Here is a 43,311-nt window from a genome sequence, read left to right on the forward strand (position 1 = left end):
GCGGCGACGCCAGGTGTACATGGGCCCGGGGCCGTTCGAGCTGTAGATGTCGAGCTGTCCCACCACCTCGTCAAAGGTGGCGATCCATCGGGTTGGGGTGGTCACTTGCTGTTGCCTTCCTTGATCTGTCGCACGCGGTGGGTGTGGTGCGAATCCTTGAACTCGTCGTCGCCGTGGCTGCCGCAGTACGCCGTACTCAGCCAGCGGCGGATGCCATACCGCTCCATGTCGATCCACCGCGTTGCGGGTTGGCCGCATCCGGAGATCCAGCACCCAGTGCGCCCGTCATCGAGCTGCTGGAAGTGCCGTACCTCGCTTTTGGTCGAGCCCTTCCCCATCAGCCCGCCCCTCCGCCCGCATCCTCACGGGCGACTTCCAGGGCGGTTCGGTACAGCCGCTTGTCCGGCTCCCGGTTCTGCTGCACGTGCAGCCGCCGGAACAAGGCTCGGCAGTCGTCACACATGAACTCCTTGCCGAACGGCGTGCGGGTCAGCGGGCCGCGACGCTTCTGGACGTCAGCACACGGCTGGCACTGGCCGCAAGGTTCCGAAGCTGCGTGCTGGGCCTGCGTGTTGAGGTACTTCTGCCAGCAGCCCTTGCACTGCCCTCCTCCTCGGACGTGCTCGAAGGTGACGTGGGGCTTCCACCCGGGGTCGAGCCCAACCGGAATCGCTTCCACGAGCGCGTGGTCGTGGAGCGTGGCCTTCTCGAATGCTTCGAACCAGTCGTAGTTCCAGTGCATCGATTTGCGCGTCCAGGGTCCGCATTCACCGTCGTGGTCAGTCGGGTCTCCCCCACCCCTCTCACAGACTTGGACTTCGTACCTCCAGCCCTTCACTTCTCGCCCTCCCCAACCAGGTCGTAGAGAAACGGGTTGTACTCGTTGTGGTAGTCCTTGCGATAGATCTTCGGGGGTTTGGTCACGCCGTACTCTTCAGCGAGGAACGAGAGCGTCAGAGCGGGCATCTCTCTGTAGAGGCGGTGACGCCACTCGCCCATAACGAGATCCACGAAGGGCTGTTCCTCGTTTTCGTGCCAGATACGGACGCGGACTCGGCTCCGGTCCTCTTCCCACTGTCCGGCCCGAATGATGATCTTTGACATAGCGGGGTTACTCCTGCTCTCTGTCGGTCTTGGGGTCTTCGATCAGGTACGGGCGGGCAGCGCCGTGCGCCTCACAGAACTCCGCGAAGTCCTGCTGTGTCCTGAACTGGAAGACCGGTCCGTGTCCATGCTCAGTCGCGTAAGTGGCACTAAAAAGAGGGCGGACGGGGTTGCCGTACTTGGGTTGCCATGGGTACCAAATGGCCACCTGTGCGCCGCCGTCCCACGTGAACACTGTGCGACCTATGACGTGCCGCATCTTCTCTGTCATCTGTTGATCTCCGTTCCGCACTATCGGCAGAGCTTGCAGTAGTCCATGTGACTGTTGAGGGCACGCGCAACGCGATACTTGGCGCCACGCGACATGGTGTAACTCGCCTTTGCAACGATGTCGTTCGGGTGATGCAGCATTCGCGAGTTCGCACCCTCAATGTCCCGGGCGAAGGACTTTTCAATGGACTTGTAGCGGTCACAGCGGTAACGCGTGAGCACGGTCTTACCCTCCTCGTGATAGTCGGCTGTCAGATCTGACAGGCCATGCAAAGGGCCGCCTACGAATGTCAGGCGGCCCAAGGCAAAGCGCGTCAGCGCGGGGTCTTTATCAGTCGCCGAAGCGTGTCGATCATCTTTCGGGCGTCGTCCGGCGTGATCTCTAGGGATGCTCGGGACTCGATGTGTGCGCCGCCCCCCTGGGAGTCGGTGACCCATACGAGTTCGAGGCCATCGCGGTCACCCTGGATTTCGAGGGTGTGCCGTATGTAACCCCCGGCACGCACCCAGAATTCGCGCACGGTGCCGTCCGGCTGCTCCTCCGGGAAGTAGGTGTCCACCGCCTTCACGCGGACACCCCCTCAAACTCCTTCAGGAGTTCACGCAGCAGGAGTTGAGCGTCGTGCGCCTGCTCGTTCTGGATGTAGTCCATGCTGTCGGTGTCCTCGCCGTCGTCGGCCAGGTTCTCTTCCGGGTCGTACGAGGGGACCTCTGCACGAAGCAGGCGGAGCCAATCGTTCTCATGCTTGCGTATGCGCCTAATAGCCACGCCAACAAGTTCCTCGAAGCGGTCTTCAGAGCACACGTGCTCATTCGTCATTACTTGGCCTGCACCTTCAGGAAGTCCTCAAGCTGGCTGATTCCGTCGGCGACTTCAATCCCGGTGGCTGCCTCTGTGATGACTTCTTCCACCGCTTCCTCGATAGCCTCCTCGGCCTCCTCGCGCATTTCTTCCTCAAAGTGCAGTTCAGCCGCAGCAATGATCGATTGGGGGTCTAGGTCATTCATGCGCGCCAGGTGGAAAATGTTTGCGACCAGGTCACCAGCTACTTCATGGATAATTTCCGGGGCCACGGCCAATGTGCCGGTGAAGTATTCGCGCTGTCCGGTATGGTCGCCAAAGGCTTCGAGGGCAGCCAGCGCCCAGGAAGCGCGGGTCATGTTCATCGCGGCTGCGCCGTCGTCATAAAAGCTCACGGTGATGTCCTCCAAATGTGCTGTGGGTGTATCGGCTGCCATGCCTGACAGGCCATGACCGGGCCCCGGCGGGCGGGGTCCGACCAAAGCGTGTCAAACGTTCCAATGCCACCAGGTGCGCATTTCATCGAGCGAGGTTCCCTGGCTTTTTGCCACGTCGTCCATCGTGGATTCGGGGTCTTCCAGTCGCTTACGCAGCGCGGCTATGACCAGGTCTATAGCGTCCGATTCAGGGCCATCCCCATAAAATCGGAGTTCCCACTTGACCATCGTCGCGGCTTCTTTAGCATGCTCGATCAGTTCTTCGCTGGTCACTTTTTCCCCTTTAGATATTCCTCAGCGTGTTCATCTCGCGTCACAGAGAAATCACTTCTGCGTTCGCCACGTCATAGATGGCGAGCTGAGATTCGAGGCGTCCCATCGCTTCCGCCTCAGCCCGGTCCTTGATGTTCATGGAAAGGTCTAGATAGACCAGGCCGCCATCGACCCAAGCGCCGTAGAAAAGCCTCTGACTGGCCACACGGGGCGCATAGTCGGCCACGTACTGAGAAAGCGTCTCAGGATTGAATGATCCGACCGGTATGGTGCGCTCGCTTCCCGCGATGCTGACCATGAAACCGCCGACAGGAGCGGGAAGAATTGGAGAAAAGGTCAGGCCGCCGTCATTCACGATCGCGCGGTACTGCTCAATCAGGGTCATGGTGTCCATGGACACACCTCCATTACATCGCACATCAACTTTTTGGGTATGGGTCGGCACTCTTTGCGTGCCGTCGTGTCCTAGGTCAGGCTCGAACTGACAGCCCACCCATAGAGGGGCTAGGACGCCGGACTCAGGCACTTAGGGCAACCCCGCGCATCGTCGCTCTAGGCTTTGACGCTGGGCACCGGACGCGCCATGTCGTCCTGTACTGCATGACCTATCCATGGCGGGCCGGTCATTTCCCGCACTCGGTTCTCTCTCCACTCCCGGTACTCCGTCTAGCGCCTGACACCGTTAGGTGTGGGTATTGCTTCGGGCCTTCATGGGTGCATCCCTCCCTGGTTTGGGAGGGCGAGACTTATGGTCTGTTCCTAGCTGGTCTGCCTATCGCCCTGAGACGGACTCACATAGACACTCATCACTAGTGCATGTCGGTTTGGGTTCAGCCCTTTGGGGCTGTTCCTGTCGCGGCTCCTGATCCCCTCTGCCTGATCTCCCCCTTCCACATCCCCGCTCAGCGGGTGGTACTGGGGTCGGCCCTTTGGGGCGGCGCCTTTCGACATGGAAGACATTACGCGACTTCGCCTCGCACATCAACTTTTGGATTCCACTAGTCGTAAGGAGAGGCGGCCTAAGGTTTCATAGGAAGACGCGCGTTGCATGGCGTCAATGAATAAGTCAATAGGCGAATGAGTGATTACCGTCACGCGGGTCTACATAAAGATCTACTGCGCGTGATCATGGGAGGGTAATTATTCACTCATTGCAACCGAGGAAGGTTCGGCATTCATGGCGCGGGAGATCTCCCGGGCGTCTCTCGTGAATGAATCAATCGCGTGATCTATCCCACACATGACGGGGGTAATGCCTTCATTCATTCAAAGAGGACCCACCGGGGGTGCCTTCCTTAAATCATGTACGGGTATGAAACATCCCAGGGGGGCGCCTGCCGGCCTTGGAGCCTGACCTACTCCGCGCGGACCTGGGGCCACTTTTGGGGCCGGCCACGGGGCGTACGGGCGTTTCGCGGGTGTTGGGCTGCTGTGAGCTGCCGATTAATGAATGAATTAGGTGAGGTGGGCCACTCTTCGCTGTGCAGCCATGACACATCCTGGTGAATCACGACTACATTAATTGTGCGGGGGTTCTCTGTACCTCGCCAACCAGCCCTCATGGCATCGGCCCCGCCTCCAGAAGGAGCGGGGCCGATGAGCTGTGTCCGACTATGGGCTACCTGTGACTTAGGCCAGAGGCTGCGAGCCGCTTTACCATGATCGTGAATACGGGCGAATCCTCAAAGGGCTTCTGTTCGCCTACCTTTTCGTATTTCCAGGACTCGTAGAGGGCCTGCACCTTCGGATGCGTCGTGTCGACCAGGAGCGTCGCGAAGTCATCGCCGCGGCTGTCCACCAGCGCCTCATGGAGCTTCGTGGAGACACCGGTCTTGCGCCACTTCTCCATCACCATCAACTCCGACAGAGCGAAGACCGTCGCCTCGGACGGGACGGACTCGGGGCGTTCCGATCCCTTCCACCACCCGCCGGGTTCGAACGCCGCGCCATAGGCGAAGCCTGTAGGTGCCCCCTTGTCGAACCCCACGACGCATGACCAGCTCTCCTTACTGCTCCAGTGGTCCACAAACCAGGCGAAGCGTTCCCTCTCGTGAAAGCGGTCCTCGCCGCCGTCGTAGACAGCGTCGTGCATGTCGAGGAGCATCTCCCGGATATCGGCAGCGTCCTTGTGCGCGTAGGTCTTCAGATCCATGTCTGTGCCCTCTCTGCCCAGTCCAGAACACTGGGCTCCCTTGTCCCCGACGACACCACGAGCTTTCGCACGTCCGCCAGGGTGTCGGTCGTGCGCTTCGATCCGCGAACCTTGGTCAGGAGGCCAGCAGCTCGGTTTGCCGTGCTGCAAGCCTGCTCCAGGTCACCTTGCTTGGCCTGCGCCAGGGACAAGTGCGCGGTGTAATAGGTCCGGTTCCGGAGGAGATCCGGACGGATGGCGCCCAGAGCACGGTGCAAGTGGTACTCCGCACGCTCGGGTTCACCAAGGCGGAGCCACACGATCGACGTGAGGCCGTCGAGTTCGGCCTCGTCGTAGAACGTGATCCAGGGAGGTCGCTCCACGTCCATGTGGCGGCCGAACGAGCGTTCAGCGGCTGCGAGGGCCCTGAGGGCGGTGCTGCGCTCGCGGCTTCCTGCGTAGGCGTGGGCATTGCGCATGTGTGCCAGTGAGGCGTACAGCGGGTCCTTCTTCGCGATGGCCAAGCTCTTTGCCGCGTCTGCTGCCGCCGAGACTTCGGCGTAGTCCTTACGCTGTCCGGCCACCATCGCAAGGTGATTCCACACGTGGTACTGCGTCTCGCTGTCGCCCGACAGGCCGGCGAACGTGACGGCGGTGTCCAGGTGGTTGCGGGCACGGGTGCGGGCTTGAGCGTCGATGGCGGCGAAGGCCGCCGAGCATGTGACGTCCGAGGCCAGGCAGTAGAGCTTCGTCCGCACCCAGGCGGAGGCGCCTCCCGCGGCCAGTGACGACTTGATTCGCATGGCCAGTTCTACGGCGTGGTTCTCAACTTGCTGAGCGCCGCCGAGCGCTTGGTCATCCGCAACGATCTCGGCGTACTCGGCATGGAAGCGGTTCACGTCGCTCTGGCCGAGGCGGGGGCGCGCGGCGCCCGTTGTGAGTGCGACAGCGGTTCCGGTGGCGGCGGCGAAGAGAGTACGGCGGTACATCGGGTCCTCCGGTGGTGCTTGTGCTGCCTTCTTGGACCGGGGGACGAAGCCCAGGTCGATGGCTGAACGACCGAGTACCTTCTCGACACACAACCGCTGCTTGGCCTGCGGCCATTGGGTCTTGCCGTCCAACCACCTTCGGATGTCTCGGTCAGTGACGTGGCCTTCTTGCCCCGTCAGGGCCCCGATCTCCGTGTTGATGCGTCGGGCTAACTCCGCCTGCCCTATCCGGCAGTCGTCCATAGCCGCAGCGAGCTTGCGGTTCTCTCCCACAACCGCAAGGTAGCGGCGAGGCCGCCACGGGCGACACCCCGAAGGTAAAAATCACCGGGGTCACCCCTTCGGCATCTGGAGAAATCACCTGTCGAAGACAAAGCCTCGGCGGTGCACTGGTCTCTCGCCACCACCGCCGCAGCGAAGAGGCGCCACCCATGGTGCTCGCTGCATGGAGGAGAGCGGCCGGCCTCCCCCCTTCAAGGCCGGCCGCTCCACCCCGGAGGGAAGCCCCGTGACCATGACAGCCGCCCGACCGACTGGGACAGGTGCCCCCGGTTACACCGAGACCTGGCCGTGCGAGCCGGAGTCCGCCCGCCGTGCCCGCATGCTCGTTTCTTCCGCCCTCAATGCCTGGGGCGCGGACGAGTTGGTCGACGTTGGGACGTACATCGTCTCCGAACTCGTCGCCAACGCTGTTAAGCACACCTCATGCCGATTGGTTCGCGTCGGCATTCATCAGGTGAGCCGCGGCGTGGTCCGGATCGGCGTCAGCGACAAGTCCCGTCTCACGCCCGAGCTGAAGTACCCCGGCGATGGCCAGGAGGGCGGCCGCGGCCTGCTTCTGGTGGATGCGATGAGCTGGCGTTGGGGCTACGACCGAAAGCCGTGGGGAAAGGTCGTATGGGCGGAGCTTCGCGAAGGTAGGCCCGCCTGATGGCCAAACATGCCAAGCGACGTACAGCGTTCTGCGTCGTACCTCGCGCCCTCGGGCTGCCCGGCCAGGTCGAGAGCCGCGAGCGGGGCTCATCCTGGACACACCGCCTTCCTGAACGGGGATTCGCCGCATCCGAGGGCGTCGGGCCGGAGACGGACCTTCTCGGGCGGTTCCTCAATGCCATGCGAAGGCAGCAAGTCGAGGAGTCCGGGGACGGGCCTGTCCGCATCACTGTCGAGGCCATCCAGCAGACCGCGGACTACGTGCTCAGCACCTACCTGGACCAGGCCGAGGATGGCGAACTCGACGCCACCATCCTCACGCTTCAGGGGTACCTCTCGGCCCTCGCCCAGGAGGCCGAAGAGCGGTTGGACATGGGGCGAATCGTGGTTCGCGAGATGGTCAGCCGCGCGCGAGCCGTGGCCAGCGAGGAGTGCCGGCCGTCCCGGAAGAGCGCCAGGAGCGCCGCCCAGACGACCCGCGATCTCTTGGCCCTATTGACCCGTGAGGGCTGGGGCACCTCCACGGCAGAGACGAGGGAACCGGCCCATTCCTAAGAGGCGGTCATCGGCCTGTCCTGGGCCCTCCGCGCAAGATCCCCGCACCCCACGGAAAGGAAGAGTTAGTTATGCCGGATTTCTGGAGCCTGCGCCGCATCCGCACCTATCTGGCCACGCAGAGGCGCTTCGAGCCCTACAGCGCCGTTGACGCCATGGTCGAGGAGGTGGGCGGCGCGGACATGCCTCCCGAGGGCACGTACCTGACGATCTCCGCCTTCGGGTTCCGGGCGTCGGCGGGCGGCAAGACGGGGCTCGCCGCTCTGAAGGTGATCCACCAGAAACACCCGGTCGCGATCCACGCTCTGTATACGTACCTGGCCGCGATGGGTGTGCTCGTTGCCCTGGCCCTCGCCTCGTGCCCCCCGAGGTAACGGGCCGATGAGGAGCCCATTCCACAACAGGCCGGTGCTCTCAAACTACGAGCGCAACATGCAGCGGATTATGCACCCTCCCAAGCCGACTCTCCGCGATCAGTTCTGGAGTGCCTGCTGGTGGCTTCAAAGGCAGTGGTGTCGGCACGTGACGCAGCGTGAATTGCATCGGCGGCTGGACGGAGCACGCCTAATGGTTGGGGCGGCACGCCCGCCGGAGTGGGACGCGCCGGAGTACGCCAAGCGCTCGCTCCAGCGTCTCGCGGTGGATTTCAACAGGTGGCAGCAGAGCGAAGCGACCTCTACGCACGGGCCCATTCCGGGGCCCGGCGAGCGGGGTGGCTCTTAACGGACTTCCGCCATCGGCGGGGACCACCCGGGGCGCCGGTACTCCATCACGGCCGGCTGTTCAACCGATGGCGGAGCCCAGTCCGTGGCGACGGACGGGCACCCCCCGCGCCCAGCAGGGTCCGGGGTCGACGACAGGAAGGAGGTCGCGATGCCCGCGATCACCGAGATGAATGAGACAGACGAGCCGGAGGCCATCGAGAGCGACACCGAGAGCGCCGAGCAGCCGGGCGAGACCCCGGCCGGGGGTGGGGGCGACCAGGGCGACTCGGACGCCGCTGAACCACTCGACGCATCCGCCTAGCTGCTCAGGTAGAGCGGTATCCCCAGATCGTCCGCCCCGGCCGTGGCGTGCACTCGCTTCGACACTCCCCCGAAGCGAGTGATCCGGCCGGGGCGGACCCCAGGCCCCCCACGCAGTCATCCAACTTGGCCTTGCAGGAGGAGCACGTGCCCACCCACCGCTTAGCCGTACGGAACTTCCTCGGCGGCCCCGGACTCGCCCCGGACGACCTGACCATGGTCTTCCTCATGCGCGAGGACGACGACGACGCGCCCCGCCCTATGCCGACCCTCACCGTGCGGGAGGTTCCGGGCACTATCAGGACCCTGGAGTCCTTCGGCGTGAAGTCGGTGAAGATCTTCGCTGGGTCTCGCGTCAGGGACGCTCGCGCCTCCCAGGGCGCGGCCCCCACGGGACTGATGGCCCGTTCGATTCGGGCGGCGAAGAAGGCCGCACCCAGCGTTGCTGTGATGACGGAGACTTGCGTGTGCTCGCACAGCGACTCTGGCGAGTGCTGGCTCGCAGACGGACGTGGCGCCATGGACCTGGAGGAGACGACCGAAGTCATGGCCGCCCAAGCAGTGATGCAGGCCGATGCCGGCGCGGACATCGTCGGCCCGGCCGCGATGATCCCCGGCTCCGTGCGCGCGGTTCGCGAGGCTCTTGACGCCGCCGGGCACAAGGACGTGGCGATCATGCCGCATCTGATCTTCGAGTCCTCGCTCTACGAGGGGTACCGGGCCACCATGGAGGCCGTCCCCCGCTCGGGAGCGCGGGCCTTCCAGATCAGCCCCCGCCAGCCCGAGCAGGCTGTCCACCTCGCGCGGCAGATGGTCGAGGAGGGCGCGGACATGATCCTCACCGAGCCCGCGCTCCACACCGTGGACACCGTCGTGCACCTCAAGAACAAGCTGCCCGTTCCCGTCATGCCGTTCTCCGTCAGCGGCGAGTACCTGCGCCTGACCGATCGCCGACCGGACGGCGAGCGCGACATGAGGGGGCTGATCGAGGCATACACCGTCCTCAAGCGGGCGGGAGCCGATCGGATCATCACTTACGGGGCTCTGGAGATCGCCCGGGAGCTTAGGGCCTCCTGATCGCGGCCAGGATGTCGGCCGCTCCCTGGGCCAGCAGGTCGGCGGCGACACAGGCGCCAACCTTCTCCGGGTCGTCCACCGGCCCGGACCCTGCCCCGGCCACCTGCGTCGCCCCGTCCAGGGAGGTGACGGCGGCAGATAGGTGCAGCAACCCGTCCGACTCCACCCGCCCCCACGCCCCGACCGGAACCGAGCACCCGCCATGAAGTTCTGCCAGCAAGGCGCGCTCAGCACGCACGCACGCGTCGACCTGTGGATCTCCAGTCCCCGCCAGGAGTCGAGCGGCAAGGGACCCGGCCCGGACCTGGATGCCGAGTGCGCCTTGCCCTGGAGATGGTGGAAAAACGAGCGGGTCGAGTACTTGGTGCACCTCGGGCATCAGGTCCAGCCGGTTCAGACCAGCCGCCGCGAGCACAACCGCGTCGAAGCTGCCCTTGGTGGCCCGCGCCAGCCTTCCCGGCACATTGCCGCGGATTGGCACGACGTGCAGGTCTGGCCGGAGCGCAAGGAGCTGGGCCACGCGACGGGGGGCCCCGGTCCCTACGCGAGCCCCCTGCGGCAGGCCGTCGAGCGTGGCACCACACAGCACGTCCCGTACGTCCTCACGCGGTCCGGGCGTGGTGAGCAGCACCGTTCCCTCGGTGACGGTGGTGGGGAGGTCCTTCAAGGAGTGCACGATCACGTCGACTCGGCCCGTGACCAGCGCCTCTTCTTGATTCGTGGAGAAGGCACTCCCGCCGGCCGTCTTTGCCACCTCGGCCAGAGTGGGCGTGACGCGGTCCTGGTCACCGCCTTCGAGGATGATCTCGCGCTTGAACTGGACGCCCGGGACCTGTTCCGCGAGGGGTGCGAGCCACTCCGTGACCTGGGTCCTCGCCAGCTTGCTCGCCCTGGAGCCGATGCGCAGCACGTCGCTCATTCGGGTCAACTCCTCGCCATATACGGCATGTTGACGCCCCATCGTACTTGCACCAGAACCATGCAGTTTCCGACAGATTGTCACCAAAGGAGAGAAGCCCTTGATCGCCCCTTTGCGCATCGGCGCCCGCGCCTCGCTGATGTCCCTGGCCCAGTCCGCGCCGATCCTCGCAGCACTCGCGCCGACCCCTATGCTTTTGCGCCCCTTCCCTAACGAAGGAGGTGACCGCGAGGAGAACCGCGCCCCCTTAGAGGAGGAAGGCGTGTTCTCGCAGGGGATCGAGGCCGCGCTCCTGGCCGGGGAGATCGACGTCGCAGTCCACTGCCTCAAGGACGCACCGTCACACGACACTCCGGGCCTGACGATGGCCGCCTACATCGACCGCGACGACATCCGTGACTGCCTCGTCACCCGCGACCCCGAACTCCGCCTCGACACACTGCCCCTCGGCACCACCGTGGGCACGGCCTCCGTACGCCGCACCGCCGCACTGCGGGCCTACCGCCCAGACCTGAAGATCACCCCCCTCCGAGGCCCCGTCAGCGAGCGCCTGCGGGCACTGTTCCAGCACGACGTGGATGCCCTGATCGTCGCCTCGTGCTCCATGGAACGTCTCGGCCTTCGCCACCGGATCGGCGAGCGAATCAGTCCCGAAATCCTCTGCCCCCCGCTCGGCGCCGCGATCATCGCCCTCCAGACCCGCGAGGACGACATGGAGACCCGCAAGCGAATCTCGAAGCTCCATGACGCGGAGACCGAGGTCGAAGCCGAGACCGAGCGCCTGGTCCTGCGGCAGATGGGCGGGTTCTGCAACGCCCCGCTCGCCGGGTACTGCACCACGAATGACGACGGCAACACCGTCACCTACACCGTGCGGGCCCGAGCCTTCTCTGCTGCCGGAGACACGGCCATCGACATCCGTGCCACAGGAGAGGACGCCACAGCAACAGCCATGGAGGTTTGCCGGAAACTCAAGACCCACAGCGGCCTGGAGATCGGCAAGGCGGCATGAGGAGGGTTTGTGTCTCGCCCTAGCAACTACCACAACGACCGACTGCGTCCCATCGAAACCAGTGTGCCGACGGCTCGTAGCGCAACCGATGAGGAGCAGGACCGAGCGGCTATGCGGGCCGCGGGCTACGCCCGGTCATGGGCCGATTGTCTCGTCCTCCTTGACGCTCTCGGCCTCGACCCCGAACGGCTCCTCAACATCGCTCGCCAGCGTCGCTGACGACATGGTCGGCGGGGGCGCGGCGGCCACCGCGCGCCGAGTGAATGAATCGATCGGCGACCGCCACATACGACAGCGCCCCCGGCCGATGGCCGGGGGCGATCTGTGGGTCTCGTCAGGCGGCTTCGCTGAGCTGCGCTTCAGAGTCCTCAAGGTAGGACCGGACCCGTGCGTAGCGCTCCGCGCTCCAGTCGGGCGAGGTGGCGAGCTGGTCTGCAACCCAAGCGGCGATTGCGGCCTCGATCTGCTCCTGCTGCGTGCTCACGTGGTTACTCCTTGTGAAAAGCCCAGGTAGGGACTACCGGGTTGTCTTCATCTACTGGCACCAGTGGCAGCTGCTGTACCCGACGCTGAGCAGCACCGGCACCCCGCGCTCGCGCGCCTCGGCGAACGCCTCGGGCGACCAGGGCCACCAGTCGACGGGGTTGTCGGCGTGCTGGAGCAGATACGGGGACGTCTCATGGACCAGGCGGTTCGACATGCGCCCATCCTCCCCCACCGGCGCCTTGATCCGTCGGCTCCCTCGCGCCGACGCGCGGCAGGCGGAACACTTGACACCACCGGCACACTCGACCAGGACTCATGTCGCACCGGACGCTCTCGGAGGGGGACCACATGCGGGACGGCCATCGGGCGGAGGCCGAACGGCTGTTGGCACGCGCGGTCGAGGAGGAGGTGCGCCGCTCCGGCGGCCGGGCCGACGCCGACGCGCTGCTGACCCGCGGCCGGGCGGCGCTGGACGCGCTGGCCGCGAGCGCGCGGGAGGAGTACGCGGCGTACACCCGGGCGCTGGACGAGGCGCGGGCCGGGCAGCCGACGCTCGGCGCGCTCTTCGCGCGCGAGAAGGCGGGCACGGCCTTCCTGGTCACCGCCGTCGCGGCGGTCACCGCCACCGTCGCCGACGCGGCGCTGGGGACCGGCGCGGGGCCCGCGGTGGGCGCCGGGGCGGCCGTGGCCGTCGCCGGGGCCGCGGCCACCGTCGTCCGCGTCACCGCCGCGCACTGGCCGGCCGCCCACCGGCGCGCGGGCGAACTCGGCCGCCCCGGCGGCGCCGAGCAGCTGCGGCTCCAGTGGCTGACCGCCCTGGACGTGCGGGGCATCCGCCCGTTCCTGGACCAGCAGCGCATGACGGCCCCGCCGGTGCGTACCGGCAAGAAGACGAGCACCTCCGTCCCCACCCAGCTGCGCGGTACGGACAAGAGCGCGGCGGCCCGGCGGCGTTCGGTCCTCGAGCAGTCCTTCGCCCATCTGCCCGAGCCACGGGAGCCGTTCGCGGGTCGGCGCGCGGAGATCGCCCGCATCGCCCAGTGGGTGCACTCGGCGCGCGCGGCGACCGAGACCCGCCCCACGGTGGTGGTGCTGCACGGCCCGGCGGGCGTGGGCCGCACCACGCTGGCGGTCCGGGCCGCCCATCAGCTGCGGGACCAGTTCCGGGGCGCCTGCCTGGTGGACCTGCGCGGCGGCGGCCCGGGCACCCAGGCCCCCCTTTCGACCCGCGAGGCGCTGCTGCATCTGCTCAACCGGCTCGGCGCGCCCCGGGAGCAACTGCTGTTCCGAGATGGGGTCTCCTCTGCTCAAGCGGAGTCGAGAGCTCGGGGAAGGTCGTCCGCCGACCAGCAGGTGCGCCGCCTCGCCGACCTCTACCACCAGCATCTGACCGGCCTCGCCGTCACGGTGGTCCTGGACGACGCCGTCGACGCCGAGCAGGTGCGCACCCTGGTGCCCGAACGGTCCGACAGCCTGGTCCTGGTGACGGCCGCGCGGCCGCTGGAGCTGCCCGAGGACTTCCCCGCCTGGGTGCACCACCTGGCGGTCGAGCCGCTGGACGAGGCGGGCGCGGAGGAGCTGCTGCGCGCGTCGGCCCAGGAGGACGCCAAGGAGCCGTACGACGGCCAGGCGGCCGTTGCCGTACGGGAGTTGTGCGGCGGGCTGCCGCTCGCGCTGCGCGTCGCGGGCTCCTCGCTGGGCCCGCGCGACGCCCGGACGCTGGCGGCGGACCTCGGGGCGTACGGCCCGGTGGCACCCGTGGAGCGGGCCCTGTGGCTGCGCTACACCGACCAGGGCGAGCCCGCGCGCCGGCTGCTGCGGCGCCTCGCGCTCGCCGGGCGGGCCTCGCTGGGCGCGGCGGCCGCGGCGGCGCTGCTCGCCACCGGGGAGGCGGAGGCGGCCCGGCTGCTGGCCGACCTGGCGCGGGCGGGCCTGATCGACCGGGTCCGCGCCGACCGCTACCGGCTGCACGACACCGTACGGGCGTTCGCGCGGGAGCGGCTGCTCGACGAGGAGGAGGCCGCGGAGCGCACGGCCGCGCAGGAGCGGCTGATCCAGAACTACGCGGACCTCGCCGACGCGGTGATCCGGATGGTCGACGGCAAACTCTCCACCCGGGCCGGGCAGTTCGGCGGCCACGGCTTCACCTCGCTGGACGCGGCCCTGCGCTGGCTGGACGACGAGTCGAGCTTCATCACGGCCGCGCTGCGCGACGCGGAGGACGTGAACCAGCAGGCCGTGCTCAACCTGCTGGGCGCGCTCTGCGACTACTGCCTGCTGCGCGGCGACCTCTACCGCCTCGGCGAGATCAGCGAGCTCTCCCAGGCCGTCGACCAGGGTCTGCTGGAGCGCTCGGTGCGCTGGCGCACCGGCATCGCGGCCCGTCAGCTCGGCGAACTCGACACCGCCCGCACCACCCTGACTTCGGTGGTCGGCCTCTACCGGGAGGCGCAGAACGACGCGGGCGCCGCCCTCGCGCTCGCCTCGCTCGGCATCACCCTGCACCACCAGGGCAACCTCACCGAGGCGGCGGCGAAGCTGCGCGAGGCCATCGACCTCCAGGCCGCGCCCGAGCAGGACGAGGACCGGGCCTGGTCGCTGCACGCGCTGGCGGCCGTCGAACGCGATCGCGCGAACCTGGCGGACGCCCTGACCCTGCTGGACACGGCCCTCGCCCTGCACCGCGAGGGCGAGTCGCTGCACGGCGAGGCGTGGACCCACTTCCAGCTGGGCCAGGTGTTTCTGCGGATGGGCGAGGTGGCGCGCGCGGAGGAGGCCCTGCGCACCGCGCTCGACCTGTACGGCCGCACCCGGGACGGCCGCGGAGAGGCCTGGGCGCTGACCCAGCTGGCCCGTGCCCGTCTGGTGGACGGCGATCCGTCCCCGGCCGTCGACGGACTGCGCCAGGCCCTCTCGCGCCACCGGGAGCAGGAGGACGCGCGGGGCGAGGCGTGGACGCTGTACTACCTGGGGCAGGCCCTGGAGGAGGGCGGCGACCGCGACCAGGCGGTCCGCGAGCTGGAGCGGGCCCGGACGATGTTCTCGCGCATGCGGGACGTGTACGGCCTGGCCTGCGCCCGCCACCACTCGGGCCGGGTCACCCGCGACCAGCGCGCCGCACAGACCGGCAACCTGCGCAACTCCGGCTTCGCCCGCCAGCTCCTGGTCGACGCCCGCGCCGACTTCCACCGGATCGGGGTGGCCCACGGCGAGGCCTGGACCTGTCTGGAGCTGGCCCTGATCGACGCGGGCAACAACCGCGCGCCCCAGGCGCTGCGGCTGTGCGACGAGGCGGTCGAGCTGTTCGACTCCTACGGGGACCGCCGGGGCGGCGACTGGGCGCGCTTCCTGCGCTGCACTTTGCTGCCGTACGCCTCGGCGGGCGGCTCGGAGATCGGAGTCGCGGTGGCCCAGGAGGAGCTGTCCCAGCTGATCCGCGCCCCCCACCCGACCCGCGACAGCAAACTGGAGGACTGCGCGGAGGCGTACGCGCTGATGCTGGAGCGGGGCGTGGAACTGGAGGCCAACTGGCAGGCCTGGCACCTGGGCCTGGTCCCGACCCGCCACTCCCGGGAGGTGATGGGGGTACCGGTAGGGGCGGAGCGCTAGACCCCGCGACCACGCGTGGGGGGGGCGGGCCCCAGTCCCCCAGGGGGGCACGAGGGCAGCCCCGAACCTGCCATCGGGGCCGCCCCGCCCCCCTGGGGGCGCGGGGAACTGCGCGACCGGCACGGGCCGGGCCCGAACCTGCCGCCAGGGCCGCCCCCAACCCCCTAGGGGCGCGGGGAACTGCGCGACCGGCCACCCACAACCCGCGGCCGACCCCACACCCCAGCCTCCCTCAGACCTTCTTCGCCCCACCCTCGCCGGAGGCGGAAACAGAGGCGGGGGCAGAGGCGGGGGCAGACGCAGACGCGCCCGGGTCGGGCGCCTCCTCGAAGTCCACCTTCCCCATGTGCCGGTTCATCGACTTCATCAGCAACCACACCCCCACGGCCAGCGCCGCGAAGACGACGAACCCGAGAACCCCGGGCGTCACCTTGTCGTTGTCGATCTCCTTGGCCAGCGGGACCAGGTGCGTCAGTGCCAGGCTTGCGCTCATATCAGGCATTCTCGCGCACACCCGCGAAGAGGTCGTCCTCGGGGAGGGAAGTGTCCACGAGCGACTTCGCCAGCTCGTACTCCTCCGTGGGCCAGACCTCCCGCTGGATCTCCATCGGAACCCGGAACCAGCCGCCGTCGGGGTCGATCTGCGTGGCGTGCGCGATCAGCGCCTTGTCGCGGATCTCGAAGAAGTCGTCGCACGGAACGTGCGTGGTCAGCGTGCGCTCGACCCGCTCGAACTCCTTCCAGCGCTCCAGCCACTCCGCGTACGGGGACTCCATCCCGCGCTCCAGCAGCGCGTGGTGCAGCGCCAGCGTGCGCGGCTTGTTGAAGCCCTGGTTGTAGTACAGCTTCTGCGGCTGGTAGGCCGGGCCGTACTCCTCCTCCGGGAACTTCTCCGTGTCGCCCGCCCCGTCGAACGCCACCATGGAGATCTTGTGGGTCATGATGTGGTCGGGGTGCGGATAACCACCGTTCTCGTCGTACGTGGTGATCACCTGCGGACGGAAGGCGCGGATCTTGCGGACCAGCTCCCCCGCCGCCCGGTCCACGTCCTCCAGGGCGAAGCAGCCCTCCGGCAGCGGCGGCAGCGGGTCGCCCTCCGGCAGCCCCGAGTCGACGAACCCCAGCCACTCCTGCTTGACCCCGAGGATCTCGCGGGCCTCGTCCATCTCCTTCTTGCGCACCTCGTGGATGTGCTCCTCGATGTACTTGTCGCCCTGGAGCTTCGGGTTGAGGATGGAGCCGCGCTCGCCTCCCGTGCAGGTCACCACCAGCACGTCCACCCCCTCGGACACGTACTTCGCCATGGTGGCCGCGCCCTTGCTCGACTCGTCGTCGGGGTGGGCGTGCACGGCCATCAGTCGCAGCTGCTCAGTCAAGACAAGATCCTCAGTGATTCGGCGCCCTGGGTGTCGCCCTCCGTGATCCGGCGCGTCGGGCGGCTTCTATAGTGACCGAATCGGGGGGCGGAAAATTCCGGCACCCCCAGCAGCAGGAGGACGACCATGGCCGCGGCAAGCCGACCGCTTCCCGAGGGGCGCTACGGGCGCACCGCGGACCAGCGCGCCGACCGCAAGCTCAAGATCATCGGCTCGGTCCTGGGCGTCGCGCTGCTCGGTGTGGTCGGCTGGATCGGCTACGACTACGTGGGCGGCCAGTCCGTGTCCGCCGAGGTCATCAAGTTCAAGGTGGTCTCCGCCAAGGCCGTCGAGGTCCATCTGGAAGTGCGCAAGGACAGCGGCGAGACCGGTGTCTGCACCCTGCGCGCGCTGGAGACCGGCGGCGACGAGGTGGGCCGCAAGGACGTGCGCTTCGAGCAGAAGAAGAGCCGGATCGACGAGCTGATCACCGTGCAGACCACCGAGCGGGCGACCGCGGTCGACCTGGTCGGCTGCAAGTCGCTCTGACCCGCACCACCCGCACCACCGGCACCACGCGGCCCGAAGCGTCCGCCCGGCCCGGTGTGCCCCGCCGGGCGACGCCGCCGTATCGTCCCCGCTGACCTGCGCCGACGAATTCCCCACGGTTTTCGTCCTCCCCTACGCGCCCTGAATTGTTAGGCTCGTGGTTTCGCCCGCCCGAGAAGGCACATCCTTCCGGGTAGGGCGATGCGCTTGTATTCCCAGTACCGACGAGGAGCACCTGTGACCCAGACCAGCGACAACGTCACCTGGCTGACCCAGGAGGCGTACAACCAGCTCAAGGCCGAGCTGGAGTATCTGTCTGGTCCCGCGCGCACGGAGATCGCCGTAAAGATCGCGGCGGCCCGTGAGGAGGGTGACCTCCGGGAGAACGGCGGGTACCACGCGGCCAAGGAGGAGCAGGGCAAGATGGAGCTCCGGGTCCGCCAGCTGACCCAGCTCCTCGAACACGCGAAGGTCGGCGAGGCGCCCGCCGCGGACGGCGTGGTGGCCCCCGGCATGCTCGTCACCATCGCCTTCGACGGCGACGAGGACGACACCCTGGAGTTCCTGCTCGCCTCCCGCGAGTACGCGTCGACGGAGATCGAGACGTACTCGCCGCAGTCGCCGCTCGGCTCCGGCGTCAACGGCAAGAAGGTCGGCGAGGACGCCCAGTACGAGCTGCCGAACGGCCGCAAGGCCTCGGTGAGGATCCTCGCGGCCACGCCGTACACGGGCTGAGCCCCGCCCCGCGGAACGTCGAGCCCCCGGCGGCCCTCTTCCAGGGCCGCCGGGGGCTTCGCCGTGTGCGTCAGGCGGTCGCCGAGCGGTACTTGCGGACCGCCAGCGTCCGGAACACCACGATGATCAGCAGCGACCAGAGCAGCGAGGCGATCACCGGGTGCTGCATCGGCCAGGCGTCGGACGGCACCACGCCGGGGTTGCCGAAGAGGTCGCGACAGGCCTGGACGGTCGCGCTGAACGGGTTCCACTCGGCGACGTGCCGCAGCCACGGCGTCATCCCCGAGGTGGCGACGAAGGCGTTGGACACGAAGGTCACCGGGAATAGCCAGATCAGCCCGCCGGAGGTGGCCGCCTCGGGCGTACGTACCGTGAGGCCGATCAGGGCGCCGATCCAGGAGAAGGCGTACCCGAGCAGAAGCAGCAGCGCGAACGCGCCGAGCGCCTTGGGGATGCCGTGGTGGACCCGCCAGCCGACCAGCAGACCGACGACGGCGAGCACCACCACGGTGAGCGCCGTCTGCACCAGATCGGCCAGGGTGCGGCCGGTGAGGACCGCGCCGCGGGCCATGGGCAGCGACCGGAACCGGTCGATGAGTCCCTTGTGCATGTCGTCCGCGATGCCCGCGCCCGCGCCGGCCGTGGCGAAGGTGACGGTCTGCGCGAAGATGCCCGCCATCAGGAACTCGCGGTACCCGGCGGGGTCCAGGGAGCCGCCGATGCTGACCGAGCCGCCGAAGACGTAGCTGAACAGCACGACGAACATGATCGGCTGGATGAGGCCGAAGATGATCATCTCGGGGATGCGCATCATCCGTATGAGGTTGCGCTGGGCGACGACCAGGGAGTCGTTGAACGACTGGACGACTCCGCCGCGCGGCTGCGGGGCGGTCAGGCGCGGGGTTTCGGCGACGGCGCTCACTTGGCGTCCTCCTTCTCGTCTTCTTCCTTCTGTTCGGCCGCGTGGCCGGTGAGGGAGATGAAGACGTCGTCGAGGGTCGGGCGGCGCAGCCCGATGTCGTCGATCTCCACTCCGCGGTTGTCGAGCTCGCGGATGACCTCGGCGAGCAGCTTGGCGCCGCCGGTGACCGGAACGGTGAGCTTGCGGGTGTGCGCGGCGACGGCGACCTCGCCCTTGCCGAACCCGGCCAGCACCGCGCGGGCGGGCTCGATCTCCTCCTGCTGGTGCACCACGACCTCGACGCGCTCGCCGCCCGTGCGGGCCTTGAGCTGGTCGGCGGTGCCGCGTTCGATCACCCGGCCGTGGTCGACCACGCAGATGTCGTGCGCGAGGTGGTCGGCCTCCTCCAGGTACTGCGTGGTGAGCAGCAGGGTGGTGCCGCCCGCGACGAGCTCCTGGATGACCTCCCACAGCTCCTGGCGGTTGCGCGGGTCGAGGCCGGTGGTCGGCTCGTCCATGAACATCACGGGCGGCGAGACGACGAGGGCGGCGGCCAGGTCGAGGCGGCGGCGCATACCGCCCGAGTACGTCTTGGCGGGGCGGTCGGCCGCGTCGGCGAGGTGGAACCGCTCCAGCAGCTCGCCCGCCCTGGCCTTCGCCTCCTTGGCCCTCATCTGGTAGAGCCGGCCGACCATCTGGAGGTTCTCCCGGCCGGTCAGATACTCGTCGACGGCCGCGAACTGGCCGGACAGTCCGATCGCGCGGCGCACCTCGTTGGGATGCTTGAGCACGTCGATGCCCGCGACCGTGGCCCGGCCGCTGTCGGGTTGGAGCAGGGTGGTCAGGACGCGCACGGCGGTGGTCTTGCCCGCGCCGTTGGGACCGAGCAGGCCCAGGACCGTGCCCTCGGGGACGTCGAGGTCCACGCCGTCCAGAGCCTTGACGTCGCCGAACGTCTTCACCAGGCCTTCGGCATAGATGGCGCCTGGCATGTTGGGTACCCCCAGAGTCGGGTGCGATTCGTACGCAAATCCTAGGATTGGCGGGCAGCTGATGCCCGGTGAAGCTGTGGCGCAGCCCACACGCTAACGCGATGTATCGCGTTCACTCAAGGGGTTGCGCCGAAGATACGACCGCTTCGGCGCGAGGGTCAGGAGATGACCCGGTACCCCTCGGCCCGCAGCGCCGCCCCGACCTCCCGGCAGTGCTCCGGCCCCTTGGTCTCCAGATGCAACTCCACCTCCACTTCGGTGAGTCCGAGCCGCGGATCGGTCCGTACGTGGCTCACGTCGAGGACGTTGGCGTCGGCCACGGACAGCGACCCGAGGAGAGCCGCCAGCGCCCCCGGCCGGTCCGGCAGCCGCAGACGCAGGCTCAGATAGCGCCCGGCCGCGGCCATCCCGTGCCGCAGGATGCGCTGGAGCAGCACCGGGTCCACGTTGCCGCCCGACAGCACCGCCACCACCGGCCCCCGGAAGGCCCCGGGGTCGCTCAGCAGCGCCGCCACCGGGCTCGCCCCGGCGGGCTCCACGACGAGCTTGGCCCGCTCCATGCAGAGCAGCAGGGCGCTGGACAGCTCGTCCTCGGAGACCGTACGGATCTCGTCCACCAGCTCCTGGACCAGCGCGAACGGTACGTCCCCCGGCCGCCCCACCTTGATCCCGTCGGCCATCGTGGGCGCCGGGTCGATGGCCACCGGGTGCCCGGCCGCCAGCGAGGGCGGATACGCGGCCGAGGCCGCCGCCTGCACGCCGACCACCCTCACATCGGGGCGCACCGCCTTGACCGCGACCGCGATGCCCGCGGCCAGACCGCCGCCGCCGACCCCGACGACGATGGTGCGCACCTCCGGGCACTGCTCCAGGATCTCCAGGCCGACCGTGCCCTGGCCCGCGATGATGTCCGGGTGGTCGAAGGGGTGGATGAAGACCGCGCCCGTCTCGCGCGCGTACGCCTCGGCCGCCGCCAGCGTCTCGTCGACGACCGCGCCGTGCAGGACGACCTCCGCGCCGTACTCCCGGGTCGCGGCGACCTTCGGCAGGGGCGCGCCGACCGGCATGAACACCGTGGAGCGCACGCCCAGGAGCGAGGAGGCCAGCGCCACGCCCTGCGCGTGGTTGCCCGCGCTCGCGGCCACCACTCCCGCCGCGCGCTCCTCGGGCCGCAGCCCGGCGATCCGTACGTAGGCGCCCCTGAGCTTGAAGGACCCGGTGCGCTGGAGGTTCTCGCACTTGAGGTGGACGGGGGCGCCGACCAGCCCGGTCAGATGCCGCGACCCCTCCAGCGCGGTCATCCTGGCGACCCCCGCGAGCATCTTCTGCGCGCCCCGCACATCGTCGAGGATCAGGGGATGCGCGGGGCCGGGCGTACGGAAGCTCATGGCCTCAAGTCTCGCAGCTCATGGGCCCGGCGGCCGGGGCGGACCGGTTCCCCCCGGCAGTTGTCCACAGCTTTGCGCAGGGCCGGTACGCGTACCGGCCGGGCCGCGTACTCTGTCCCCCACCACACCGACCGCCGCACGAGAGAGCCCCGGCCATGCCCACTACTCAGGACATGACTTCCCATCTCGACCCAGGTCTCCTCGATGCCCTCCAGCACCAGGTGGCCGTCTTCGCGCGCCGCGCGGAGCAGACCCGTCTCGGCGGCGTCGGCCAGGTCCGCAACTCCATGGACCGCGCGGCGTACCTGCTGCTCAACAGGCTCGACCAGGAGGGCCCGATGGGCGTCAAGGCCCTCGCCGCCGGCATGGGCATCGACTCCTCGACGGTCACCCGCCAGGTCGCCCCGCTGGTCGACACGGGCCTGGTCAAGCGGACCTCGCACCCGGAGGACGGCCGGGCGGTCGTGCTCCAGCTGTCCCCGCGCGGCCAGACCCGCCTCGAAGAGGTCCGCTCCTCGCGCCGCGAGCTCATGGCGCAGGTGACCGACGGCTGGACCGAGGCGGAACGGGAGTCGTTCTGCACCCTCCTGACCCGCTTCAACTCCGCTCTGTCGGCCCGGCAGTCGGCCGCCCAGGACCCGGCGGCGCCGACCTCTTGACCTGCCGCGCGCACGGGCTTCATATGAGGCCATGCGCGAGCGGCAGACGGAACGGCAGCGCCGCGGCGCCCGCGAGTTCGAGGCGTTCGTGGCGGGCGCGGGGGGCCGGCTGCTGCATGCCGCCACCCTGCTCACCGGCGAGCCGCCCGAGCGCAACGACCGGGCCCGGCACCTGCTGACCGCCGCTCTCGCGCGGACGTACGCGCACTGGGACCCCGAACGCGGCGAGGACCCGTACGACCGCACCCGCCGCGAGCTCGCGGCCCGCTTCGCGAGCACCGCCTGGCGCCACCACCGCCACCGCGACCGGCGTCCGGGCGGCGTACTGGCCCGGCTCCCCCCGCAGGAGCGGATCGTCCTGGTCCTGCGGCTGTACGAGGGCGTGGCCGAGGAGCAGGTGGCCGCCCTGATGGGGCTGCCGGCCGAGCGGGTCCGGGTGCTGTGCACCCGCGCGATCGCGACCCTGCGCAGCGCTCCCGCGCAGCCCCGGCAGCCGCTGCCGAGGGCGACGGCGGAGGGGGTCTCGTGAGCGAGGGGGTGCCCATGACCGTGGGGATGCCGATGGGCAAGGGACAGCTGCCGGGCCAGGGGCAGCCGTTGGGCGAGGGGCCGCCGTGAGCCTGCCGGACCGCAAGGAGGCGGAGGTCCGCCGCCTCCTGGAGGGGCCGCACCCGCCCGTTCCGCCCGAACTCGCCCTGCGCGCGGCCGAGTCGGGCCGCCGTCTGCTGCGCCGCCGCCGGGCCGCGCGGCGGCTGATGTGGCTGGTGCTCGTGACGGCGGCGGTCGTCTTCACGGTGTGGGCGTGGCGGGTGCATCCGTGGGTGGCGCCGCCGTCGACGGTGGCGCCACCGGTGGAGGGGTTCTGAGGTGGGCCGAACCGAAAGATCCTCAGGGGGCCGAACCCAGGCATTCTCAGGGGGCCGAACCAAGGGGTTCCGCTCCACGCGCGCGTGAGCGGTCCCGGAGCGGGGCTCCGGGACCGCCGCGGGACGGGTGAATCGTCAGCCGAGCGCCTGCTGGAGGTCGGCCAGCAGGTCGTCGACGTTCTCGATGCCGACCGAGAGGCGCACCAGGTCACCCGGCACCTCCAGGGCGGACCCGACGACGCTGGCGTGCGTCATCCGGCCCGGGTGCTCGATCAGCGACTCCACGCCGCCCAGCGACTCGCCCAGCGTGAAGACCTTGGTGCGGGCGCACAGGTCGACCGCCTCCTGCTCGCCGCCCGCGACCCGGAAGGAGATCATTCCGCCGAAGGCGCGCATCTGCTTGGCCGCGACCTCGTGGCCGGGGTGCTCGGGCAGTCCCGGGTAGAGCACCTGCGAGACCTTGGGGTGGCGGCTGAGCATCTCCGCGATCTTCCCGGCGTTCTCGCTGTGCCGGTCCATGCGCACCGCCAGCGTCTTGATGCCGCGCAGCACCAGCCAGGAGTCGAACGGCCCGGCGACCGCGCCCATGGCGTTCTGGTGGTACGCCAGCTCCTCGCCCAGCTCCGCCGAGTTGGTGACGAGGGCGCCGCCCACGACGTCCGAGTGGCCGCCCATGTACTTGGTCAGGGAGTGCACCACGACATCCGCGCCGAGCGCCAGCGGCTGCTGGAGGTAGGGGCTCGCGAAGGTGTTGTCGACGACGAGCCTGGCGCCGACGTCCTTGGCGACGGCCGCGACCGCCGCGATGTCGGTGATGCCGAGCAGCGGGTTCGAGGGCGTCTCGACCCAGATCGCCTTCGTACGGTCGGTGACCGCGGCCCGTACCGCCGCCGGGTCGGAGGTGTCGGCGACCGACCACTCCACGCCCCACCGCGAGACCACCTTGGCGAAGAGGCGGAACGTGCCGCCGTACGCGTCGTTGGGGATGACCACGTGGTCGCCCGGGGCCAGCAGCGCGCGCAGCAGGCAGTCCTCGGCGGCGAGCCCGGAGGCGAAGGCGAGCCCGCGGACACCGCCCTCCAGGGCCGCCAGGTTCTCTTCCAGGGCGGTACGCGTCGGGTTGGCGCTGCGGCTGTACTCGTAGCCGCCGCGCAGCCCGCCGACGCCGTCCTGCTTGTAGGTGGAGACCTGGTAGATCGGGGGTACGACCGCGCCGGTCAGCGGATCCGCGGTGTTGCCGGCGTGGATCGCGATGGTCTCGAAGCTCTTGTCGAGGTGCTCGTGGCTCATGGTCCAGAGCGTAGTTCGCCGGTGGCACAGGCGGGGGCGGTCGCCGGTTGGTGAGATCCGGGTCGCGGTTTCGTGAGACCGGGGTCCGCCGTTTGTCCACAGGGCGGGACGGGAGCCGGATCCGCCCGGTTGTCCACAGGGCGGCAGGGGACCGGGGCCGACCGGGTTGTCCACAGGGTGGGGTGCGGGTTGGCCAGATGTCCGTGGGGTCTGGTTCGCTTGAGGCATGGAGATTCTCTGGATCCTGATCGCCGCGTGCATGCTGACGATGGCCCTGGGCCCGTGGGCGATGCGCCGCCGCCGGCTCGGCATCCAGCTGGCGGAGCCGGGCGCGCCGGACGCGGCGGACCCCGCGGCGTACGGCTTCGCGCGCCAGGAGGAGCTGGACGTAAGGCTGCCCGGCCCGGACCAGGACCTCCTGGACGTACTGGACGTGGTGCAGGCCACCCAGGAGTGGCGGGCAGCGTCGCAGCTGCTCGCGGGCACGCCGAAGGAGGGCGAGCTGCGCTGGCAGCGCGTCCAGGCCTTCGCGGGCGCGGCCTCCCTGGAGCTCGCGCAGCGCCCCGGCGTGGGAGGCGCGTGGCTGCGCAAGTGGCGCTCGGAGGCGCCCAAGGACGCGGGCGCCGCGCAGGTGCACGCGGAGTTCCTGGTCCAGCAGGCGTGGCGCTCCTCGTCGGCGGGCCAGGACGACTTCCGGATCATCCTGGAGGAGGCGCGCGCGGTCTGCGCGGAGGCGGCGCTGCTGGCCCCCGGCGACCCGGTCCCGTACCTCACGGAGCTCGCGGTGGCGCGCGGACTGGCCTATCCGCAGCCCGAGTTCGAGCAGCTGTGGGCGAAGGTGATCGACCGCGCGCCGGCGCACATGGGGGCGCATCTGGCGGCCCTGCACTACTGGTGCGAGAAGTGGCACGGCTCGCGCGTACTGGCGGACGAGTTCGCGACGTCGGCGGCGGCGCGGGCACCGCGAGGCTCGCTGCTGGCCGCACTGCCGCTCTTCGCGGTGTACGAACACATGCCCGACATCGTCCTGGTCACGGACTTCCACCGTACGCAGGTGGTCAGCCGCGCCCTGGAGGGCGCCCTGCACGCGGTCCACTCGGCCCGCGCAGACGACCCGGTCCTGCCGCACGTCCGCCATCTGCTGGCGTTCTTCCTGGTGCGCGCGGAGCGCTGGTCGGAGGCGATGGACCAGTTCGCCCACCTGGACGGCTATGTCGGCGCCGTGCCGTGGACCCTGTCCGAGGACCCGGCCGGGGAGTACGCGATATACCGCGCGCTGGCGGTGGCGGGGTACGAGGCGAACGGGGGGAATCCGGCGACGTTGCCGCAGTAGGGCGTGCCTGCGGCACGGCGTGGTGGCGCGACGTAACCGGCCCGGGCGACCCGGCCCGGGGAATCCCTCCCCGCGTTCGGGCGTTGCAGAGGGTGGACCACCGCCCCCCGCCCCGCCGAGGAGCCCAGCATGTTCCTGAACAGCCGTACCCCCGTCCTCCCCCAGCCCGAGGAGGCCCTCAAGGGCCGCCCGGAGCCGGAGTTCACCGTCCCCGAGCGCCACACGGTCCTGGGCAACCCGCTGCTCGGCCCCTACCCCGACGGCCTGGAGGTCGCGGACTTCGGCCTCGGCTGCTTCTGGGGCGCCGAGCGCAAGTTCTGGCAGACGGAGGGGGTGTGGACGACCCTGGTCGGCTACCAGGGCGGCTACACGCAGAACCCCGCGTACGAGGAGGTCTGCTCGGGCCTGACGGGCCACACGGAGGCGGTCCGCGTGGTCTACGACCCGGCGGTCGTCCCGTACGCCTCGCTCCTGAAACTCTTCTGGGAGTCCCACAACCCCACCCAGGGCTTCCGGCAGGGCAACGACGTGGGCACCCAGTACCGCTCGGCGATCTACACCCACACCCCGGCGCAGGCGGCGGAGGCGGAGGCGTCCCGCGAGGCCTACCAGCGCGTCCTCACGGGCGCGGGCCACGGCACGATCACGACGGAAATCCTCCCGGCGGAGGGCCGGCCGTTCTACGCGGCGGAGCCGTACCACCAGCAGTACCTGGACAAGAACCCCGGGGGGTACTGCGGGATCGGCGGGACCGGGGTCTCGTGCCCGATCGGTGTGGCTCGGGCGGAGGGCTGACGCCCGGCCTTCCCTACCGTTGTGTCGACCGGGGGCCGTTGGCCCCGGCGCGCCCCCGGCGGCCCCCGGGCGGGGAGTGGCGCTGCACCCGTCCCTGGGGGCTTGGCGGTGGCCCTTGAGGGGCCGGGGGGTGTCTGCGGGGGACCGTAGGGTGTGCGGGTGGGCATCAGTCAGGTCCTGGGGACCGATCCTGGCACGGGCGCGGCCGGCTCGACGCTGTTCGGCAGGGGGCGGCGGCCGGGGTGGCGCCTGCCGGCGGGGGTGACGCTGCTGGTGCTGCCGTTGTACGTCGTGTGGGCGCTGGTCCTCGCCACCGGTGGCGGTGACCTCGCCGCTCAGCTCGCCTGGGCCGGCTTCGCCTCCCGGCACCCGGGGTCGGCGTACAACCTCTCCTGGTACGGCGGCGCGCACACCGCCAACTACAGCCTGCTGACGCCCTGGTTGATGGCGGCGTTCGGCGTGCGCACGGTGTCGGTGGCCGCGGGGCTGTGCGGTACGTGGCTGATGGCGCTGCTCTTCGTACGCGCGGAGGGGGCCCGGGGCGGGCGGGCCGTGTGGCCCGCGCTGCTCGCGGCGGTGGCGTTGTGGTGCAACGTCGTTTCGGGGCGTACGACCTTCGCCACGGGGGTCGTCTTCGCGCTGGCCGGGTGTGTGCTGGTGCAGGGGCCAGGGGTGGAGCGGCGCTCCCCCGGGCTGGAGCGGCGCTCGCGGATGAGGCTGGTGCTCGCGGGTGTGAGCAGTGCTCTCGCCACGATGGCCAGCCCCGTCGCCGGGCTCTTCGTCGTCGTGGTCGCCGCCGCGTACTGCCTGGACCGGCAGTGGGGCAGGGCCGCCGTCCTGGGTGTGCCGCCGTGCGTGGTCGTCGGCGCCACCACCCTCCTCTTCCCCTTCGAGGGCGAACAGCCCATGGCACTGGGCAAGGTGTGGATGCCGCTCGCCGTCTGCGCCGCGCTGCTGCTCGCCGCGCCCGTCTCGCGTACCTGGCGGGTGGTGCGGCACGGCTCCGCCGTGTACGCGGTGGGAGTCGTCCTCACGTACCTCGTGGCCTCCCCCGTCGGCACCAATGTGGAGCGGCTCCTCGGGCTCGCCGGGCCGCCCGTGCTGCTCGCGGCGGTCCTCGCGCCCGGGCTCGGCAAGGTGCGGCGGGTCGTGCTGGTCGTGGTGCTGCTCGTTTCCGTCAACTGGCTGCGGGACAAGACCGCCGACGACATCCGGGTGTCCACCACCACGCCCGCGTGGGCGGTGGAGACCGACGGGGTCGTCGACGCGCTGCGGCGGCTCGGCGCGGACCGGACCCGGGTCGAGGTGGTGCCCGCCCGCAACCATCGCGAGGCGGCGGTGCTGGCCCCTTACGTCAACACCGCGCGCGGGTGGAACCGGCAGTTGGACGTGGAGCGGGGGCGGCTGTTCTACGACGGGTCGTTCTCGGCGGGGGCGTACCGGGCGTGGCTGGACCGGTGGGCCGTCGGGTTCGTCGTCCTTCACGACGGGCTGCCGGACGGGCCCGCCACGGCGGAGGCGGCCCTGGTGCGCAGCCGGCCGGAGTGGCTGGAGCGGGTGTGGGGGGACACGCACTGGACCGTGTACCGGGTGCGGGGGGCTGTGCCGCTGGTGTCGGCGCCGGGGGTGGTGGTGCGGGGGGACGACGCGTCCCTGGTCGTGCGGATGCCCCGGGCGGGGTCGGTGACCCTGCGGGTCGCGTACTCGCCGTGGCTGCGGGCGGACGGGGGGGCCTGTCTGTCCCGGGACGGGGAGTTCGTGCGGATCGCCGTGCGGCGGGCGGGGGTGTATCGGGTGGGGTCTGATTATCGGTGGGGGTGGGGGTGCTGATGGGGGGCCGGGGGGTCGTTTTTCGGGTGCGGGCTGTGGGGGCTGGGCGCGCAGTTCCTCGCGCCCCTTCAACCCCCATTCGGCCGCGGGCCGTGGGGGCTGAGCGCGCAGTTCCTCGCGCCCCTCAGGGGGACGGGTGCACCCGGGGTGCAAGGTCAGCCCCCGGCGTCGCCGCGCCCCTCAGGGGGACGGGTGCACCCGGGACGTGAAGGTCAAGCCCCCTGCCCCCCGGCGTCCCCGCACCCCCCTCAGGGGGACGGGTGCACCCGGGACGTGAAGGTCAAGCCCCCGCCCCCCGGGCCCCCTCCCCTCAGATCGTCGCCGCGTCGATCACGAACCGGTAGCGCACATCGCTCGCCAACACCCGCTCGTACGCCTCGTTCACCTCGTCCGCGCGGATCAGTTCGATCTCCGCGCCCAGGCCGTGCTCGGCGCAGAAGTCCAGCATTTCCTGGGTCTCCGCGATGCCGCCGATCATCGAACCGGCGAGGATCTTGTTGCCGCCGATGAGGCCGAACATGTTGAGGGAGTTCGGCTCCTCGGGGGCGCCGACGTTCACCAGCGCGCCGCCGGGCTTGAGGAGTGAGAGGTAGGCGCCCAGGTCCAGCGGGGCCGAGACCGTCGAGACGATCAGGTCCAGGGAGCCCGCAAGCTTGGTGAAGGTCTCCGGGTCGCTCGTGGCGTGGAAGTGGTCCGCGCCCAGCTTCACCCCGTCCTCCTGCTTGCGCAGCGTCTGGCTGAGCACGGTCACCTCGGCGCCGAGCGCGTGTGCGATCTTGACGCCCATGTGGCCGAGGCCGCCCAGGCCCAGGATCGCGACCTTCTTGCCCGGGCCCGCCTGCCACCGCTTGAGCGGCGAGTACAGGGTGATCCCGGCGCAGAGCAGCGGCGCGGCCACGTTGAGGGCGAGGCCGTCGGGGATGCGGACGGCGAAGCGGTCGCTGACCACGACGTGGGTGGAGTAGCCGCCGTAGGTGGGCTCGCCGTCGCGGCCGACGGCGTTGTACGTGCCCACGGCCTGGGCGCAGAACTGCTCCTGCCCGGCCGCGCACTGCGCGCACTCGCCGCAGGAGTCGACGAAGCAGCCGACGCCCACCCGGTCGCCGACGGCGTACTTGGTGACCTCGGAGCCCACCTCGGTGACCACACCGGCGATCTCGTGGCCGGGGACCATCGGGAAGATGGCCTCGCCCCAGCCCTCGCGGGCCTGGTGGATGTCGGAGTGGCAGATGCCGGAGTACTTGATCTCGATCAGGATGTCGTGCGGGCCGACGGCGCGGCGCTCGATGGTGGTGCGCTCCAGCGGGGCCTTGGCGGCGGGGGCGGCGTAGGCGGCGACGGTGGTCATTGCCTTGACTCCTCGGGCTTGTCGGATACGTCCACCACAGTGCCCCGGCCGCCACGTGCCACCCAGCCCCCTGTCCTTCGTACGTCCGCCGTGCGTACGCATGCTGTGCCTACCACTGGCAGGGTCAGGCTCGCGGTCGTACGACAGCGGATACGACGGCGGATACTTGGTTGTCATGGACCAGCGTGCCGAACTCAGCGAATTCCTCCGATCCCGCCGGGCCCGGCTCAAGCCGGGCGATGTGGGCCTGCCCGACTTCGGGCGGCACCGCCGGGTGCCGGGGCTGCGCCGCGAGGAGCTGGCCCAGCTCGCCGGGGTGTCGGTGGCGTACTACACCCGCCTCGAACAGGGGAACGGGCAGAACGTGTCGGCCGAGGTCCTCGACGCCATCGCGCGGGCGCTGCGGCTGACCGACGCCGAGCAGCAGCACCTCACCCACCTGGCGAAGCCGACCGCGACCAAGAAGAAGAAGGCCGGGCTCTCCCGCCAGGTGCAGCTCAGGCCGCAGCTGACGCATCTGATCGACTCCATGGAGGCGGTGCCCGCGTATGTCCTGGGCCGCCGGCTGGACCTGCTGGCCTGGAACCGGATGGCCGCCGCCCTGATCGGCGACTTCGTCTCGCTCCCGGCCGAGGAGCGGAACTTCGCCCGCCACGTCTTCCTCGACCCGACCGCCCGCGAGCGGTACCTGGAGTGGGAGGACAAGGCGGCCGAGGTGGTCGGCGTGCTGCGGCTGTGCGCGGGCTGCTACCCGGACGACCCGCTGCTGTCGGCGCTGGTGGGCGAGCTGTCGGTGAAGAGCGACGAGTTCCGTACGCTGTGGGCCGCCCACACCGTCCGCCAGAAGGGCCACGGCACCAAGCGGCTGCACCACCCGCTGGTGGGCGAGCTGACGCTGTCGTACGAGACGCTGAAGCTGCCCGAGGAGCACGATCTGTCGCTGGTGACGTACTACGCGGAGCCGGGCTCGCCCTCGGCGGACTCGCTGCGGCTGCTGGCGAGCTGGGCGGCAGCACCGGACCCGGCCCCCTCGGGTCCCGGCGGCCGCCCGGCCCCCGTCACGCCGCCGACGCGCTCCGCCTGAGCGCCTGACCGCCTGACCGCCTGACGGAAAGGGGCCGCGCCGCCAGTGGCCGCCGACGACGCGAACGGCCGCGCCCGGAGATCCGGGCGCGGCCGTTGCCGCCGTACGGGACGTACGGGGTGGTGCGCGTCGTGCGGGGTGGTGCGCGTCGTGCGGGACGGGATCAGACCGCCGAACCGGCCTTCCACGCCGACCAGCTCATGTTCCAGTCGCTGAAGCCGTTGTCGGGCGTGATGGTCTTGTCGCCGGTGTTCTTGACGACGACCACGTCACCGACGATGGAGTGGTCGTAGAACCACGCCGCCGCGGTGTTCGGGTCGCCCGCGCCCTTGGTGTCGGACAGGCCGACACAGCCGTGGCTGGTGTTGGCGCTGCCGAAGATGGACTTGGCGCCCCAGTAGTTGCCGTGGATGAACGTGCCGGAGGCCGACAGGCGCATGGCGTGCGGGACGTCCTTGATGTCGTACTCGCCCTTGCCGTCGCCGTCCGTGAAGCCGACGGTGGCGCCGTTCATCCGGGTCTCCTTGAACTTCTCGGAGATCACCATGGTGCCGTTGTACGTCTTGTGGTCGGGGGCGCCCGCCGAGATCGGGATCGTCTTGACGGTCCTGCCGTCCTGGGTGACGGTCATCTGGTGGGTCTTGGCGTCGACCGTGGAGACCTGGTTTCGGCCGATCTTGAAGGTGACCGTCTTCTCCTGGACGCCGGTGACACCCGGCTTCGCCTCGACGCCGTCGAGGTCGAGCTTCATGGTCACCGTCGAGCCGGACTTCCAGTAGTCCTGCGGGCGGAAGTCCAGGCGCTGCGCGCCGAACCAGTGCCCGACGACCTCCTGGCCGCTGCTGGAGGTCACCGAGATGTGGGACTGGACCTCCTTCTTGTTGGTGACGGCCTTGTCGAAGGTCACCGACACCGGCATGCCCACGCCGACCGTGGAGCCGGACTCCGGCGTGAAGTTGCCGATGAAGCTGTTGGCGGGCGAGACGGTCGCGAACGACGCGTTCTCGTGCGCCTGGCGGCCCTTGGCGTCCTCGGCGGTCGCCGTGATCTTGTACTTGGCGGAGCGCTTGAGCTGCTTGTCCGGCACCCAGCTCAGCCCGTCAGCGGATATCTTCCCCGCGACCGGCGTGCCCTCGGCGGACGTCATGACCACCGAGGTCAGCTTGCCGTCGGCCACCGACACCTTGGTGTCGTTGTTGATGCCGACGTTGTCGGCGCCGTTCTTGGGCGTGATGGTGATCTTCGCGTCGGAGGTGTCCTTCTCGGCCGCCTTGTCGACCTGGGACTGCGACGACTTCGAGGCGTCGGCACTGCCCCCGTCCTTGCCGTCGTCGTTGCAGGCCGACAGCAGCAGTACACCGCCGAGCACCGCGGACGCGGCCACAAGACCCCTGCGCCGCTTACTCTCCGTTATCACACGCTTCTCCATCGTTGCCGGTCCCCCAGGCCATCGACTGAACAACATAGTCACTGAAGCTGTGGTTCCCCTTCCGGGGGAGGTGTGGGAAACGCCACCCGGTCCGGGCAAACCCGGCCCCGCGACCCCTCGGACGCCACGGGCGCCAGGGACGCCACGGACGCCACGGACGTCACGGCCGCCGGCCGTCGCCCCCGTCCGCCCCTTCCTCCGCGTCCTCCCCGCCCTCCCCGTCTTCCTCGTCGTCCTCATCTTCCTCGTCGAGGTCCCAGTCCTCGTCGTCGGGGTCGTACGCGATCTCCTCACTGCTCCAGGAGGCCTGCGCCAGCTCGACCCCCGGCACCTGCGCGACCAGGTCGAACGGGTCGACCAGATACGCCAGGGCCTCCGCCTCGTCTTCCCGTACGGCGGACCGGGCATGCGCGCGTTCCTGATCCGGAAGGAGCTCGTCCGCCGCGATGCGCTCCAGGGCCGCGCCGGTCAGCGCCGCCGTGTCCTCGATCTCCAGTACCAAATCCACGCGGAGGCGGACATAGCGTGCTGTCTCTTCAGTCGTCATGCGTCGGAGCGTAGGGCTCGCGACCTCCGCGACTTTCCTGCGACCCGCTGCTTTCACTAGCATCGGCGTACACCACCAATTCGCCGTATCCACAAGGGGGATCGACTCGGTGTCCGTCGCTCGCCGGCCTCTGCTCACCGCCACCGCCGCGGGCTCGCTGCTCTGCGCTCTGTGGTTCGTCCCGTCCGCCAACGCCACGGACGAGAAGCCCCAGTCGGCCCCAGCCCGCCCGGCGGCCTCCGCGCCCGCCTCGGTGCCCGCCTCCGGGCCGGGCGCCGCGGTGGGCACGCAGACGGGTCCCGCCCTCGCCGACACGGGTTCGGTGGACACGTCCCCGTACCTCTTCGGCGGCACGGCCTTCCTGGGGCTGGGGGCCGGATTCGTCGTCTTCTCGGTGCGCAGGGCGCGCCAGCAGTACTGACCGAGGCGGTACCGGCTCCGGCGGTACCGACCGAGGTACGCGTACGTGAAGGGGCGCCCGGGAAGTTCCCGGGCGCCCCTTCACGCGTACCGCGCGGCGGTCAGGCCAGCGGGCCGGTGACCGTCTCCACCGCCGCGACCAGATGCCCACCGCGTACGAACGCGTCGGCGGCGGCCAGGTCGGGGGCGAGGAAGCGGTCCGGGCCGGGGCCGCCGACACCGGCCTCCCGGGCGGCGCGGATGGCGGCCTGGGAGGCGGGCGCGGGGGTGAGGCCGTGGCGCAGCTCGATGCCGCGGGTCGCCGCGTACAGCTCGACGGCGATGATCCGGGTCAGGTTGTCGATCGCGGTCCGCAGCTTGCGGGCGGCCGACCAGCCCATGGAGACGTGGTCCTCCTGCATGGCGGAGGACGGGATGGAGTCGGCCGAGGCCGGGACGGCCAGCCGCTTCATCTCGCTGACCAGGGCGGCCTGCGTGTACTGGGCGATCATCAGACCGGAGTCGACACCGGCGTCGTCCGCGAGGAACGGCGGCAGGCCGTGCGAGCGGTTCTTGTCGAGCAGGCGGTCGGTGCGGCGCTCGGCGATGGAGCCGAGGTCGGCGGCGGCGATCGCCAGGAAGTCCAGGACGTAGGCGACGGGGGCGCCGTGGAAGTTGCCGTTGGACTCCACGCGGCCGTCCGGCAGGACGACGGGGTTGTCGACGGCCGAGGCGAGCTCGCGCTCGGCGACCGTGAGGGCGTACGCGATGGTGTCGCGGCCGGCGCCGGCGACCTGCGGGGCGCAGCGCACCGAGTACGCGTCCTGGACGCGCGGGGCCTCGTCCTCCTGGAAGTGCCCGGTCAGCCCGGAACCCTTCAGTACGGCCAGCATGTTGGCGGCGGAGGCGCCCTGGCCCGGGTGCGGGCGGATGGCGTGCAGCTCGGGGGCGAGGACCTTGGCGGTGCCGAGCAGCGCCTCCAGGGAGAGCGCGGCGGTGATGTCGGCGGAGGTGTAGAGCTTCTTGAGGTCGGCGAGGGCCATGACCAGCATGCCGAGCATGCCGTCGGTGCCGTTGAGGAGGGCCAGGCCCTCCTTCTCGCGCAGCTCGACGGGCTCGATGCCGGCCTCGGCGAGCAGTTCGCCCGCGGGCCGCACGACGCCGTCGGGGCCCTCCGCGTCGCCTTCGCCCATCAGGGTCATGGCACAGTGCGAGAGCGGCGCGAGGTCGCCGGAGCAGCCGAGCGAGCCGTACTCGTGGACGACGGGGGTGATCCCGGCGTTCAGGATGTCCGCCATGGTCTGGGCGACGGAGGGGCGTACGCCGGTGTGGCCGGAGGCGACGGTCTTCAGCCGCAGGAACATCAGCGCGCGCACGACCTCGCGCTCCACGCGCGGGCCCATGCCGGCGGCGTGCGAGCGCACGATGTTGCGCTGGAGCTGGGCGCGCAGGTCGGGGCTGATGTGCCGGGTGGCGAGGGCGCCGAACCCGGTGGAGACGCCGTACACGGGCTCCGGCTTGGCGGCCAGGGCGTCGACGATCCCGCGGGCGCGGGCGAGGGCGTCGAGGGCGTCGGCCGAGAGCTCGACCCTGGCGTTGCGACGAGCGACGGCGACGACGTCCTCCGGGGTCGTCCCGGACGTCCCCACCACGACAGTGTGCATATCCATATTCAGCAGCGTACGGATTGAATCGGCGCGTGTCACTAGTGAGGGGGGCGGGGTGGTGCCCGGTCTTTGTCTGCGGCTGAGTGGTGGGTTACCCGCGCAGTTCCCCGCGCCCCGTGATGCCCGGTCTTTGTCTGCGGGTGCGTGGTGGGTTGCTCGCGCCGTTCCCCGCGCCCCTCAACGGGCCGGGTCTCGTCTGCGGGTGCGTGGTGGTTGCCCGCGCAGTTCCCCGCGCCCCTGGGGGCCGAGGGTGGGTTTCCGGGTGCGGGGGGCTGCCTCAGGGGCGCGGGGAACTGCGCGAGCAACCCAGCACGGTCCGCAGGCGGGAGAAGGGGGTGTCGGGGGGGCGTAGGCCCCGTTCAGGGGGGCGGCCCGGGGGAGCCCCGGCGGCCCCCGGCGGGGCTCAGGGAAGGGGCGGGGTGGGGGCAACTGCGGCGCGCGAGGCAACTCACCCCCGGCCGCGGAACCGCCGCCGCTCCCCCCGCTCCGGCCCCGCCGAATCCGCGAGCTGCACCACCGCCCCGTCCCGCCCCGCCACCACCGGCGTCTTCGAACGGGCCGCCTTCGCCCGGTACTGCGCCGCGTCCGCCAGACGGAACAGGCGGCGCGCCGAGCGGACCTGGCCGATGGGGTCGCCGGTGGACGCGACCCCGCACGCCACCCCGTCCCCCAGCTCCAACTCCCCCGCCCGCAGGCACAGTTCGGACGCCACCTCGACCACCTCGTCCGCCTGCGGCCCCATGGAGAGCAGGCAGAACTCATCACCCCCGAGCCGCGCCGCCAGCGCACCCGGCAGTATCGCGCCGCACAGCGACAGCACCGAGCCGAAGCGCTCCAGGAGCCGGTCCCCCACCGCGTGCCCCCGGGTGTCGTTGACCCGCTTCAGCCCGTTCAGGTCGCACACCACCAGGCTCACCACCGACCCGTCCCGCCGGTGCGCCTCGATCGCCTCGTCGAGGCGTACGTCCACCGCCCGCCGGTTGGCCAGGCCCGTCAGCGGGTCGGTGAAGGCGAGGCGGCGGACCTCCTCCAGGCGTTCCGTCTGGGCGATCCCGGCCGCCGCCACCGAGGCGAGCACCGTGGCGAAGTCCGCGTCGGAGCCGTCGAAGACGGGCGCGCCCACCGGCCGGGCCACATACAGCTCGCCCCAGGCCCGCCCGTGCAGCACGATCGGCGCGACCACACAGCAGCCGCGCCCGCGCCGGCGCAGGGCGGTGACGCGCTCATGGCAGTAGCCCGCCGAGTCGCCGGGCCCGGCCGCCGTCTCCACCCACGCGTTGGGCTCGCCGCCGCCCGCCCACCGCTCGTGCAGGAACTCGGTGATCTCCGGGAACTGGTGGACCGGATACGTCTCGTCCTCGGGGAACTCCTCCTCCCCCTCGGCCCGTTCGCCCGCGTTCACCAGCACCCGCAGCCGCCCCAGCTCCCGCTCCCAGGTGGAGAGCGCGGCGAAACTCCCGCCGAGCGCGTCCCGCGCGCCGAGTGCCGCCGCCCGCCAGGACTCGCGCGGGGTGTGGGCCGCCGCCATGGCCTGCGCCAGCGACACCACCGCCCGCAGCCGTGCGTCCTCGGTCCCGCCCACACCCTCACCCTCACCGCGCATCCCTCCAGCTTAGGGAGGTTTGCCCCGGTTTGATCAGTTAGGCTGGGCCAGATCGATCACATTCGATCAAGCTCGGTCATACACAGGTACCCGGGACGGGGTGGTCCTCACTCCCCGGGCCACTGCGGCTTCCGCTTCTCGTTGAACGCCGCGACGCCCTCCGCCCGGTCCCCGGAGAACGCCACCGACCGCCACGCCGCGTCCTCGACCTCCAGCCCCGCCCGCAGGTCGAGGCCGTGGCCCAGCCGCATCGCCCGCTTGGCGGCCCGCAGCCCGACCGGCGAGTTCGCGGCGATCCGCGCTGCCAGCTCCAGCGCCCGCGTACGGTCCTCGCCCGCGTCCACCAGTACGTCGACCAGGTTCAGCCCGTGCGCCTCGGCCGCCTCCACCCGCCGTGCGGTGAAGACCAGTTCGGCGGCCCGGGCCGCGCCCACGCGCCGGGGCAGCAGCTGCGTACCGCCGCCGCCGGGGATGACGCCCACCGAGACCTCCGGCAGGCCGACGACCGCCGTCGCGTCCGCCACGATCAGGTCGCAGGCGAGCGCCAGCTCGAACCCGCCGCCGAGCGCGAACCCGTGCACGGCGGCCACGGTCGGCATGGGCAGCTCCAGGACGCCGGTGTAGCAGGCGCGCGCGGTGGGGCGCTGGCGCACCAGCTCGGCGTCGGTGAAGGAGTTGCGCTCCTTGAGGTCGGCGCCCACGCAGAAGGCCCGCTCGTGCGTGGAGGTCAGCACGGTCACGCGCACGGAGCGGTCGGCGGCGAGCGCGTCGCAGGCGGCGGCGATCGAGCGGGCCATCTCGGTGGACACGGCGTTCATCGCCTTGGGCCGGTCCAGGACCAGCTCGGCGACGTGGCTGTGCCGCCGTACACCCACGAACTCCCCGTACCGCTGCTCATCCGTGCCCATGAGACCCTCCCGACCGACGTTAACGAACGTTACGTCGGGATCTTAGGCAGGGACGCGCGCGCCCCGTAAGGGCCGCTACGCGCCCCGGCGGTGCAGCATCCACGGCTCGACCACGCCGAGGCCGCGCACCGGCCGCTGCCACATGGGCTGGAGCGCGAAGCGGTACTTGGGGGGCTCCTCGCCCTCCTTCTCCGCCCGCGCGGCCTCCTCCGCCGCCTGTGTCTCGGAGACCGGCGCGTCGCCGGTGCGCGCCAGCTCCTCCGCGAAGGCACCGTCCACGAGCACCGAGTCCTTGGGCGCTATCGAGGTGAGCCTGCTGGCCAGGTTCACGGTCGTACCGAACACATCGCCCATCCGGGTGGTGACCGTGCCGAAGGCGATGCCCACGCGCAGCGCCGGCATCGTCTCGTCGTGGCCCATCGTCTCGATCAGCCGGAGCGATATCTCGGCTGCCGTCCCGGCGTCGTCGGCCGCGAACAGGACCTCGTCGCCCAGCGTCTTGATGAGCCGGCCGCCGTGCGCGGCGACCAGGTCGGCGGCGGTCGTCTCGAAGGCCTCGACGAGCTCGCCCAGCTCCTCCTCCTCCAGGCGCCGGGTCAGCCGGGTGAAGCCGACGAGGTCCGCGAAGCCGACGGCGAGGCGCCGGTCGACCATCTCCTCGTCGTCGGCGGCCTGCACCACGCGCCCGGTGGCGGCGGCCAGCTGGCGCCGCCACACATAGACGAGGAACTCCTCCAGCTCCGGCAGGAGCAGCTCGACCAGCGGATACGTGACCTCCGTACGGGTCATGCCGGGCTCGGGCGGCTCGGTCAGGCCCTCCAGGAAGGAATCGATCTGCCATTCGGCCAGCCGGGCGGTGGTCTGCCCGGTGGAGCGGGCCACCTGGACCGCCATGGGCTCGCTCAGCAGCCCCGCCTCGACCAGACCGGCCAGCCGGCGCAGGGCCAGTACGTCGGCCTCGGTGAGCGCCTTGGCCTGCCCGATGTCGGCGAAGCCCATGGCCCGCCAGAACCGGGAGGCCAGCTCCATGGAGACCCCGGCGGTCCTGGCGGCCTGGAACGGCGTGTACCGGCGGTCCGCGCCCAGGATCAACTGCTCCAGACGGATGGCGAGCGGATCGGCGGTGGGCTCGGCGGTGTGGTCCACGACGTGGTGCGGGGTCGGGTAGGCGGAGGACGCCGGCTCCGAGTGGGGGCCGTCACCCTCGCCGGACTGCGTGTCGTCGACGGTCACCAGCCGCCTCCTGCCCGTTCCCTGCGCATTCCCTGCCGATCTGTCGCTGGATCGGGCTCCACGATACGGCAGGTGTGCCGTAGCTCACGTCCTCGCACCCGTTGCCTTGTCCCCCGGAGGCGGTGCGGGGGGCCCCGGGAGCGCGCGCGGGTCGGGCCCGGCGCGCGCCCGCTCAGCCCCCCGCCGGGCGCAGGTGGACGATGTCGCCCGCCGCCACCGGTTCGCGCACGCCCTCCCCGGTGGCAAGGACCAGGCGCCCGTCACCGTCCACCGCGACCGCCTCGCCGGTCAGGGCACGGTCGCCCGGCAGCTCGGCGCGCACGGTCCGGCCGAGGGTGGCGCAGCCCGCCGCGTAGGTCTCCTGCAACCGGGTGGCGGCCGGGTCGCCGCCCGCCTCGCGCCAGTCCACGTACCACTGCTCCAGGGAGCGCAGCACGGCGCGCAGCAGCGTCTCGCGGTCGGTCGAGACCGCGCCCGCCAGCGCCAGCGAGCCGGCGGTGGGCACCGGGAGTTCGTCGGCGCGCAGGGTGACGTTGAGGCCGATGCCGACCACCACCGCGTCCCGGCCCGCTCGCTCGGCGAGGATCCCGCCCGCCTTGCGCTCCTCGCCGCCGACCGTGACCAGCAGGTCGTTGGGCCACTTCAGCGAGGTGTCGACCCCGGCGGCGCGGGACAGACCGGTGGCCACCGCCACCCCGGTGAGCAGCGGCAGCCAGCCCCAGCGCTCGGTGGGGACGCCCGCGCCGGGCCGCAGCAGCACGGAGAAGAACAGGCCCGAGCGGGGCGGCGCCGACCAGCTGCGGTCCAGGCGCCCGCGCCCGGCGGTCTGCTCCTCGGCGACGAGGACCGCGCCCTCGGGCAGCTCGTCGGCACGGGCGGTCAGGTCGGAGTTGGTCGATCCGGTCGCCCCGACCACCTCCAGGGAGGTCCACAGGGCGCCGGGCCGCACCAGGGCGTGGCGCAGCGCGGAGGCGTTGAGAGGAGGCCGGTCGAGGTCGGACCAGCGGCTTTCGGATGCGTCCTGGGGCGTCATACGGCCCAGGTTAGGCGCGTGGGCGCAAGCGGGCCCCGGTGTGGCAAACGACGCACTGCCGAACGGTAGGCGCGCCACTACCCTACGAGTCAGTAGCCAGCCGAAAACCCGTGACCAGGCAGGGAGCCGCGTCCCGATGTCCGAGCCGGAGCAGCAAGAAGTGACCGACATCCACACCACCGCGGGCAAGCTCGCGGATCTGCGGCGCCGCATCGGGGAGGCGACACATGCCGGCTCCGAGCGCGCTGTGGAAAAGCAGCACGCCAAGGGCAAGTTGACCGCTCGGGAGCGGGTCGACCTGCTCCTGGACGAGGGGTCCTTCGTCGAGCTCGACGAGTTCGCCCGGCACCGCTCGACCAACTTCGGCATCGAGAAGAACCGTCCGTACGGAGACGGCGTCGTCACCGGGTACGGCACGGTCGACGGGCGCCCGGTCTGCGTCTACTCCCAGGACTTCACCATCTTCGGCGGCTCGCTCGGCGAGGTCTACGGCGAGAAGATCGTCAAGGTCATGGACTTCGCGCTGAAGACCGGCTGCCCGGTCATCGGCATCAACGACGGCGGCGGCGCCCGCATCCAGGAGGGCGTGGTCGCGCTCGGCCTGTTCGCCGAGATCTTCCGCCGCAATGTGCACGCCTCCGGCGTGGTCCCGCAGATCTCGCTGATCGTCGGCCCCTGCGCGGGCGGCGCGGTCTACTCGCCCGCCATCACGGACTTCACGGTGATGGTCGACCAGACCTCGCACATGTTCATCACCGGACCGGACGTCATCAAGACGGTCACCGGTGAGGACGTCGGCTTCGAGGAGCTGGGCGGCGCGCGCACCCACAACACCACCTCGGGCGTGGCGCACCACATGGCGGGCGACGAGAAGGACGCCATCGAGTACGTCAAGTCGCTGCTCTCCTACCTGCCGTCGAACAACCTGAGCGAGGCCCCCGCCTTCCCCGAGGAAGCGGACCTGGAGGTCTCGGACTCCGACCGGGAGCTGGACACGCTCATCCCGGACTCCGCGAACCAGCCGTACGACATGCACACGGCCATCGAGCACGTGCTTGACGACGGCGAGTTCCTGGAGACCCAGGCGCTGTTCGCGCCGAACATCATCACCGGCTTCGGGCGCGTCGAGGGCCACCCGGTCGGCATCGTCGCCAACCAGCCGATGCAGTTCGCGGGCTGTCTGGACATCAACGCCTCGGAGAAGGCCGCGCGTTTCGTGCGGACCTGCGACGCCTTCAACGTGCCGGTGATCACCTTCGTGGACGTGCCGGGCTTCCTGCCGGGCGTGGACCAGGAGTACGGCGGCATCATCCGGCGCGGCGCCAAGCTGATCTACGCGTACGCCGAGGCGACCGTCCCGCTGATCACGGTCATCACCCGCAAGGCGTTCGGCGGCGCGTACGACGTCATGGGCTCCAAGCACCTGGGCGCCGACCTCAACGTGGCCTGGCCGACCGCGCAGATCGCGGTGATGGGCGCGCAGGGCGCGGTGAACATCCTGCACCGCCGCACGATCGCCGCCGCCGACGATCAGGAGGCGACCCGCGCGCAGCTGATCTCGGAGTACGAGGACACGCTCCTCAACCCGTACATCGCGGCCGAGCGCGGGTACGTGGACGCCGTGATCATGCCGTCGGAGACCCGTGCCCATGTGGTGCGGGGCCTGCGTCAGCTGCGTACGAAGCGGGAAAGCCTTCCTCCCAAGAAGCACGGCAACATCCCCCTGTAAGGAGCCGCTGTGATCAAGGTCGTACGGGGCAATCCCACCCCCGAGGAGCTGGCCGCCGCACTGGCGGTGGTCCGGGCGCGCGCCGCGGCGAGCGCGTCCGTGCCGTCCGGCGCGCCCCTGCCCCCCGAGGACTGGTCCGACCCGGCGCGCATCGCCCGCCACCCGGTGCCGCGGCCGGGTCCGCGCTCCTGGGCGCGCACCTACTGGCCCGCGTAGTCCCCGGCTCCCCGGCGCTTGAGTACGGGTACTCAGGCGCCGGGGCGGCGACGGCCGCAGTATCGAAAGCATGCTGTGGTCCGACCCGAAGAACGAGCCGCCCAAGGAACTGCGCGACGCCCAGGCGATGATGCGGCGCGCGTGGCTGGTCCTCGCCCTGCTGATGGTGCTGGGGATGTTCGTGGTCAGCTTCCGCTGACCCCCCGCCTCCCGGCGCTGTCTACGATGACCCGTATGACTGCCGCCGCACGCCGCCTCGTCCTCGCCTCCGCCTCTCCCGCCCGGCTCGGTCTGCTGCGCCAGGCCGGTCTCGCGCCGGAGGTCATCGTCAGCGGGGTCGACGAGGACGCCCTCACCGCCCCCACCCCCGGCGAGCTCGCCCTGGTCCTCGCCGAGGCCAAGGCCGACGCGGTGGCCGCCCGCCCGGAGGCCGCCGGAGCCCTGCTCATCGGTTGCGACTCGGTGCTGGAGCTGGACGGCGAGGCGCTGGGCAAGCCCGCCGACGCCGAGGAGGCCACCGCCCGCTGGAAGTCCATGCGCGGGCGCTCCGGCGTGCTGCGGACGGGCCACTGCGTGATCGACACGGCGACCGGCCGCCGCGCCTCGGCCACCGCGTCCACCACGGTCCGCTTCGGCGAGCCCAGCGACGCGGAGGTGGCCGCGTACGTGGCGAGCGGCGAACCCCTCCACGTGGCGGGCGCGTTCACCCTGGACGGCCGCTCGGCCCCGTTCGTGGACGGCATCGACGGCGATCCCGGCAACGTCATCGGGCTCTCCCTGCCGCTGTTGCGCGGGCTGCTCGCGGAGCTGGGCATCGCGATCACGGATCTGTGGGCGGACCGGTAGCGCGGGCTCAGGCGGCGGCCGGCTGCGGCGGGGTCCCGTTGCCCGGCGGGGCCTCCACGGGCTCCCCGTCCTCCGGCTCCGCCGGCAGCGGGGGCGCCGCGTACATCAGCAGGGCGAGCACGACCAGGGCCAGCACCAGCATCATGAAGGCGAACGCGGGCCAGCCCATCAGCCCGACCGTCAGCGCCCCCAGCACGCCGTGCACCACCGCGCAGGTGATCAGCAGGATGCGGCCGAACCGGCCGGGGGCGCGGTCGCGTACGCCGGTGAACAGCAGGATGGCGCCGCACACGGCCAGATAGAGGCCGAAGACGGCGCCCATGACGTACGTGGCGGTCGCCATGGTGCCCGAGTCGATCCCGCCCAGCGACATGTTCTGCTGGTGCACGACGCGGCCGAGGAACCAGTTCACCAGCACGAAGCCGACGGCCTCGCTCAGAAGAACGACCGCGGCCACCAAGGCCACCGCTCTGCGCGCCACCGCGCACCACCCCCCTGATACCAGCCCCTGTTACCGGTAGTACGTCTGACAACCGAACGCTACTCACCGGTAAACCCCTGGGCAAGGGTCCTGACGCCGACGGGACCACGATCTTCGGGACGGCAAAGAATCATTCGGCCATTCGTAGGGACTCCACAAAGAATGTGAGGCGCCCCCTGGCCTTCGGGACAGAGACCTTGACCACACCAGAAGGCTAATGTGCCGGGCAGGGACCCGGCGTACCGTGGTGCGACAAGGGATTTCGCGACATGAGCCAGCCGCGCGTCACACTCCGTGTGGGCAACCTCACCACGGGGGCGGGGTCGTGGGCCGGTGTACGGCTTCCCTAAACTCAGCTTGTTTTCAAGGAGGGAGCCATCGTGCGCAAGGTGCTCATCGCCAACCGTGGCGAAATCGCTGTCCGCGTTGCCCGGGCGTGTCGGGACGCCGGGATCGCCAGCGTAGCCGTCTAC

At 70.5% G+C, this 43,311-nt stretch carries 51 protein-coding genes and 1 pseudogene (1 of these 52 cut by a window edge); 22 read left to right on the forward strand and 30 right to left on the reverse strand.

Features of this window, described 5'->3' with window-relative positions:
- The 12 genes from ACZ4MU_RS07370 to ACZ4MU_RS07425 all read right to left on the reverse strand — a co-directional run.
- On the reverse strand, positions 1-105 hold the start of the coding sequence (locus tag ACZ4MU_RS07370; protein WP_467872097.1) for a hypothetical protein. 156 nt of this gene lie to the left of the window's left edge; the window shows 105 of its 261 coding nt (coding positions 1-105); the start codon lies at positions 103-105; its stop codon lies beyond the left edge, outside the window.
- Positions 102-227: a hypothetical protein gene (locus ACZ4MU_RS07375; protein ID WP_467872099.1), complete on the reverse strand. Its 126-nt coding sequence runs from the start codon at positions 225-227 to the stop codon at positions 102-104. The genes ACZ4MU_RS07370 and ACZ4MU_RS07375 overlap by 4 nt, the downstream gene beginning before the upstream one ends.
- A 110-nt stretch (positions 228-337) precedes the next feature.
- Positions 338-742 (reverse strand): hypothetical protein, encoded by a 405-nt coding sequence (locus tag ACZ4MU_RS07380; RefSeq protein WP_467872102.1) that lies wholly within the window; start codon positions 740-742, stop codon positions 338-340.
- Positions 743-834: 92 nt separating this feature from the next.
- Positions 835-1,104, reverse strand: coding sequence for a hypothetical protein (locus tag ACZ4MU_RS07385; protein ID WP_467872105.1), 270 nt, complete (start codon positions 1,102-1,104; stop codon positions 835-837).
- 7 nt (positions 1,105-1,111) lie between these two features.
- The gene (locus ACZ4MU_RS07390) at positions 1,112-1,375 is read right to left on the reverse strand and encodes a hypothetical protein (protein ID WP_467872106.1); all 264 of its coding nucleotides are present in this window, start codon (positions 1,373-1,375) and stop codon (positions 1,112-1,114) included.
- Between the two features lie 313 nt (positions 1,376-1,688).
- Entirely contained in the window at positions 1,689-1,943 is a 255-nt protein-coding gene (locus ACZ4MU_RS07395; protein WP_467872109.1) for a hypothetical protein, read from the reverse strand.
- Positions 1,940-2,194, reverse strand: coding sequence for a hypothetical protein (locus ACZ4MU_RS07400; RefSeq protein WP_467872110.1), 255 nt, complete (start codon positions 2,192-2,194; stop codon positions 1,940-1,942). The genes ACZ4MU_RS07395 and ACZ4MU_RS07400 overlap by 4 nt, the downstream gene beginning before the upstream one ends.
- Positions 2,194-2,613: a hypothetical protein gene (locus ACZ4MU_RS07405; protein WP_467872113.1), complete on the reverse strand. Its 420-nt coding sequence runs from the start codon at positions 2,611-2,613 to the stop codon at positions 2,194-2,196. Before ACZ4MU_RS07405 ends, ACZ4MU_RS07400 begins: the two co-directional genes overlap by 1 nt.
- A gap of 51 nt (positions 2,614-2,664) precedes the next feature.
- On the reverse strand, positions 2,665-2,886 hold the full coding sequence (locus tag ACZ4MU_RS07410; protein ID WP_467872115.1) for a hypothetical protein: 222 nt from the start codon (positions 2,884-2,886) through the stop codon (positions 2,665-2,667).
- A 40-nt stretch (positions 2,887-2,926) separates the two neighbouring features.
- On the reverse strand, positions 2,927-3,280 hold the full coding sequence (locus tag ACZ4MU_RS07415) for a hypothetical protein (RefSeq protein WP_467872117.1): 354 nt from the start codon (positions 3,278-3,280) through the stop codon (positions 2,927-2,929).
- A gap of 1,224 nt (positions 3,281-4,504) precedes the next feature.
- The gene (locus tag ACZ4MU_RS07420; protein WP_467872120.1) at positions 4,505-5,038 is read right to left on the reverse strand and encodes a GNAT family N-acetyltransferase; all 534 of its coding nucleotides are present in this window, start codon (positions 5,036-5,038) and stop codon (positions 4,505-4,507) included.
- On the reverse strand, positions 5,029-6,279 hold the full coding sequence (locus ACZ4MU_RS07425) for an XRE family transcriptional regulator (protein WP_467872122.1): 1,251 nt from the start codon (positions 6,277-6,279) through the stop codon (positions 5,029-5,031). Before ACZ4MU_RS07425 ends, ACZ4MU_RS07420 begins: the two co-directional genes overlap by 10 nt.
- 241 nt (positions 6,280-6,520) lie before the next feature.
- Between ACZ4MU_RS07425 and ACZ4MU_RS07430 the strand changes: the two genes are divergently transcribed.
- The 5 genes from ACZ4MU_RS07430 to ACZ4MU_RS07450 all read left to right on the forward strand — a co-directional run bounded on the left by ACZ4MU_RS07430 (position 6,521) and on the right by ACZ4MU_RS07450 (position 9,596).
- Positions 6,521-6,937, forward strand: a complete 417-nt coding sequence (locus tag ACZ4MU_RS07430) for an ATP-binding protein (RefSeq protein WP_467872273.1) — start codon at positions 6,521-6,523, stop codon at positions 6,935-6,937.
- Positions 6,938-7,119: 182 nt separating this feature from the next.
- Entirely contained in the window at positions 7,120-7,494 is a 375-nt protein-coding gene (locus ACZ4MU_RS07435) for a DUF6415 family natural product biosynthesis protein (protein WP_467872124.1), read from the forward strand.
- 71 nt (positions 7,495-7,565) lie between these two features.
- On the forward strand, positions 7,566-7,868 hold the full coding sequence (locus ACZ4MU_RS07440; RefSeq protein WP_467872126.1) for a hypothetical protein: 303 nt from the start codon (positions 7,566-7,568) through the stop codon (positions 7,866-7,868).
- A gap of 499 nt (positions 7,869-8,367) precedes the next feature.
- Complete coding sequence (locus ACZ4MU_RS07445) at positions 8,368-8,520, forward strand: hypothetical protein (protein WP_467872128.1); 153 nt, start codon at positions 8,368-8,370, stop codon at positions 8,518-8,520.
- A gap of 146 nt (positions 8,521-8,666) precedes the next feature.
- Positions 8,667-9,596 carry a hypothetical protein gene (locus ACZ4MU_RS07450; protein ID WP_467872130.1) on the forward strand — a complete coding sequence of 310 codons (930 nt, stop codon included), beginning with the start codon at positions 8,667-8,669 and terminating at the stop codon, positions 9,594-9,596.
- Here ACZ4MU_RS07450 and hemC (ACZ4MU_RS07455) read toward each other — a convergent pair.
- Positions 9,583-10,515 carry a hydroxymethylbilane synthase gene (gene hemC / locus ACZ4MU_RS07455; protein WP_467872132.1) on the reverse strand — a complete coding sequence of 311 codons (933 nt, stop codon included), beginning with the start codon at positions 10,513-10,515 and terminating at the stop codon, positions 9,583-9,585. The two genes, ACZ4MU_RS07450 and hemC (ACZ4MU_RS07455), sit on opposite strands and share 14 nt — an antisense overlap.
- 100 nt (positions 10,516-10,615) lie before the next feature.
- On the opposite strand from hemC (ACZ4MU_RS07455), the gene hemC (ACZ4MU_RS07460) reads away from it, so the two are divergent.
- Positions 10,616-11,527 carry a hydroxymethylbilane synthase gene (gene hemC / locus ACZ4MU_RS07460; RefSeq protein WP_467872135.1) on the forward strand — a complete coding sequence of 304 codons (912 nt, stop codon included), beginning with the start codon at positions 10,616-10,618 and terminating at the stop codon, positions 11,525-11,527.
- A 334-nt stretch (positions 11,528-11,861) separates the two neighbouring features.
- Here the strand turns inward: hemC (ACZ4MU_RS07460) and ACZ4MU_RS07465 are convergent, their stop codons facing one another.
- The gene (locus ACZ4MU_RS07465) at positions 11,862-12,011 is read right to left on the reverse strand and encodes a hypothetical protein (protein ID WP_467872137.1); all 150 of its coding nucleotides are present in this window, start codon (positions 12,009-12,011) and stop codon (positions 11,862-11,864) included.
- Positions 12,012-12,068: 57 nt separating this feature from the next.
- Positions 12,069-12,227 (reverse strand): annotated as a pseudogene (locus tag ACZ4MU_RS07470) (DUF255 domain-containing protein); the annotation flags it as partial.
- Between the two features lie 134 nt (positions 12,228-12,361).
- Between ACZ4MU_RS07470 and ACZ4MU_RS07475 the strand changes: the two are divergent.
- On the forward strand, positions 12,362-15,622 hold the full coding sequence (locus ACZ4MU_RS07475) for a tetratricopeptide repeat protein (RefSeq protein WP_467872140.1): 3,261 nt from the start codon (positions 12,362-12,364) through the stop codon (positions 15,620-15,622).
- 232 nt (positions 15,623-15,854) lie between these two features.
- On the opposite strand, the gene ACZ4MU_RS07480 is transcribed toward ACZ4MU_RS07475, so the two are convergent.
- Positions 15,855-16,124 carry a hypothetical protein gene (locus tag ACZ4MU_RS07480; protein ID WP_467872141.1) on the reverse strand — a complete coding sequence of 90 codons (270 nt, stop codon included), beginning with the start codon at positions 16,122-16,124 and terminating at the stop codon, positions 15,855-15,857.
- The gene (mca, locus tag ACZ4MU_RS07485) at positions 16,117-16,998 is read right to left on the reverse strand and encodes a mycothiol conjugate amidase Mca (protein WP_467872142.1); all 882 of its coding nucleotides are present in this window, start codon (positions 16,996-16,998) and stop codon (positions 16,117-16,119) included. Before mca ends, ACZ4MU_RS07480 begins: the two co-directional genes overlap by 8 nt.
- A 126-nt stretch (positions 16,999-17,124) precedes the next feature.
- On the opposite strand from mca, the gene ACZ4MU_RS07490 reads away from it, so the two are divergent.
- Together ACZ4MU_RS07490 and greA are read left to right on the forward strand one after the other, a co-directional pair.
- Positions 17,125-17,526, forward strand: a complete 402-nt coding sequence (locus ACZ4MU_RS07490; RefSeq protein ID WP_467872143.1) for a DUF4307 domain-containing protein — start codon at positions 17,125-17,127, stop codon at positions 17,524-17,526.
- Between the two features lie 237 nt (positions 17,527-17,763).
- Positions 17,764-18,261, forward strand: coding sequence for a transcription elongation factor GreA (greA, locus tag ACZ4MU_RS07495; protein ID WP_467872145.1), 498 nt, complete (start codon positions 17,764-17,766; stop codon positions 18,259-18,261).
- A 70-nt stretch (positions 18,262-18,331) separates the two neighbouring features.
- On the opposite strand, the gene ACZ4MU_RS07500 is transcribed toward greA, so the two are convergent.
- From ACZ4MU_RS07500 to ilvA, 3 genes are all read right to left on the reverse strand, one after another.
- Positions 18,332-19,183, reverse strand: coding sequence for an ABC transporter permease (locus ACZ4MU_RS07500; RefSeq protein WP_467872147.1), 852 nt, complete (start codon positions 19,181-19,183; stop codon positions 18,332-18,334).
- Positions 19,180-20,154 carry an ATP-binding cassette domain-containing protein gene (locus tag ACZ4MU_RS07505; RefSeq protein ID WP_467872149.1) on the reverse strand — a complete coding sequence of 325 codons (975 nt, stop codon included), beginning with the start codon at positions 20,152-20,154 and terminating at the stop codon, positions 19,180-19,182. The genes ACZ4MU_RS07500 and ACZ4MU_RS07505 overlap by 4 nt, the downstream gene beginning before the upstream one ends.
- Before the next feature lie 158 nt (positions 20,155-20,312).
- Positions 20,313-21,542, reverse strand: coding sequence for a threonine ammonia-lyase (gene ilvA, locus ACZ4MU_RS07510; RefSeq protein WP_467872152.1), 1,230 nt, complete (start codon positions 21,540-21,542; stop codon positions 20,313-20,315).
- Positions 21,543-21,697: 155 nt separating this feature from the next.
- Here ilvA and ACZ4MU_RS07515 point away from each other — a divergent pair, with 155 nt between their 5' ends.
- The 3 genes from ACZ4MU_RS07515 to ACZ4MU_RS07525 all read left to right on the forward strand — a co-directional run bounded on the left by ACZ4MU_RS07515 (position 21,698) and on the right by ACZ4MU_RS07525 (position 23,067).
- Complete coding sequence (locus ACZ4MU_RS07515) at positions 21,698-22,201, forward strand: MarR family winged helix-turn-helix transcriptional regulator (protein WP_358834839.1); 504 nt, start codon at positions 21,698-21,700, stop codon at positions 22,199-22,201.
- 31 nt (positions 22,202-22,232) lie between these two features.
- The gene (locus ACZ4MU_RS07520) at positions 22,233-22,730 is read left to right on the forward strand and encodes a sigma factor-like helix-turn-helix DNA-binding protein (RefSeq protein WP_467872154.1); all 498 of its coding nucleotides are present in this window, start codon (positions 22,233-22,235) and stop codon (positions 22,728-22,730) included.
- An 85-nt stretch (positions 22,731-22,815) separates the two neighbouring features.
- A complete protein-coding gene (locus ACZ4MU_RS07525) occupies positions 22,816-23,067 on the forward strand; it encodes a hypothetical protein (protein WP_467872157.1) in 252 nt (83 codons plus the stop codon).
- Between the two features lie 135 nt (positions 23,068-23,202).
- Here the strand turns inward: ACZ4MU_RS07525 and ACZ4MU_RS07530 are convergent, their stop codons facing one another.
- Complete coding sequence (locus tag ACZ4MU_RS07530) at positions 23,203-24,357, reverse strand: cystathionine gamma-synthase (protein WP_467872160.1); 1,155 nt, start codon at positions 24,355-24,357, stop codon at positions 23,203-23,205.
- A 226-nt stretch (positions 24,358-24,583) separates the two neighbouring features.
- On the opposite strand from ACZ4MU_RS07530, the gene ACZ4MU_RS07535 reads away from it, so the two are divergent.
- From ACZ4MU_RS07535 to ACZ4MU_RS07545, 3 genes are all read left to right on the forward strand, one after another.
- Positions 24,584-25,690, forward strand: a complete 1,107-nt coding sequence (locus tag ACZ4MU_RS07535; protein WP_467872162.1) for a hypothetical protein — start codon at positions 24,584-24,586, stop codon at positions 25,688-25,690.
- A 129-nt stretch (positions 25,691-25,819) separates the two neighbouring features.
- Entirely contained in the window at positions 25,820-26,485 is a 666-nt protein-coding gene (gene msrA, locus ACZ4MU_RS07540) for a peptide-methionine (S)-S-oxide reductase MsrA (RefSeq protein ID WP_467872165.1), read from the forward strand.
- 249 nt (positions 26,486-26,734) lie between these two features.
- Positions 26,735-28,315 (forward strand): hypothetical protein, encoded by a 1,581-nt coding sequence (locus ACZ4MU_RS07545; protein WP_467872276.1) that lies wholly within the window; start codon positions 26,735-26,737, stop codon positions 28,313-28,315.
- 310 nt (positions 28,316-28,625) lie between these two features.
- On the opposite strand, the gene ACZ4MU_RS07550 is transcribed toward ACZ4MU_RS07545, so the two are convergent.
- Positions 28,626-29,663, reverse strand: coding sequence for an NAD(P)-dependent alcohol dehydrogenase (locus tag ACZ4MU_RS07550; RefSeq protein ID WP_467872167.1), 1,038 nt, complete (start codon positions 29,661-29,663; stop codon positions 28,626-28,628).
- A gap of 175 nt (positions 29,664-29,838) precedes the next feature.
- On the opposite strand from ACZ4MU_RS07550, the gene ACZ4MU_RS07555 reads away from it, so the two are divergent.
- Positions 29,839-30,747 carry a helix-turn-helix domain-containing protein gene (locus ACZ4MU_RS07555; RefSeq protein ID WP_467872169.1) on the forward strand — a complete coding sequence of 303 codons (909 nt, stop codon included), beginning with the start codon at positions 29,839-29,841 and terminating at the stop codon, positions 30,745-30,747.
- 163 nt (positions 30,748-30,910) lie between these two features.
- Here ACZ4MU_RS07555 and ACZ4MU_RS07560 read toward each other — a convergent pair whose 3' ends face one another.
- Positions 30,911-32,176, reverse strand: coding sequence for a L,D-transpeptidase (locus ACZ4MU_RS07560; RefSeq protein WP_467872172.1), 1,266 nt, complete (start codon positions 32,174-32,176; stop codon positions 30,911-30,913).
- A gap of 160 nt (positions 32,177-32,336) precedes the next feature.
- A complete protein-coding gene (locus ACZ4MU_RS07565; protein WP_467872174.1) occupies positions 32,337-32,723 on the reverse strand; it encodes a hypothetical protein in 387 nt (128 codons plus the stop codon).
- Between the two features lie 109 nt (positions 32,724-32,832).
- Between ACZ4MU_RS07565 and ACZ4MU_RS07570 the strand changes: the two genes are divergently transcribed.
- Positions 32,833-33,144: a hypothetical protein gene (locus ACZ4MU_RS07570; RefSeq protein WP_467872177.1), complete on the forward strand. Its 312-nt coding sequence runs from the start codon at positions 32,833-32,835 to the stop codon at positions 33,142-33,144.
- Between the two features lie 100 nt (positions 33,145-33,244).
- Here ACZ4MU_RS07570 and hutH read toward each other — a convergent pair whose 3' ends face one another.
- From hutH to ACZ4MU_RS07595, 5 genes are all read right to left on the reverse strand, one after another.
- Positions 33,245-34,786, reverse strand: a complete 1,542-nt coding sequence (gene hutH / locus ACZ4MU_RS07575) for a histidine ammonia-lyase (RefSeq protein WP_467872278.1) — start codon at positions 34,784-34,786, stop codon at positions 33,245-33,247.
- A 451-nt stretch (positions 34,787-35,237) separates the two neighbouring features.
- Positions 35,238-36,392 carry a GGDEF domain-containing protein gene (locus ACZ4MU_RS07580; protein ID WP_467872180.1) on the reverse strand — a complete coding sequence of 385 codons (1,155 nt, stop codon included), beginning with the start codon at positions 36,390-36,392 and terminating at the stop codon, positions 35,238-35,240.
- 107 nt (positions 36,393-36,499) lie between these two features.
- Positions 36,500-37,300, reverse strand: a complete 801-nt coding sequence (locus tag ACZ4MU_RS07585; RefSeq protein WP_467872183.1) for an enoyl-CoA hydratase/isomerase family protein — start codon at positions 37,298-37,300, stop codon at positions 36,500-36,502.
- A 75-nt stretch (positions 37,301-37,375) separates the two neighbouring features.
- Positions 37,376-38,533, reverse strand: a complete 1,158-nt coding sequence (locus tag ACZ4MU_RS07590; protein ID WP_467872186.1) for an adenylate/guanylate cyclase domain-containing protein — start codon at positions 38,531-38,533, stop codon at positions 37,376-37,378.
- Between the two features lie 172 nt (positions 38,534-38,705).
- Positions 38,706-39,566 (reverse strand): biotin--[acetyl-CoA-carboxylase] ligase, encoded by an 861-nt coding sequence (locus ACZ4MU_RS07595; protein WP_467872189.1) that lies wholly within the window; start codon positions 39,564-39,566, stop codon positions 38,706-38,708.
- A gap of 136 nt (positions 39,567-39,702) precedes the next feature.
- On the opposite strand from ACZ4MU_RS07595, the gene ACZ4MU_RS07600 reads away from it, so the two are divergent.
- The 4 genes from ACZ4MU_RS07600 (at position 39,703) to ACZ4MU_RS07615 (ending at position 42,357) form a co-directional block, all read left to right on the forward strand.
- Positions 39,703-41,295: an acyl-CoA carboxylase subunit beta gene (locus tag ACZ4MU_RS07600; protein WP_467872192.1), complete on the forward strand. Its 1,593-nt coding sequence runs from the start codon at positions 39,703-39,705 to the stop codon at positions 41,293-41,295.
- A gap of 9 nt (positions 41,296-41,304) precedes the next feature.
- Entirely contained in the window at positions 41,305-41,511 is a 207-nt protein-coding gene (locus ACZ4MU_RS07605; RefSeq protein WP_467872194.1) for an acyl-CoA carboxylase epsilon subunit, read from the forward strand.
- A gap of 70 nt (positions 41,512-41,581) precedes the next feature.
- Positions 41,582-41,710: a morphogenic membrane protein MmpB gene (gene mmpB / locus ACZ4MU_RS07610; RefSeq protein ID WP_467872196.1), complete on the forward strand. Its 129-nt coding sequence runs from the start codon at positions 41,582-41,584 to the stop codon at positions 41,708-41,710.
- Positions 41,711-41,736: 26 nt separating this feature from the next.
- Complete coding sequence (locus tag ACZ4MU_RS07615; RefSeq protein ID WP_467872198.1) at positions 41,737-42,357, forward strand: nucleoside triphosphate pyrophosphatase; 621 nt, start codon at positions 41,737-41,739, stop codon at positions 42,355-42,357.
- A 7-nt stretch (positions 42,358-42,364) separates the two neighbouring features.
- Here ACZ4MU_RS07615 and ACZ4MU_RS07620 read toward each other — a convergent pair whose 3' ends face one another.
- Complete coding sequence (locus ACZ4MU_RS07620; protein ID WP_467872200.1) at positions 42,365-42,838, reverse strand: hypothetical protein; 474 nt, start codon at positions 42,836-42,838, stop codon at positions 42,365-42,367.
- A gap of 380 nt (positions 42,839-43,218) precedes the next feature.
- Between ACZ4MU_RS07620 and ACZ4MU_RS07625 the strand changes: the two genes are divergently transcribed.
- The coding region (locus ACZ4MU_RS07625; RefSeq protein WP_280842533.1) for a biotin carboxylase N-terminal domain-containing protein at positions 43,219-43,311 on the forward strand (93 nt) is incomplete at its 3' end.

This window comes from Streptomyces sp. NPDC026377 (assembly GCF_055567715.1).

Bases quoted from the DNA above. Each gene is read 5' to 3' on its own strand.
- ACZ4MU_RS07375 (WP_467872099.1), bottom strand. From the start codon at position 227: ATGGAGCGGTATGGCATCCGCCGCTGGCTGAGTACGGCGTACTGCGGC.
- ACZ4MU_RS07380 (WP_467872102.1), bottom strand. From the start codon at position 742: ATGCACTGGAACTACGACTGGTTCGAAGCATTCGAGAAGGCCACGCTC.
- ACZ4MU_RS07385 (WP_467872105.1), bottom strand. From the start codon at position 1,104: ATGTCAAAGATCATCATTCGGGCCGGACAGTGGGAAGAGGACCGGAGC.
- ACZ4MU_RS07390 (WP_467872106.1), bottom strand. From the start codon at position 1,375: ATGACAGAGAAGATGCGGCACGTCATAGGTCGCACAGTGTTCACGTGG.
- ACZ4MU_RS07400 (WP_467872110.1), bottom strand. From the start codon at position 2,194: ATGACGAATGAGCACGTGTGCTCTGAAGACCGCTTCGAGGAACTTGTT.
- ACZ4MU_RS07405 (WP_467872113.1), bottom strand. From the start codon at position 2,613: ATGGCAGCCGATACACCCACAGCACATTTGGAGGACATCACCGTGAGC.
- ACZ4MU_RS07415 (WP_467872117.1), bottom strand. From the start codon at position 3,280: ATGGACACCATGACCCTGATTGAGCAGTACCGCGCGATCGTGAATGAC.
- ACZ4MU_RS07420 (WP_467872120.1), bottom strand. From the start codon at position 5,038: ATGGATCTGAAGACCTACGCGCACAAGGACGCTGCCGATATCCGGGAG.
- ACZ4MU_RS07430 (WP_467872273.1), top strand. From the start codon at position 6,521: ATGACAGCCGCCCGACCGACTGGGACAGGTGCCCCCGGTTACACCGAG.
- ACZ4MU_RS07435 (WP_467872124.1), top strand. From the start codon at position 7,120: ATGCGAAGGCAGCAAGTCGAGGAGTCCGGGGACGGGCCTGTCCGCATC.
- ACZ4MU_RS07440 (WP_467872126.1), top strand. From the start codon at position 7,566: ATGCCGGATTTCTGGAGCCTGCGCCGCATCCGCACCTATCTGGCCACG.
- ACZ4MU_RS07445 (WP_467872128.1), top strand. From the start codon at position 8,368: ATGCCCGCGATCACCGAGATGAATGAGACAGACGAGCCGGAGGCCATC.
- hemC (WP_467872132.1), bottom strand. From the start codon at position 10,515: ATGAGCGACGTGCTGCGCATCGGCTCCAGGGCGAGCAAGCTGGCGAGG.
- ACZ4MU_RS07475 (WP_467872140.1), top strand. From the start codon at position 12,362: ATGCGGGACGGCCATCGGGCGGAGGCCGAACGGCTGTTGGCACGCGCG.
- ACZ4MU_RS07480 (WP_467872141.1), bottom strand. From the start codon at position 16,124: ATGCCTGATATGAGCGCAAGCCTGGCACTGACGCACCTGGTCCCGCTG.
- ACZ4MU_RS07490 (WP_467872143.1), top strand. From the start codon at position 17,125: ATGGCCGCGGCAAGCCGACCGCTTCCCGAGGGGCGCTACGGGCGCACC.
- ACZ4MU_RS07505 (WP_467872149.1), bottom strand. From the start codon at position 20,154: ATGCCAGGCGCCATCTATGCCGAAGGCCTGGTGAAGACGTTCGGCGAC.
- ilvA (WP_467872152.1), bottom strand. From the start codon at position 21,542: ATGAGCTTCCGTACGCCCGGCCCCGCGCATCCCCTGATCCTCGACGAT.
- ACZ4MU_RS07515 (WP_358834839.1), top strand. From the start codon at position 21,698: ATGCCCACTACTCAGGACATGACTTCCCATCTCGACCCAGGTCTCCTC.
- ACZ4MU_RS07520 (WP_467872154.1), top strand. From the start codon at position 22,233: ATGCGCGAGCGGCAGACGGAACGGCAGCGCCGCGGCGCCCGCGAGTTC.
- ACZ4MU_RS07530 (WP_467872160.1), bottom strand. From the start codon at position 24,357: ATGAGCCACGAGCACCTCGACAAGAGCTTCGAGACCATCGCGATCCAC.
- ACZ4MU_RS07535 (WP_467872162.1), top strand. From the start codon at position 24,584: ATGGAGATTCTCTGGATCCTGATCGCCGCGTGCATGCTGACGATGGCC.
- msrA (WP_467872165.1), top strand. From the start codon at position 25,820: ATGTTCCTGAACAGCCGTACCCCCGTCCTCCCCCAGCCCGAGGAGGCC.
- ACZ4MU_RS07550 (WP_467872167.1), bottom strand. From the start codon at position 29,663: ATGACCACCGTCGCCGCCTACGCCGCCCCCGCCGCCAAGGCCCCGCTG.
- ACZ4MU_RS07555 (WP_467872169.1), top strand. From the start codon at position 29,839: ATGGACCAGCGTGCCGAACTCAGCGAATTCCTCCGATCCCGCCGGGCC.
- ACZ4MU_RS07560 (WP_467872172.1), bottom strand. From the start codon at position 32,176: ATGGAGAAGCGTGTGATAACGGAGAGTAAGCGGCGCAGGGGTCTTGTG.
- ACZ4MU_RS07565 (WP_467872174.1), bottom strand. From the start codon at position 32,723: ATGACGACTGAAGAGACAGCACGCTATGTCCGCCTCCGCGTGGATTTG.
- hutH (WP_467872278.1), bottom strand. From the start codon at position 34,786: ATGCACACTGTCGTGGTGGGGACGTCCGGGACGACCCCGGAGGACGTC.
- ACZ4MU_RS07580 (WP_467872180.1), bottom strand. From the start codon at position 36,392: ATGCGCGGTGAGGGTGAGGGTGTGGGCGGGACCGAGGACGCACGGCTG.
- ACZ4MU_RS07585 (WP_467872183.1), bottom strand. From the start codon at position 37,300: ATGGGCACGGATGAGCAGCGGTACGGGGAGTTCGTGGGTGTACGGCGG.
- ACZ4MU_RS07595 (WP_467872189.1), bottom strand. From the start codon at position 39,566: ATGACGCCCCAGGACGCATCCGAAAGCCGCTGGTCCGACCTCGACCGG.
- ACZ4MU_RS07600 (WP_467872192.1), top strand. From the start codon at position 39,703: ATGTCCGAGCCGGAGCAGCAAGAAGTGACCGACATCCACACCACCGCG.
- mmpB (WP_467872196.1), top strand. From the start codon at position 41,582: ATGCTGTGGTCCGACCCGAAGAACGAGCCGCCCAAGGAACTGCGCGAC.
- ACZ4MU_RS07615 (WP_467872198.1), top strand. From the start codon at position 41,737: ATGACCCGTATGACTGCCGCCGCACGCCGCCTCGTCCTCGCCTCCGCC.